Consider the following 57,343-nt stretch of genomic DNA (forward strand, 5'->3'; position numbering starts at 1 on the left):
GTATCTATCGGTTGGACTCGGCGCGTTGCTCGCTTTTGCCTTGGGTTTACTGCTGCTACGACGGGGCCTGCAACCGTTGCGTCAGTTGAGCGAAGCGGTACGCGGCATCGATCTGCGTAGCCTCGATCAACGCCTGCCAGCCCATGGCACGCCCGCCGAACTGCTCGAACCGGTGCAGGCGCTCAACGGCATGCTGACGCGGCTGGACGACAGCGTGCAGCGCCTGTCGCAGTTCTCCGCCGACCTCGCCCATGAGATTCGCACGCCGCTACACACCTTGCTGGCGAGCAACGGTCAGGCGCTGAATCATCCGCGCACAGCGGCGGAATATCAGGAAGTCCTGGCCTCGAACATGGAAGAGTTCGAGCGGCTCAAGCGCATGGCGGAAAACCTGATGTTCCTTGCCCGCGCCGAGCAGGCCGAGCGCGCGCTCAATCTGCAAACGCTAAATTTGCACAGCGTTGGCGGTGAGCTGTGTGATTATTTTGAAGTCTTGGCCGATGACCGCGAGTTGCGTCTGGACAATCAACTGCATGGTGAACTGCTCGCTGATCAGCAATTGCTGCAACGGGCGCTCGGGAATTTATTGGCCAATGCCGTGCGCCACGCTGACTCCGGATCCGTGATCAGCCTGCGTCGTCGCGATGAGGCGGGTTGGTGCTGGTTGCAGGTGCACAACCACGGGCCGGCGATTGCCCCCGAGCATTTGGGCAAACTGTTCGACCGCTTCTACCGCGTCGATTCTTCTCGGGCAGAGCCGGGGGATTCAGGCGGGTTGGGGTTGGCGATCGTGCAGTCGATCATGCAACTGCATGGGGGACAGGTGCGGGTGAGCAGTGATGCTGATGGCACCATTTTTGAGCTGGGTTTTGAGGTGAACAGGTGATTACTTCTTGCTCACTCGAAATTAGGCTAATGTTGCTCACTGACTGCATCAAATGCGATGCAAATTGAGTAAATGTCTAAATTTGCACCGTATTTGATGCAGGAAATAACATGGAACAGCTTGGTGAATTGATCAAGGCCCTTCGCAAGGCGAACAAAATGACTCAGCAGGCACTGGCTCAGCAATACGGAATGAGCCGCGCGACGATTTCGGGGATCGAAAACAACACTATTTCGGAAATCGGCCTGCGCAAAGTAGAAGCGATCCTCAACGGGTTTGGCTATGAGCTGACGGCGGTTCCACGTCAGTCTCGTCGACCGACACTTGATACGCTGCAAAAGGTTAACTTCCATGACTGAGTCGTCAGATCGATTAAATGTCTGTGTCGGCGGGCAAGCCGCGGGAACGTTGGCGCGCGGGCAAGATCGAGTCGACAGCGTCTTCAATTACCGCGAACAAGCCAGTGCCGAAAACGCCGTGTCACTGACAATGCCGTCCCGGCTGGAAAGTTATGTTTGGGAAGGTGGCATACATCCGGTTTTCGAAATGAATTTGCCGGAAGGTGCGCTTCGTGATGAGCTGGTTCGTCGTTTCAGCAAGGCGGTTCGTGGTTTCGATGACTTCGCACTGCTGGCCATTGTGGGCCCCTTTCAGCTGGGTCGGATGTCAATTACCGAAGCATCGACAGTGGATCGACCACCCGAAACGTCATTGGCCGATTTGCTCGTGCACGATGGTGCGCAGGGCCTGTTCGAGGATCTATTGAAAACCTACGGCCAGTATTCCGGAGTGTCTGGGGTGCAGCCAAAAGTGCTGGTACGTGACAGCGCTGCCGCGATTGATCGCCTGACTCATCGGGGATCGACCCATCTGGTCAAGGCGTTTCGTGCCAATGAGTATCCGCAGTTGGCGACCAACGAATACTTCTGCATGCGCGCCGCGCAACACAGCGGGCTTGAGGTGCCGCAGTTTGAGTTGAGCGAGCAGGGCAAGTTTCTGGTTATCGAGCGATTTGACTTGAGTGGCACGGGCTACTTGGGTTTCGAGGACTTCTGCGTGCTCAACGGCTGGCCGTCGAAAGCCAAATACGACGGTTCTTACGAAGGTGCGGCTCGGCAGATCAAGGCATTTGTTTCACCCGCGTTGCTCAATCATGCGCTCGAAGCATTTTTCAAAATTGTGGCTTTGTCCGCAGGTCTGAAAAACGGCGACGCTCATCTTAAAAACTTCGGTGTGCTGTACGAAGACTGTGGCGAGGAATCGACAATCAGACTCGCACCCGCATACGACATCATCACCACATCGGTCTACATAAAGAACGACAGTATGGCGTTGCTGTTGGGGGGTTCGAAGGCCTGGCCAAAGCACAAAATGCTGGTACGCTTTGGTCGAACTGCCTGCAATCTGACCGAGGCGCGTTGCAATGAATTACTGCAGCAAGTGGCTAACGGTATGCAGGTGGCAATGGGCGAAATGGCGGAGTACAGCGCAAGTCATCCAGCGTTCGCCGAGATGGGATCTGCCATGATCGAGCAATGGTCATCCGGTATGGAACGCAGTCTGGCTAAAGGCTGACGATCAGCGCAACCCATCCCGAAACTGCCCCGGCGTCATCCCCGTCCAGCGCTTGAACGCGCGGCTGAAACTGCTGGTATCAGCGAACCCCAGCAAATAACTCACCTCACTCAACGAACACTGCGGATCGCGCAGATGCAGCAACGCAAGATTCTCGCGACTCTCATTGAGCAACGTATCAAAACGACAACCCTCATCCGCCAGATGCCGTTGCAGGCTGCGCAAACTCAGGTGCAAGGCTTGGGCAATGCGTTCGGCGCTGGGCTCACCTTCCGGCAGTTGTTCTTCAATGGCATCGCGCACCTTGCGCTCCCAGGTCAGCGGCTGGAGCTGGGCCATCGTGCGTTTGAGCACCGCTTCGTTGTGTTCGGCGAGTTCCGGGTTGGCGTCGTCAAGGTGGCTGTCGAAGTCGGTGAGGGCGAACTCCAGACGATCCTCGGTACAGCCGAAATGCACCGGGGCGCGGAAGACTTTGTGCCATTGCTGCGCATCGTTCGGCTCCGGCCGGCGCAGGTAAACCGCCAGCGGCGCGTAATCGCGACCAAGACGATTACGGCAGGTGCGCACGTAGATCGCGGTAAACGCATCGATGGCTTCGAAGGCTGGCGCCGGATTGCCTGACGGAATTTTCAGACGAAATTGATAACGGTCGTCGTTGCGGCTCAGCTCTAGTTCCAGCGCATCGCTGACCACCGGGTGATAACGCACGATGCGCTCGAACACCTCGCGCAGACTGCCGCTGGCGACCAGCGCATAACCGAGCGCATGGAACGTGGTCGGGCTGACAAAGCGTGACACGCGCAGACCAATTGCCGGGTCGCCGCTGACCTGCACGGCGATTTCCCACAGCCGTGTGGTGCCGGACAGTGGATAGCGCGCGTTGGGATCGTCCATCAAATTGGGGTCGAGCCCGGCCTGTTGGCACAGGGCAATGCTGTCCAGCCCCAGCGCATCAAGTTGCTTGCGCAAGGCACGGGTCCAGCTGGCGAGGGAGGTCGGTTCCTTCATGCTGATTGGCGCTTCCGGTCAACAGGTTGGCGTTCTCGGCTACCGCAATTGAAGCCTTGGCGAGGCACGATGCGAACATCATAAACCCGAGGATGGAAGCATGGACGGTACTTCTGCAAGTCCCCAGCGACACAATGCGGCCCAGCGATCAGCGCATATTCGCGAAGTGGTGCTGGCGAAAGGCGTCGAACTGCGCGAGCGCTACCCGATTCTCAAGCATCAGGATGCGCTGGGGGCGGGGATTCTGGCCTTTGCGCTGATCGGGATGATTGGTTCGGCGACGCTGTACATCAGCGGCCATATGGCGTGGTGGGTTTGTCTGTTGCTCAATGCGTTTTTCGCGTCGCTGACCCATGAGCTTGAGCACGATCTGATCCACAGCATGTACTTCCGCAAGCAGCGTGTGCCGCACAATTTGATGATGGGCCTGGTGTGGCTGGCGCGGCCGAGCACGATCAATCCGTGGATTCGTCGGCATCTGCACCTCAATCACCACAAAGTCTCCGGTACTGAAACCGACATGGAAGAACGCGCGATCACCAACGGCGAGCCGTGGGGGTTTGCGCGGTTGCTGATGGTCGGCGACAACGTGATGTCGGCGTTTATCCGCATGCTGCGGGCCAAGACCTGGGCGCACAAGTTCAGCATCATCAAGCGCACCCTGAAGGTCTATGCGCCACTGGCGCTGGTGCATTGGGGCGCGTGGTATGTGTTTCTCGGTTTTCACGCGGCCAATGGCATTGCCTATCTGCTGGGTTCGCCAATCGAGTGGTCGGCGACGACGTTATCGGTGATGCAGGTGATCGATATCGCCGCCGTGGTGATCATCGGTCCTAACGTGTTGCGCACGTTTTGCCTGCACTTCATCAGCTCGAACATGCATTACTACGGCGATGTTGAATTGGGCAATGTGCTGCAGCAGTGTCAGGTGCTCAACCCTTGGTGGCTGTGGCCGTTGCAGGCGTTCTGCTTCAACTTTGGCAGCAGTCACGGGATTCATCATTTTGTGGTGAAGGAGCCGTTTTACATTCGTCAGATGACCGTGCCGGTGGCGCATAAGGTGATGCGTGAAATGGGGGTTCGGTTTAATGATTTCGGGACGTTTGGGCGGGCGAACCGGTTTGTTCGTCGGGATGAAATCGCGGTGTCTGGTAAGGCGGTGGAGGCCTGACAAGCGGCCCTCACCCTAGCCCTCTCCCAGAGGGAGAGGGGACTGACCGAGTTGTTTGCGCTTGATACATCGACCTGAAACTGCGAGTCGAACTCAGGTTTGAAGAGCATGAAGATCTGCTCCCTTTCCCCCTCTCCCTCTGGGAGAGGGCTGGGGTGAGGGGCTTTTGATCTTCCCCTCAATCCGGCTGAAACGGCGACTCGCTGAGAATCACCCCGGTCTCCTCGACATATTGCTGCCAATGCCCGATCAACGCGCTGAGCTTGTCCGGGTGACTCACCGCCAGATCATGAATCTCCCCCGGATCACTGCTCAAATCATACAGCTGCCACGTCGCCGGCCCCACCGGCCCAGGAATCCACACCGCTTTCCACGACCCCTGCCGAATCGCCCTGCGCCCGAACAATTCCCAACCCGTGACCGTGTGCTCGTCATGCACCTGCGCAGTCTCACCCGACAAGAACCCCAGCCACGATTTACCGCGTAACGGCGCCACCGGTTTACCGTGCCAAAGCTTGCCCGGATGACGCACACCCGCCAGATCAAGAATCGTCGGCGTGATGTCCATCACCGTGCCGAAACCATGGCTGATCTGCCCTTTGATCGCCAGCTGCGGATAGTGCAGCAACGCCGGCACACGAATGCCGCCCTCAGTGGTAAACGCCTTGAACAACCGTGATGGCGCGGTCGCGACCTGCGCCCAGTTCGGCCCGTACCAGACGTAAGAGTTGGCCCGGCCAATGTTGTCGAGGCTGTTGTCGTAATGCTGACTGAGGTACGTCACCAGTTCCGGGCCGAATTTGGGGAACGCTTCAAGCAGCGCGCCTTCGGCGCCGTTGTCGGACATGAACAGGATGAAGGTGTTGTCGAGCTGCCCTTGCTGGCGCAGGTAATCGACCACCCGGCCAATGTTCCAGTCCATGCGCTCGACCATCGCCGCGTAGACCTCCATCGCCCGCGCGGAAATCTGCTTTTGCTCGTCGCTCAATGCGTCCCACTGTTGGGTTAATTGAATCAGCGGGTGCGGTTCTACGTCCGGTTCAATCAGGCCGAGGGCTTTGAGTTTTTCCAGACGCTCCAGGCGCAGCACTTCGGGGCCCGCGTCATAGCGGCCACGGTATTTCTCGACGATGTCGGCGGGCGCCTGCAACGGCCAGTGCGGCGCGGAGAACGGCAAGTAGGCGAAGAACGGCCGGGTCTGATCACGCTCCTTGAGGTATTGCAGCAATTTGTCGCCAAAGGCATCGGAGGAATAAAAGTCCTTCGGCAATTCATCAAGGAAAATATCGTCCTCAATGTACAGCGCCGGCGTGGATTTCAGCAGGCCGGGGGTTTGCTCATCGTAGGTCGGCTCGAAACCATAGTGGTTGGCCGCGCCCGGCAGCAGCGAAAACGAGCGCTCGAAACCCCGTGCATGGGGCGCCAGTTCGGCCTTCAAACCGAGGTGCCATTTGCCGCTCATCAACGTTTGATAACCGGCCTCGCGCAGCAGCTCCGGCAGCGCCACCACGCGATCATTGAGGTATCCCTCATAACCCGGTTTGCCGATCAGTTCAGGCGTGAGCGTTTCGGCCATGGTGCCGATGCCGGCGATGTGGTGGTCGGTGCCGGTCAACAGCATCGAGCGGGTTGGCGAGCAGGTCGGCGCGGTATGAAAATCGGTCAAGCGCAGGCCATTGTTGGCCAAGGCATCGAGGTGCGGCGTGGCGATTTCGCCGCCGAACGCACCGATGTCGGAGAAGCCTAGATCGTCGGCCAGAATCACCAGAAAATTGGGACGTTGCGGCATCGCAAAACTCCTGTTCAGCAGGCAATGAACGTCAGCGGCAGATCGCGGATCTGCACCGGTACGCTCGGTTGGTAATGGTCGTCGCTGGTCAGTTCGTGCAGCAGCTCTTCACGCAACTGATGGAAGTCGAAACTGCTGCGCTGACGCGGATGCGGCAGGGCGATGTCGACCACTTGCTTGATCCGCCCCGGTCGCGGCTCCATCACCACGACGCGATCGGCGAGGAAGATCGCTTCCTCGACGTCGTGGGTGACGAGGATCGTGGTGATTTTTGCGCGGTCACGGATCGCCAGCAGCTCGTCCTGCATCTGCTGGCGAGTCAGCGCGTCAAGGGCGCCGAAGGGTTCGTCGAGCAGCAGAATGCGTGGGCTGGCGACGAGGCCGCGAGCAATCGCCACACGCTGCGCCATGCCGCCGGAGAGCTGGTGCGGATAGGCGCGAGTGAAGTCGCGCAGGCCGACCAGATCGATGAAATCGTTGATGCGCTGTTGCTTCTGCGCAGCGCTCAGCGGCTCATTGACCAGGCCCAGACCGATGTTGTCGGCGACGGTCAGCCACGGAAACAAACGGTGCTCCTGAAAGACGATGCCGCGCTCGCCGCCGATGCCACTGACGGCTTTGCCGTCCACGGTAATCTGCCCGCGAAACTGCGTATCAAGGCCCACCAATAACCGCAGTAACGTCGATTTACCGCAGCCGCTGGAACCGACAATCGCGACAAACTCGCCCTCGGCAATGTCCAGGTTGAATTCGCGAATCGCCTCCAGTTCGAAACCGTCGACGTCGAAGGATTTGCCTACATGTTTGAAGCTGACAATCGGTGCGTTCATGCGTGTCTCCAGCGGGTCGCGCGAATTTCCAGGCGTTGGCCAATGAGGTTGAGCAGGGCGCCGGTGAGGCCGACGAAGAGCATGCCGGCCATGATCAGGTCCATGCGCAGCAGTTGTTGTGCGCCGATCATCTGGCTGCCGATGCCGCCATTGGACGGCATGAAATATTCCGCGCCGATGGTGCCGAGCCAGGCGTAGATCAGGCTCAATCTGAGGCCTGCGAAAATCCCCGGCGCAGCGCCCGGCAACACCAGTCGACGCAGTCGCTGGCCGAGGCTCAGGCGCAACACTTGTGCGGCTTCGTTGAGTTGTGGCGAGAGGTTGGCGACGCTGCGTTGCGTGGCGATAAACAACGGAAAGAAGGCGGCGAGGGCGACGAACACCCACTTCGCCAATTCGCCGAGACCGAACCAGGCAGTGAGCAGTGGTACCCAGGCGAAAATTGCAATTTGGCGGATAGCCGCGAGGGTCGGACCGAGCAGGCGTTCGCTGGTGCGGGACAGTCCGAGCAACAGGCCGAGGGCGAAACCGAGCCCGCCGCCCAACAGCAAACCGCCGAGGGTGCGACCGAGGCTAAGCGCCATGCCGCTGATCAACGTGCCGTCAATCAGACCGTTCCTTGCCGTACTCAAAACGGCCAGCGGGCTGACCAGAATGCTGCTATCGACCCACTGCAGTTCATTCGCCAGTTGCCACAGCGCCAACAAGCCCAGCGGCAGCAGCCATGGTTGCAGACGCTGCCAGCCTTCATAACGCGGGCCGCGACGAATTTCAGCGGTGGCCGGATGCGGCCAGTGCACCAGTTTCTTGTCCAGCAGACCGATGCCGCGATCCATCGCCACACCGATTACACCGATCACCACAATGCAGACGAAAACGATGTCGAGCATGAACAATTGCCGTGCCCAGACCATCAGGTAACCGATGCCTTCGCTGGAGGCCAGCAGTTCGACGGCCAGCAACGAAGTCCATCCGGCGGCCAGCGCCAGACGTACGCCAGCCATGAACGCGGGGAGGGCGGCGGGCAACACCAGGCGACGGATCAGCAGGTGTGGTGGCAAGCGTAAAACAGCGGCGGCTTCACGCAATTTCGGCTGTGCATCCCTTACGCCGACCAGTGTGTGCAAAGTCACCGGCACCACGATTGCTTTGATCAGCACCACCAGTTTCAGCACTTCGCCGATGCCGAAAAACACCATGAACAGCGGGATCCACGCCAGCGTCGGCACCTGCGACAGACCGGCGAAAGTCGGGAAAATCAAACGTTCCAGACGGCGACTGAAACCCAGTGCTGCACCGAGCACCGCTCCCGCTGAAATCCCCGCGAGCAAGCCCCAGAACAAACGCTGCAGACTGATCCACAGATGGCCCCACAACTCGCCTTGCGACAACTCGACAGCACTGTTCCACACCAGCGACGGCGCGGGCAGGATCTGCTCGCTCATCCACTCATTACGCGCGGCCAGCCACCACAGCGCGAACAGGCAAAGGGGCAGCAGCCACGGCAACAGGCGTTGGTTCAGGCTTGGCCAGGTACGGCGGCTTTTCAGCGGCGGCGCGGGGAGTGGGAGACTGAGCAAGGATTGGCGGGCCATGGGTGACCTTCGTTGTCGGGTTGGCTCAAGATCTTTAGCGGCATTAGCTAAAAACAAAAAGTTATAAAAGTATCGGTATAGATTCTTTTAAGAGATAAGCGAGGCCATTTAAGGCTTCCAGCCCACACGCATCCAATGCATTCGAAGAATATTTTCGATGCTGTTAATGCATACGCCGCTGCAGGCCCCGTTATTACTTGCTTAGAGTTAAAAGCTATAAAAATGTGCATTTATAGTATTTAAACGAGGGTATTCATTCGGCCTACTTTCGGCTCCTCAACGCCCGTCGTGATCAAGGAGCTGCACCCATGAACCTCCCCTTCAAGCGTGTTTTCAGTCTGTTTGCCGTTCCTGCTCTGGCGGGACTGCTGGCGTTTACCGCGCATGCCGACGAACTCAAGGAAATCAGAATCGCCGTGCCCGACCTGAGCGCCGGCACTCAGCACAGCGGTGGCGGTGTGGTTGATGTGTTGCGCGATCAGCAGATCTTGGAAAAAGCCTTTGCTGATCAGGGCATCAAGATTCAGTGGAGTTTTTTCAAAGGTGCCGGGCCGGTGATCAATGAGGCGTTTGCCAACGGTCAAGTCGATCTGGCGTATCTGGGCGATCTGGCGGCAATCATCGGCAAGTCCAATGGCCTCGATACTCGCTTGCTCAGCGCCAGTGCGCGTGGGGTGAAGCAGTATCTGGGCGTGGTGCCGGGGTCAGGGATCAAGACTCTGCAGGATCTGAAAGGCAAGCGCGTGGCGATCTTCCGCGGTACCGCAACGCAGCTGTCGTTTGATGCAGCACTGGCCAGCCAAGGCTTGAGCGAGAAGGATCTGAAAGTCATCAACCTCGACTTCACCGGCGCGACCGCTGCGTTGGCAGCGAAACAGATCGATGCGTCGTGGGGCAGTTCCGGATTGGCGGCGCTACAGACCAAGGGCCTGGCCGAGTTGCCGCTGAACACCAAGGATCTCGGTGGTGCGGGCAGTGTGCAGTCGGTATTGGTTGGCACGGGCAACTTTGTCGATGCGCACCCGGAGGCAGTGGCGAAATTGCTCAAGGCGCAGCAGCAGGCGGTGGAGTGGCTGACCCAGGACAGCAACAAGGCTGCGTATGTGCAGCTGGTGTCGGGTTTGGCGAGTTATCCGCCGGTGATCCTGACCCAGGATCTGAAAGATCAGAAACTCAGTGAAGTGTTCCCGTCGACGCTGGATCCCGCGTTCTTGGGCAGCTTGCAGGACAAGGTGGATCTGGCGGCGCAGCAGAAGCTGATTCGCAAGCCATTCAAGGTCAATGATTGGGTGGCGCCTGAGTTGGCTGCTGCCAAGCTCTGAATCTTTAGCGCCTGCTCTGGCCTCTTCGCGAGCAGGCTCGCTCCCACAGGGAAATGCATTCCAATTGTGGGAGCGAGCCTGCTCGCGAAAGGGCCCTAAACGGCGACGCTGACGTCCTGCCGATCCACCGCCACCAACGTCTCGATCAGCGCCCGCGCCGCCGGCGACAGCCGAAACCCGGTGCGACTGACGATCCCGCAGCGCGCATTCATGCTTTCCAGGTTCTGCGGCAGATTGCGCCAGTGCAGCAACACCAGCGAACCCTTAGCGACGTCCTCAACAAACGCTTCTTCCGTGCCCACGCCAATCGCATTGGATTGCAGCACCACCTTCACCAGTGCCGGAAAGTGCTCGGTCTCGATGGTTGGTGAAAAATCGATGCGGCCACTGAGGTTCGCCAGCAGTTTACGAATGCCCGGCGGGATCAGCGTGGTCGCCAGCGGGTAGTCGAACATGTCATTGGTCGACAGGCTCTCCTTGGCCAGCAACGGATGGCCCGGCCGGCAGAAAAACACCCCGCGTTTCGGCGTTAACGCCTGGGTCTGGAAGTTCGGATCGGATTCGAAATGGCGGATGTCGGCGATGAAGAACTCGATCTCTTCACGGCTCAGGGCGCGACTGAGCTTTTCCCAGTTATCCACCTGAAAACAGGTGCGCACTTTCGGGTGCGCATTGATGAATTGCGCCACCGCGTCGGGCACCAGTTTCACTGCTGGTGCCGGGCCGCAACCGAAGTGCACCTCGCCGGCATCGAGCTTGGTCATCTGCGTCACTTCGGCGCTGAGCAACGCCGCGCCTTGCACCAGGCTCAGGGCGTGTTGCAGCACCACCTGGCCTTCGGGCGTGGGGCGCAAATCCTTGTTGCCGCGATCCACCAGCACGCAGCCGAACTCCTGCTCAAGCCCCTGAATGCTGCGGCTGAACGCCGGTTGAGTGATGCCCATTGCGTCCGCCGCGCGGACAAAACTGCGGTGTTCGTTAAGGGCGATGAAGTAACGCAACTGGCGAAGATCCATATGCTTTTCCGGCATCCTAAAAATAGCTCGAAGGCATTTGCGACGAGGGTTGCTAGAGGTTTTAAATGCAAGCTCTTATTCCGTCAACGAAGCATACGTATATCTATTAGATGTAAATGGAATATAGATAGAGCGTTGTTTCGCTGCCGTCCAAACCGTAAGCAGTCGATGAGGGTCTACCCATGAGCAATGCCGCACTCGCCGTAAAACCCGCTGTCCACGCGCTGGAAATTCATCCGGTGGCCGGTCGTATCGGCGCCGAGATCCGTGGCGTGCATTTGTCCGGTGAGCTGGACGCCGCCACTGTCGAAGCGATTCAACAGGCGCTGGTTCAGTACAAAGTCGTGTTCTTCCGTGAGCAGACCCAGCTTGATGATCAGCGTCAGGAAGCCTTCGCCCATCTGCTCGGCGAGCCAGTGGCGCACCCGACCGTGCCGTCGCGTGAAGGCACGCGTTATCTGCTTGAGCTGGACGGCGCTGAAGGTCAGCGCGCCAACTCCTGGCACACCGACGTGACCTTCGTCGACGCCTACCCCAAAGCCTCGATCCTGCGCTCGGTGGTGGCCCCGGCATTCGGTGGCGACACCCTGTGGGCCAACACCGCGACGGCGTACAACGGCTTGCCGACCGAGCTGCGTGAACTGGCCGACAAACTGGTCGCCGTGCACAGCAACGAATACGACTATGCCAGCGCCAAGCCGGACGTCTCGGCGGAGAAGCTTGAGCGCTATCGCAAAGTCTTCACTTCGACCGTCTACGAGACTGAGCACCCGGTGGTGCGTGTGCACCCGATCAGCGGTGAGAAAAGCTTGCTGCTGGGGCATTTCGTCAAGCGCATCAAAGGCTACTCGCAGGCGGACTCGGCGCATCTGTTCGGGCTGTTGCAGAGCCATGTGATTCGCCAGGAAAACACCGTGCGCTGGCGCTGGAAGGCGGGTGACGTGGCGATCTGGGATAACCGCTCGACGCAGCACTATGCGATTGATGATTACGGCACTCAGGATCGGGTGGTGCGTCGTGTCACGTTGAAAGGTGAAGTGCCGGTGGGCGCAAACGGGCAGCGCAGTCAGACCATCAAAGGCGCGGATATCGTCGGCGTCTGATCGGGCCCCTTCGCGAGCAGGCTCGCTCCCACAGTGGATTTGTACTGAACACAATGGATGTGAACGGCACAAAACCTTTGGGAGCGAGCCTGCTCGCGAAGGACTTTCACCACACACCGATCTGAACGACTTTCTCGGTTTCCGGCTCACCGTAGCGAAACCTCTGCCCACGCAAATCAATTTCCTGATGACTGATGGTCGTGCGCCGTTTCAAACCCCGCACCCACTCAAACAAATACCCCGCATGCTCCTCGCGCACCGCCGCGAATTTCGGGTCATCACCCAAATCACGCAGCTCCTGCGGATCATTCAGCAGATCAAACAACTGTGGGCGAAAACCGTCGTACGCCAGGTATTTCCAGCGCTCGCTGCGCACCATGGTCATCCGGCAACGATCGATCGGCTGGCCCAAACGCTCACGCGCCGGGGCCTGAAAGGCGTAGTCGTATTCGCTGATCGCATAGTGGCGCCAGTCCGGGTTTTCGCCGTGCATCAGCGGAATCAGTGAGCGGCCTTCAAGCCGGTGTTGCGCCGCCGGCAATCCCAAGGCTTGAAGAAACGTCGGCAACGCATCGATGGTTTCCGCGAGGCGATCATCCACCGTCCCGCGAGTGCCATCTGCTGCCGCCCGAGGGTCGCGCACGATCAGTGGTACGCCCACCGCCTGCTCCAGCAAAAACTCCTTCTCGCCGAGCCAGTGATCGCCCAGAAAGTCGCCGTGATCGCTGGTGAACACGATCAGCGTGTCATCCCAACGGCCATTGCTCTGCAGAAAATCGAACAGTCGCCCGAGCTGATCATCCACTTGCTTGATCAGGCCCATATACGTAGGAATTACAGTCAATCGTACTGAGTCTTGGGAGAAGTTGAGGCTTTCCTCATGCTGGCGAAAGGCAGTGTATACGGGGTGTTTGCTGGCTTCGGAGGGCGTCGCACGGATCGGTTCGAGAGTCGATTCCGTACTGTACAAGGCGTGGTATGGCGCTGGTACGATATAGGGCCAGTGCGGTTTGATATACGAGAGGTGTAAACACCACGATTTCTCGCCTTGTTCGGTGATGAAGTCGATGGCTCGATTTGTAGTGTAGACAGTCTCTGAGTGTTGCTCGGGAATTCGTGCTGGCAAATTCGCATGACGCATTTGCCAGCCACTGAGGATTTCGCCGTTCTCGCCTTCGGCGGCGTTGGCCCAGTCGTGCCAAGGGTTTTTGCCGTCAAAGCCGTGTTCACGCAGGTAATGGGTGTAGGGCGCGGATTCGCGTTTGTCGTCGAACAGCGGATCGTCGGGGTAGATGCCGTCGTGGCGTATGTAGGGTTCGAAGCCGACTTCGTTGAGGGTTTCGGCCTGTTCGCTCTCGGGGTTGATCGCCAGGCGTTGCAAGGCATCGATATTCGCCGTCGCGTGGGTCTTGCCGACCAAGGCCGTACGGATGCCGTGCGGGCGCAGGTAATCGCCGATGGTCAGTTCTTCCAGTGGCAACGGCACAGCGTTCCACGCGACTTGATGGCTGCTGACATAACGTCCGGTGTAGGCCGACATCCGCGACGGGCCGCAGATCGTGCCTTGGGTGTACGCGCGGCTGAAACGTACGCCGGCGGCGGCGAGGCGATCGATGTTCGGTGTGTGCAGGTGCGGGTGGCCGTAGCAGGACAGGTAATCGCGGCGCAGTTGATCGCACATGATGTACAGCACATTGCGCACAGGGTTTGGCGGGGTGGGCATGGGGTTCACCGGTCAAAGGGACAGGCGAGGTATTTCGCTTTCGCCGGGGGTGTTCGGCAAGTGCATTTGGGGAATGGGTTTTATGCAGGAAATGCATCGGTGCCTGCACTGCCGCTATCGCTGGCAAGCCAGCTCCCACAAGTATTAGGGGTGTTCACATGGTTTGTGCTCGGCGCGAATCATGTGGGAGCTGGCTTGCCAGCGATAGCGGTGGATCAGACAGCGAGATTCTGCAGCGAGCAAACCTCCTCATCCTGCTGATCAATCTCTTTTATCTGCTCGATCATTGCCTCGGCCAACGGCGACAACCGATACCCCGCGCGGCTGACAATCCCATAGCGGGTGTACAACTCTTCAAGATCATCGGCCAACCCTTCAATGCGCAAACACACCAGCTCACCCTTGGCCTGATGCAGTGCATCCGAATACGCGCCAACAATCCCGATCGCATCCGAACGCAGCACCACGCTGAGCAGACTTGAGCTGTTTTCACACTCCACATTCGGCGTGAAATCCGGCCTTCCGCTGAGATCGACAATAACTTTTCGCAGGTTCGGCGGGCGAATACTCACCGCCAGCGCATAGCTCATCAATTGCTCGGCGGTGACCCGATCAAACCCGGCCAATGGATGCCCCGCGCGGCAACAGAAATGCCACTTGCGCGGTCGCAGCCGGTACGTCAGGTAATCCGGATCCGCCTCGAATTGCCGAGTGTCAGCGACAAAGAATTCAAACTCTTCGCTGAGTAACCGCTTGCTCAGACTCTGCCAGTCATCGACCTGAAACTGCACCCGCGCTTTCGGATAGCGCCCGATGAAGCTGCCAATCGCCCGAGGGATCAATCCCGCCGCCGGCGCCGGGCCACAACCGAAGCGTAATTCCCCGGCCTCCAGCCCGTTGAACTGGCTTATCTCGTTGGCCATCTGCTGCGCGCCGCTGACCAGTCGCCGCGCGTGTTCCAGCAGCACCTGGCCCTGTTTGGTCGGCGGTAATTCCTTGCGTCCGCGATCAACCAACTGACAGCCGACGCTGTGCTCCAGCGCCTGAATGCTACGGCTGAACGCTGACTGCGACAGGTTCACCGCCTGCGCGCCGGCGACGAAGCTGCGTTGTTCAGTCAGGGCAATGAAATGACGAAGTTGACGCAAGTCGATATGCATTTTTCACATAAAAAATATCCGGGAAATGCATTGGATATGCATTACGTCGACTCCTTATAAAGGCAATCTCTTATGCAGTAAATATTTGTAAATCCATAAATAAATAACTTAAAAGAATATACAGCGCTGGAGATGGCTGTGTGTTTTTTGACCAGGAGCCGCGCCATGAGTCCGTTGAACCTTGCGTCACCCTTAACGCCACGACGGCTTAAACGCCTGCCTCTGGCCCTGTTGCTGGCAGGGAGCGCGAGCTGGACTCACGGTTATGCCGCCGAAGCAGAAACCTCGGCGCCAGTGCCGGTCGGCAAGCCTGTCGCCAACAGTTCGCAACTGGAAACCGTGACCGTCACCACTCGCCGCCGCGAAGAAAGTTCGCAAGATGTGCCGACGCCCATGAGTGTGGTCAGCGGGCAGAATCTGGAGACGCAACGGGTCTACCGGATTCAGGATTTGCAGCAATTGGTGCCTAGCGTCAACGTCGCCTACATGCACGCACGCCAGTCCAGCGTGTCGATCCGAGGCCTGGGCAATAACCCGGCCAGTGATGGTCTGGAAGGTAGCGTCGGCCTGTACATCGACAACGTTTATCTGGGCCGTCCGGGGATGGCGGTGTTTGATTTGATGGACATCGAACAGCTCGAAGTCTTGCGTGGGCCGCAGGGCACGCTGTTCGGCAAAAACACCACCGCCGGGGTGATCAATATCAGCACCCGCGCGCCGACCTTTACGCCCGAACGCAGCATCGAAACGTCGGTCGGCGAGGACGGTTACTTCCAGACCAAGGGCACCATTTCCGGCCCGCTCAACGATCAACTGGCCGGGCGATTTTCGGCCTACCGTACGCGCAGCGACGGTGACATCAAAAACGAATACGACGGCCATGATCTCAACGGCGGCTCGCGCGACGGCTTCCGCGCGCAACTGCTGTTCAAGCCAAATGAAGATTTCAACCTGCGCTGGATCGGCGACTACAACGAAGAGGACTCCAGCGCCGGCACCCGCGTGTTGTACAACACCGGGCCGACCATCAACGGAGTCAACCTTTACCAGGCGCGGGCCAATGCGGCTGGCGCAACATTGGTCAACGGCTCGCACCGCAAGGTCAATCTGGACAACGACCAGCATGTCACCGTGCATCAGGGTGGCACGTCGGTGGAGGCCAACTGGACGCTGCCGAGCGATTTCACGCTGACCTCGATCAGTTCCTATCGCTTCTGGAATTTCACCCCGCGCAACGACGACGGCCTCAACGTGCCGGCGAGCTACAACGCCGGGGTGTCGGTGGAAGACAAACAGTACTCGCAGGAATTTCGCCTGGCCTCGCCCAAGGGAGAGTTCTTCGATTACGTGGTCGGTGCCTATTACTTCGGCTCGGATCTGGACAACAAATCGTTCGCCTATTACGGCCCCCAGGCCGATATCTGGAATGGCACGCCGGCCGGCGCACTGGCCAACGTCACCAGCGTCGGCAACGGCCATATCAAGACCGACAGTTTTGCGCTGTTTGCCCAAGGCACATGGCACCTCACCGAGCGGCTGGACTTCACCGCCGGGGTGCGTGGCACTTATGAAGAAAAATCCGCTTGGGTCACGAGGGATGCGCCGATTGGTGGCACTGCTGTAACAGGCGCGGCGGCCACGGCGCGACGCGGGCGTGCCGGCGCTTACGATTCCGGCGATTTGAATCAGTACAGCTCCAGCCCGTCCGGGCTGCTCAACCTTAGCTATCGCATCACCGATGATGTATTGGGTTATGCAACGTTGTCCCACGGCGAGAAATCCGGCGGGGTTAACCTCGCCGTCGGTTCCGCTCCGGTGGCCGGCGCCGATTCGCTGCTGATCGGCACCGAACGTGCGAACAACGCCGAACTCGGCTTCAAGAGCACGCTGTGGGACCACCGTCTGCAACTCAACGCCAACGTCTTCTGGACGCAGGTCAACGCTTACCAGACCAATGCCTACGACGCGGAAAATCGCGTGCAGTACCTGACCAACGCCGGTTCCGTACGTTCGCGCGGCGTCGAGTTCGAAAGCACGGTGATCCCGTTGCGCGGGCTGACCCTGAACATCAACGGCTCCTACAACGACGTCAGTTATCTCTCGTACAAAGATGCCCCGTGCCCGCCGGAAGTCAGCCAGGCGCCGGGTGCTCCAGCCTCATGTGACCTCAGTGGTCATCAAGTGGTCGGCGCCTCGAAATGGATCGGCAACGCCAACGGCGAATACAAATGGAATCTGGATAACGGCTTCGAACCCTACGTTACGGCCAGCTATGCGTTCCGCTCGAAAGCGGTGGGCACGGTCGAAGATTCCGACTACGGCCAAATCCCGAGTTACGCCGTGGTCAACTTCTCCACCGGCCTGCGCGGAGACTTCAACCAAGGTCAGTGGGACGTGTCGCTGTGGCTGAAAAACGCCTTCGACAAAACCTATTACACGACCCTGTGGACGGGCGGCAACGGCGGCTATGAAGGCCTGCTCGGCACGCCGCGCACCCTCGGCGTCACCGGTCGCTACGACTTCTGATTCGTCACTCAAGGAGCTGCATCATGTTGCGCATCAAAACGGCTTTGCCGGTGTTGCTGTCCGGCGCAGTGCTCAGTGCCGGCGCCTTCGCCGCACCGAGTGTTTACCCGACTGGCGTCACCCGCTACGACCCGAACAAGGCCTTCAATCAGTATGTGATTTTCAGCGGCGCCGACAAACAGACGCACCTGATCGACATGAACGGCAACGAGGTGAAAACCTGGCCGCAGGCGGGTTTCCCGTCGGCGATCATCGATCCAAAACTGGTCGGCGGCGAACGCGGGCATGTGCTGCTGCAATTGAGTGAAAAGGATCCCGGCAAACTCGGTTCGGCCGGCAACGGTCTGGGCAATCAGAGCGTCGGTGAGCTGGACTGGCACGGCAAAGTCGTCTGGCAATGGGGCGACAAGGCCCCCGGCGGCGCGGCGCAGCAGCATCATGATCAACGTCGTTTGAGCAACGGCAACACCGTGGTACTGGCGAACAAGGTGCACAAGGTCAAAGGCTTTAAAGTGCCCGAGGTGATCGACGATGCAATCTACGAAGTCAGCCCCGACGGCGCGGTGAAATGGCAATGGCTGGCCTCGGAACATCTCAATGAATTCGGCTTCACCGCCGAGCAGCTGAAGCTGGTGCGCGCCAGCGAAAACCCGGACTACCTGCACATCAACGACCTCAGTCTGGTCGGGCCGAACAAGTGGTTCGATGCCGGTGACAAGCGCTTCAATCCGGACAACCTGCTGATCGATTCACGCAACGCCAACTTCATCGCGATCATCGACAAACACAGCGGCAAAGTGGTCTGGCGTCTCGGCCCGAACCTGCCGCTGATCAACCCGAAAGCCGCGCAGAAACTGCCGCGCCCGGTGGATCAGTTTGTCGGTCAGCATGATGCACACATCATTCCCGCCGGACTGCCTGGCGCTGGTAACGTCCTGGTGTTCGACAACCAGGGTTCAGCGGGTTATCCGAACGTCCCCCTCGGCTTGATTTCCGGCTCGCGCGTGTTGGAAATCGACCCTGTAAAAAATGAAATCGTCTGGCAGTACAGCGCGGCGGATTCGAAGCAGCCGGGCTGGGCGTTCTACAGCTCGTTCATCAGCAGTGCGCGGCGCTTGCCCAATGGCAATACGCTGATCGACGAAGGCATGAACGGGCGCTTTTTCCAGGTGACGGCCAACGGTGAAAACGTCTGGGAATACGTCAGCCCGTATCTCGGCAAAGCGCCGGGCGGCGATGCGATCAGCAACTGGGTGTATCGGGCGCTCCCTGTGAGTTATGACTGGGTGCCAACGGGCGCGCCACGCTCCGAGACGGCGGTTAACGCACCGGTTGTTGGCGTGCACCAAACCAATACCAGTCGTTAGTTGAAATGGAATTAGTGCTCGAACGAACGGCGATAAGTTATGACCGGGTTGAACAGTGCTTATTGCAATTTCGTTAGTAACTCGCGTGGACAATAGTTGAATGTCCAACCATCCTGACTGTCGTGAGTTTCCAGGAGGAAACTTGCTCTCATCGGAAGACACTTATCCAACGATAAAGGAAATCTCGTTATGTCGAGCATTAATGGCAATTATGTAAACGCTAACGCTGGCGCCAAACTGACGATTACCGATGGCAACGATTCCAACGGCACCTTCAGCGGCAAATTCAGCCAGAACGGCGTGAATTACGACATTGCTTACGGGCACTACCATTTCCAGAACAGCACCGGGCAGCCTACGATCATCACGTTCACGGCTCTGAATGACGGCACTGGTTATCAGTCCTGGACATTGTTCTCGCCAGATCACAATTACTCAAAAGTTCGTGCGGTGGGTTCGCGCACAAACTTTGATGGTGATGTTGTTGGTGTGGCAGGGGAGTTCGTCAAGCAATAAAAGCTGATTAAACAAAAAGGCCGGCGCACGACAGTGTGCCGGCCTTTTTTATTTCAGGAAAGATAATAATCAAGTATCTACTTGGTATTAGTTGTCCAGCAAAACCCGGCCAGACGAATTTGATGCGTTGCATGAATACTTTCGATGCCTGAAAAGCATGCGTTTTTTCACCTGTCGCCGCAGCCCGCGTGGCACGTGGCTTTGGTGGAATTGATCAATTCTTATATTCCATAAAAGCCTATGCATAACGTTAAAGATTACTTTCGGAGATAAGCGTCAAGCCCAATGATTCACAAATCGATCCACCGTGGGGGCTTCAGTAAACGGTCGATCGGCAGTTTTTGTAGAGAACGCAAAAAGACCGCAGGGAGTGAATCAATGGGCAATGTCCAGACCGCCGCCAGCGCAGAGGAATTGCTGTGGCGTCAGACGCCGGGTGGCGAGTTGGTCGATCTCGGCCGGCCGCATCGTGTGCCGTTGGGGCAGTTGCGTTTGCAGCGTGCGCCCAAGGGCATTCTGAGCCGGCGCGAAACAATTCTGCTCGGCGTGCTCGCGCTGGTGGTGCATGGCGCGGTGATCTACTGGATCAGCCAGAAGCCGACGCCGGTGCTGCCGATCGTGCCGCCGGAAATTCCGCCGATGACCATCGAGTTTTCACGTCCGGCACCGCCCGCGCCACCGGTCGCCGAGCCGCCACCACCTGCGCCGGTGGTTGAACCGCCACCGCCAGTGGAAGACGAACTGGCGGTAAAACCACCGCCGCCAAAACCGGTTCCGAAACCCAAGCCGGAGGTGAAACAGGCACCCAAACCAGCACCGAAAGCGGTAGAGCAACCACCGGCGCCGCCACAACCGGCAGCCCCGGTTGCAGCGCCAGCGCCACCTGCTCCTCCCGCGCCGGCACCGGTAACCCCGGCATCAGCGAATGCTGCGTACCTGAAAAACCCGGCGCCGGAATACCCGTCACTGGCCCAGCGTCGCGGTTGGGAAGGCACGGTGTTGTTACGAGTGCACGTGTTGGCCAGCGGCAAACCGGGTGAGATCCAGATTGCAAAAAGCAGTGGCCGGCAGCAGCTCGATGACGCGGCGCTGAACGCCGTGAAACGTTGGAGTTTCGTCCCGGCCAAGCAGGGTGATGTCGCCCAGGACGGCTGGGTCAGCGTGCCCATCGATTTCAAGATTCATTAAACCGAAACCAAATTCGCGCGAAATGTTTACACGAGGGAATACATCATGACGTTACTGGCATCTCCACTGGAATCCATCGAAAGCGCGGTGATCTGGCTGCTGGTGGTTTTTTCCGTCGCCACCTGGGGCCTCGCATTGCTCAAGGCTTTCCAGTTCGGTCGTCTGAAGGCACAGGATCGCCGTTTTCATAAACGTTTCTGGGCGGCGTCGAGTCTGGATTCGGCCGCTGAATTGAGCGAGACCCAACCCGGCGCTGCGGCCCGGGTGGCACAGGCCGGTTACGCGGCGATTCAGGTGGGTGAGGCGCCACAGGCCAATGATTTGAGCCAGGCGATCAACCATCAGGATCGCCTCGAGCGCGCCTTGCGCCAGCAGATCGTCCGCGAACGGCGTTCGCTGGAAACCGGTCTAGCGGTGGTTGCGAGTATTGGCAGCACCTCGCCGTTCATTGGTTTGTTCGGCACGGTGTGGGGAATCATGGAGGCGTTGAAAGGCATCAGCGCGGCCGGTTCGGCAAGTCTGGAAACAGTCGCCGGCCCGATCGGTGCAGCCCTGGTTGCAACGGGTGTGGGGATCGCCGTCGCGGTGCCAGCAGTGCTGGTTTACAACTACTTTTTGCGTCGGTTGAAACTGACGGCGGCGGATCTCGATGACTTTGCCCACGACTTCTACAGCCTGGCGCAGAAGAGTGCATTCCGCGTGTTGATCCACCCGACGGCGCACAAGGTTGCAGCCTCGGGCAATGCGGCAAAAGTGAAGGAGGCGTCCTGATATGGCCTTTTCCACGCAAGACAGTGACGAGGTACTCAGCGAGATCAACGTGACGCCGCTGGTGGATGTGATGCTGGTGCTGCTGGTGGTGTTTATCGTCACCGCGCCACTGCTGACCAACGCGATTCCGATCAATCTGCCGAAGACCGAAGCGGTGGCGCCGGTCGAGCAGAAAGATCCGCTGGTGGTGAGCATCGATGGTGCCGGCAAACTGTTTATCAACAAGGATGAGATTCAAGCGGACTTGCTGGAATTCAACCTGAAATCGGCCAAGGCCAAGGACCCGGAAGTGCGCGTGCAGTTGCAGGCGGATGATGGGGTGAACTACGGCGAAGTGGCGCGGGCAATGGCTTCGATTGAACGGGCGGGGATTACCAAGTTGTCGGTGATTACTGCGCGGTAACAGAATTTACGTTTTTCCGGGGCCGTCTCCTTGGCAGGGTGCGGCCCTTTTTTTATTTCTGGCATTAGAAGCGAAGCCCTCTCCCGGAGGGAGAGGGGACTGACCGTGGTGATTGTTCAAGGTACGCCGACCTGAGGTTTCGAGCCGAACTCAAGATTTGAACAGCACAGAGATCGGCTCCCTTTTCCCTCGCCCCCATGGGGGGAGAGGGTTGGGGTGAGGGGGAAAAGATTTCAAGCCATGCACAAATCTTATATTCATTTCAGATCTTAATAAATAGCTTCTTATTCCTTAACGAATATAAATCCCCTCCCTATACTCGTTCAGGAACAGACACGACGCAGGAGAGCTCCCCATGCGCAACGAATCAATCCGCTACCTGATTGTGCCGGGCTGGCAAGGATCGCCAGATGATCATTGGCAAAGCCATTGGCAAAACAGCCTGCCGAACAGTGCGCGGGTCGAACAGGCCGATTGGCTGACGCCGCGTCGTGAAGACTGGGTCGCGGCATTGGCCGAGGCGATTGCCGCCGACAGTACGCCGGTGATCCTTATCGCTCACAGCCTTGGCTGCGTCACGGTTGCCCATTGGGCGGCCACGGCGCCGTTGCAATACCTGCGTCAGGTGCGCGGTGCCTTGCTGGTCGCGCCGGCGGATGTCGAGCGCCCGACCTGCGCGCCGGCGCTGCGTAACTTCGCACCGATTCCGACCGATCTGCTGCCATTTCCAAGCCAAGTGGTCAGCTCCGATAACGACGCCGCCGTGAGTGCGCCGCGCGCGCTGGAACTGGCGCGCAACTGGGGCGCCGAGGCGGGGATTCTCGCCGGTGCCGGGCATATCAACGTCAAGTCCGGGCATCAGCGTTGGGAGCAGGGTTTTGCCTATCTCTATCGCCTGCAAAACCGCATGGAACACCACGCTCGCCGTCGCGCCTGATTTTTATTTCTTTCAACGCCCCCGTCTCCCGGCGGTTTTGGGCGGGAGTCTGCCATGAGTTTCGAAACATTCGGTCAGCCGTTGCTGACCTTTCCCGACGCTGAAAAAAGTCCCCTGAGCATTCGCGCCAAAGCGCTGGTGTTTGTCGACCCGCGCTCGCGTCAGTTGCGCGAAGAACTGGAGCAATTGGCGCCGCGCTCGACCTCGGTATTGATCCGTGGCGAGACCGGTACGGGTAAAGAATTGCTCGCCCGGCACATCCATCGCGCCAGTGACCGCAGCGGCTTATTCGTCTCGGTCAATTGCGGTGCGATCAGCCCGACCTACGCCGATGCCGAACTGTTCGGCTATGCCGCGGGCACCTACAGCGGTTCGGCCAGCAGCCGTGCAGGCTGGTTCGGCTCGGCCAATGGCGGCACCTTGTATCTGGATGAAATCGGCGACTTGCCGCTGCCCATCCAGATCAAATTGCTTGCCGCGTTGGAGAACCACGAAGTCACCCGTGTCGGTGCGCATCAGCCGAGCCCGGTGGATGTGCGCCTGGTCGCGGCCACCAGTATCGATCTGGCGCAAGCAGTGGACGCCGGGAAATTCCACGAGCGGCTTTATCACTACCTCAGCGAAGGTCATCTCGAGTTGCCGGCGTTGCGCGCGCGTATCGGCGATATCCTTTCGCTGGCCGAGTACTTCCTTGGCATCTACAGCCAGCGTCTCGACCTCCCTGTGCCGCTGATCAGCGAAGCCGCGCAGCATGTACTCGAACAGCACAGCTGGCCGGGCAACACACGCGAGCTGGAAAACGTCATTCATTTTGCGTTGCTGGTGAGTACCGGCGAGGAGATTTTGCCGGAGCACCTGAACCTGCCCGCGGTGTCTGGGCCGCAGCTTCAGATCGAACGGCTGGTTGCACAAATCAACATCGGCGGCAGCGTCGATGAGCGTAAGGCATTGAAAGCTTTACTGTTGAGCTTGAGTGAGGCGCTGTGACCCTTTCGTTCAACATGAACAAAATGGAATATGAAGCTGAATAAACGTTATTGTCCGGGAATAAAAAATCCCGGTATTGTCCGACCCACGCCAGCGATATCACTTCACTGGCACACGTATTAATGCCGTCGTCGATGACGACCGTGATTTTCGATAAGGACACTGCATGAAAAAGGTTCTGTTGTTTACCGCATTGGCGGCTGCGCTGACTGCTTCCCTGGCCAATGCCGGCGAGAAACTGGTGGTTGCTGCGACCCCGGTGCCGCACGCTGAAATCCTTGAGCTGATCAAACCGACCCTGGCCAAAGAAGGCGTGGATCTGGAAATCAAAGTGTTCACCGACTACGTTCAGCCGAACGTACAAGTGGGCGAGAAGCGTCTGGACGCCAACTACTTCCAGACCCTGCCTTACCTGAACAGCTTCAACCAGGGTAAATACAAGGACGACAAGTCCAAGTACCTGGTGACTGTGCAGGGTGTTCACGTTGAACCGTTCGGTGGCTACTCGAGCAAGTACAAGACCCTGGCTGAACTGCCGGACGGCGCCACCATCGCCATTCCGAACGAAGGCAGCAACAGCGGTCGTGCGCTGATCCTGCTGCAGAAGGCTGGCCTGATCGAATTGAAAGACCCGAAAAACGCTCTGGCAACGCCGAAAGACATTGCCAAGAACCCGCACAACTTCAAGTTCAAGGAACTGGAATCGGCCCTGCTGCCACGCGTTCTGAAGGAAGTTGATCTGGACATGATCAACACCAACTACGCGCTGGAAGCCAAGTTGAACCCGACCAAGGACGCCCTGGTAATCGAAGGCGCTGACTCGCCATACGTGAACTTCCTGGTGGCCCGTGAGGACAACAAGAACAGCGACGCGATCCAGAAACTGGCCAAAGCCCTGACCAGCCCGGAAGTCAAAGCGTTCATCGAGAAGAAATACAACGGCGCGGTACTGCCGGCGTTCTGACCTGACGCTTGAACCACCCCCTTCAAGGTGTGAAAACGCCGATGGCCAGTGATGGTCATCGGCGTTTTTGTGTGCGTGCGCAAAGCGGCCCTCACCCTAACCCTCCCGAAACGTCGGACCGCCCAGAGGTTGAGGGGACTGAATGGGGGATATTGACGCAATACGCCGACGTGAAAGATCTCCGCCGAATCCATAATCGACTCGGTCTTTCAGGTCGATGTATGACGCCAGACACCTCGGTCAGCCCCCTCTCCCTCGGGGAGAGGGCTGGGGTGAGGGTGCTCTTGATTCTCAGGCAACCTGAGCCTTCAACGCCCGGCGCAACGCCACGAGCAATTTCACAATGTCCTGCGGATCCAGTCGCTGCGGCACTTTTACGTCCATGTTTTCTTCCTTGTTATGGGTTTGGCCGGAGGAGTCTGGCCAAAAGCTGTTCGTCCTTGGAGGGCTTTCGTGAAAAAAAGATCCGTCCTACAGCGCAAAGGAAAATAGCCTTCTTATTCCTTCCCGGCAAACCCACAGGATAGTTTTTTGGGTGATATCAATATGCTTTAACGGTATTTAAATTCTTGTTTTTATATCTATAAAGTCGGTGCTTGCCGGACAGTCATCCGCTGTCCATGGACTGCACCACCGTCGCTTACCGAGCGGCGTCAGGACGCTTCATGACTTTCGATTACGCATTTATCCTCAGCACCCTGCCGGCATTTCTCAAAGCCGTGGGTGTGACGCTACAGGTCGGATTTATTGCCATTGGCACCTCATTGCTGGTGGCGCTGCTTAACGCAACGATTCTGGTGTTTCGCACGCCTTACCTGCAAAAACTGGTGGGCCTGTATGTGGAACTGGCGCGCAACACACCGCTGTTGATCCAGTTGTTTTTTGTCTACTTTGCCTTGCCGGCAGTGGGGATTCAGGTTTCCGGTTTCACCGCCGCGATCATCACCATGACCTTCCTCGGCGGCGCTTACCTCACCGAGGTGCTGCGCGCGGGTGTCGATGCCGTGCCGCAGGCGCAACTAGAGTCGGGGCGCTCCATCGGCCTGTCCCACGGCCAATTGCTGCGCTATGTGATCCTGCCGCAAGCGGGAATCCTCAGCCTGCCGTCGCTGTTCGCCAATTTCATTTTCCTGCTCAAGGAAACCACCGTGGTCTCGGCGGTGGCGGTGCCGGAAATTCTCTACACCACCAAGAGCTACATCGCGCTCTACTACAAAACCTACGAAATGCTCGCCGTGCTGACGCTCATCTGCGTGCTGTTGTTCCTGCCGCTGTCGCTGCTGCTCAACCGTCTGGAAAGGAGGCTCCAGCATGGCCAGTTCGGGTCTTGAGTTGCTCTGGGTGTCGTTGCCGCAATTGGCCAAGGGCGCCGGGCAAACCTTGTCGATCTCGTTTCTGAGCATCGCCATCAGCACCATCGGTGGTGTGCTCTACGGCGTGTTGCGCACGCTCAACATCACTTGGCTGAACGCGATTCTGCGGGTGTATCTGGAGCTGTTCCGGGCGATTCCGGTGCTGGTCTGGTTGTATCTGTTGTTTTTTGGCTTGCCGATTTTCTTCGGCCTGAGCCTGCCAGGTTTCTGGTGCGCGGTGCTGGTGCTGTCGTTGTGGGGCGCGAGTGAGGTCGGCGAAGTCGCGCGCGGTGCGCTGCATTCGTTGCCACGCGGGCAGCGTGAAGCGGGGCTGTCGATCGGTCTGAACGCCGCGCAACTCTACGGCTACGTGCTGCTGCCGCAAGCGCTGAAACGCATGACGCCGCCGACTATCAATGTCTACACGCGGATCATCAAGACCAGCTCGCTGGCGGTGCTGATCGGCGTGGTCGACGTGATCAAGGTCGGCCAGCAGATCATCGAGCGCACTTACGAATCGGTGTTGATCTACGGCGCACTGTTCCTGTTTTTCTTTTTCATCTGCTACCCGCTGTCGGCCGCCTCGCGCGTGCTGGAGCGGCGCTGGACGCAAGCATGAGCGCATTGATCGAGTTTCACGGCTTCAACAAATTCTATGGCGAGCAACAGGTGCTCACCGGCATTGATCTGCAAGTGCAGAGCGGCGAAGTGATCGTCATCCTCGGCCCCAGTGGTTGCGGCAAAAGTACCTTGCTGCGTTGCCTCAACGGTCTGGAAGAGGCTCACAGCGGCAGCCTGAAATTTGTCGGCCGCGAGCTGCTGGGCAAGTCCACTGACTGGCGCGAGATCCGTCAGCAGATCGGCATGGTGTTCCAGAGTTATCACCTGTTCCCGCACATGAGCGTGCTCGACAACCTGCTGCTCGGCCCGCTCAAGGTGCAGAAGCGCCAGCGTCGCGAAGCGCAGCAGCAAGCCGAAGCGCTGCTCGAACGCGTTGGCCTGGCAGACAAGCGCGATGCCTTCCCGCGCCAGCTCTCCGGCGGCCAGCAACAACGCATCGCTATCGTCCGTTCGCTGTGCATGAACCCCCGCGTGATGCTCTTCGACGAAGTCACCGCCGCCCTCGACCCGGAGATGGTCAAGGAAGTGTTGCAAGTCATTCAGGGCCTGGCCCGTGAAGGCATGACCCTGTTGATCGTCACCCACGAAATGGCCTTCGCCCGCGCGGTGGCCGACCGCATCGTGTTCATGGATGCCGGGCGCATCCTTGAACAGACCCCGCCCGAGATTTTCTTTACGAACCCGCAAACCGCACGCGCGCAGCAGTTTCTGGAGAAGTTCTCCTTCGTTGCAACACTGCCAAAAACGAATCCGACAAAGGAACTGGAACTGTTATGAAAACTGCCGCTTTTTTACTGCCCTTGCTCAGCCTCGCACTGCTTGCCGGTTGCAGCAAAACCGAAGAACCGCCGAAGCCGAAGGTTGCCAGCGAAAGCACCGCGCCAGCTGGTTATCTGGACAAGATCAAGGCCCGCGACAAGTTGATTGTCGGCGTGTTCACCGACAAGCCACCGTTCGGTTTTGTCGACGAGGCCGGGCGCTACGTCGGCTTTGATACTGATATCGGTCGGCGTTTCGCCAAGGATCTGCTCGGCGATGAAAACAAGGTCGAGTTCGTGGCCGTCGAGCCGGCGAGCCGCATTCCGTTTCTGCAGAGCGACAAGGTCGACCTGATCCTCGCCAACATGACCGTCACGCCTGAGCGCAAGGAAGCGGTGGAATTCACCAACCCGAATCTCAAGGTCGCGGTGCAGGCGCTGGTTCCGCAAAGCAGCGCGGTGAAAAACCTCGATGATCTGGCGACCCGCACTACCATCGTCACTACGGGCACGACTGCTGATATCTGGCTGACCAAGAATCACCCGGACTGGAAACTGCTGAAGTTCGAGAAAAACTCCGAGTCGTTGCAAGCCCTGGCCAATGGCCGTGGCGATGCTTATGCACAGGACAACCTGGTGCTGTTCAGCTGGGCCAAGCAGAACCCGGGTTATCGCGTACTGGATGACAAGCTGGGCGCCGAAGCGCCGATTGCGCCGGCGGTGAAGAAGGGCAATATCGAGCTGCGTGACTGGGTGAACACCGAGCTGACAAAGCTGGGTGAGGAGAAGTATCTGCTCAAGCTGTACGACCAATATGTGCGTAAAGAGCTGAGCGATGACACCAAGCCTGAGAGCGTGATTGTCGAAGGGGGCAAGTGGCAGGGGTGATTGCCTGTCAGGTCGGTGGTGAGGCCTGCCCCTCACCCCAGCCCTCTCCCGAGGGAGAGGGAGCCGATTTCTGGGCTTTCAAAACTTGAGTTCAACTCGAGACTTTCATGTCGGCGAAGTTCGAAAGAACAACCCGGTCAGTCCCCTCTCCCTCCGGGAGAGGGTTAGGGTGAGGGGCTTTGCCTGAATCACTCAATCGGGCCAGTTCCACGCCGGCTCATCCAGCACCCGCTGCCCGACAATCCCGGTCTGTCCCAGGGTTTTCTCCAGCACGATGCAATTGCACTCCGGGTCTTCCTGCAACGCTGAAATCAACCGCCGCGCATGGGAAACCACCCACACCTGACACTGCTCCGAGGCCCGGATAATCAACCGCGCCAGCGCCGGCAACAGATCCGGGTGCAGACTGGTTTCCGGTTCGTTCAGCACCATTAATGACGGTGGCCGTGGCGTCAGCAGCGCTGCGACCAGCAGCAGATAGCGCAACGTCCCGTCCGACAATTCCGCCGCCGACAATGGCCGCAACAAACCTTCCTGATAAAACTCGATGGCAAAACGTCCACCGGCCTGCGCTTCGATATGCACGCGTGCGCCCGGAAACGCATCGGTAATCGCCGCACGCATCGCGTCGCCGTCACCAATCTCAATGATGGTCTGCAACGCCGCCGCCAGATCACGCCCATCGTGATGCAGCACCGGCGTGCGCGTGCCCAGTTGCGGTTGGCGCACCGGCGCGTCGGCATCGCTGCGAAAATGATCGTAGAAGCGCCAGCGGCGGATGAACTCACGCATCTGGAACACTTCCGGCGAGCTGCGCAGGCTGCCGACCTGATCGAACAGGCTGTCAAAGTTCGGCGTGTGCTGTGCCAGCACATCCCATTTGCGCTCGGCGCGTGCGCGGATCATCGGACCGTCGCGGTCCACCAACAGGCTGGCGGGCCGATAATGCGGGCCGGCCCAAATGCATTCGCGCTTGATCTGCGGGTCGAGGCTGAAGCGCGAGGGAATGGGACGCGAATGTTCGGGCAGCATGAAATGCCCATTGGAGTCGGGCAGGCCGAGGCTGATCGAGTAACTGAAATCTTCCCCGGCAAACCCCAGGCGCAATCGTTTCACCCCTTGGCGCACTGTCGACTGGATTGGCACCTCACCGTTACGCATGCGTCGGCTGATGGTTTCCGGCCCGGCCCAGAAGGTCGAATCCAGCCCACCCTCACGGGCCAGGGCATTGACCACGCCGCCCTGAGCGGTTTCCGCCAGCAGGCGCAAGGCCCGGTAAAGATTGGACTTGCCGCTGCCGTTGGGGCCGGTGATCAGGTTCAGGCGGCCGAGCGGGATTACCAATTTGTTGATCGAGCGGTAATTGGCCACCGCCAAAGTGTTGAGCATGTCAGGCCTTTTTTCAGGTGCGGCTGATGGATCAGAGGATACCCGTTACCGACACGCCAAGCTTTTCTTCATAAGACCTGCGTGCAAGCGGGGAACCCTGTTCTAAGCTCTGAAGTCGTATCGTCCCGATAGTCTCGAAAAATGCCAAGGAGTCTGCATGGCGGGTCCCGGATTGAAAGTGGTGGTGGCCCTGAGTGCCATGGCCTTGCTGACCGCTTGCGGCGACAAGAAGCCCGCGCAGGAATACTTGCCACGGGTCTTCGTACAGGAAGTGAAACCCACGGACTACGCGGCTTCGGTGACGTTGACCGGCGATGTTCAGGCGCGCGTGCAGACTGAATTGTCGTTTCGTGTTGGCGGCAAGATCATCCAGCGCATGGTCGACGTCGGCGATCGGGTCACGGCCAAACAGGTATTGGCCAAACTCGACCCCAAGGATTTGCAGACCAACGTCGATTCGGCCCAAGCCCAGGTCGTCGCTGAACAAGCCCGAGTGAAACAGAGCGCTGCGGCGTTCGTGCGTCAGCAAAAGCTCCTGCCCAAGGGCTACACCAGCCAGAGCGAATACGATTCCGCCCAAGCGGCGTTGCGCAGCAGCCAGAGCGCCTTGAGCGCGGCGCAGGCGCAATTGGCCAATGCGAAGGACCAACTCAGCTACACCGCGTTGATTGCCGATGCTCCGGGCGTGATCACCGAGCGTCAGGCCGAAGTCGGCCAAGTGGTCCAGGCCACCGCGCCGATTTTCAGCCTGGCCCGCGATGGTGATCGCGATGCGGTGTTCAACGTGTATGAATCACTGCTCGCCGAGCGTCCCACGGACAACAAGATCACCGTCAGCCTGCTCGACAACCCCGAGATCAAAACCACCGGTACCGTGCGCGAAGTCACCCCGGCGGTATCGGCGCAATCCGGAACCGTGCAAGTCAAAGTCACCCTCGACAAACTGCCGCCGGGCATGCAACTCGGCTCGGTGGTCAGCGCCACGGCGAAAGGGTCGGGCAAATCGGCAGTCGAGCTGCCGTGGTCAGCATTGACGAAAAACATCAGCGATACCGCGGTGTGGATGGTTGACGACAAGGGCGAAGCGCAATTGCACGACGTCACGGTAGGCCGTTACCTGACCGGCAAAGTCATCATCAGCGAAGGCCTCAAGCGTGGCGAGAAAGTCATCGTCGCCGGTGGGCAGTTGTTGCACCCGGGAATGAAAGTCGAGATCGCCGAAAACACCTACAAGGATCTGCAACCGGGAGCACAGCCATGAAGCGTCTGTGGCTGTTACCCATGGCTGTGTTGTTGGCCGCGTGCTCAAAGAAAGAGCCGCCGCCCGAGCCGGTACGTCCGGTGCTGTCGGTCAAGGTCGAAGCGTTGAGCGAGGAAAACCTCGGGCGTTTCGCCGGCAGCATTCAGGCGCGCTACGAGAGCAACACCGGTTTCCGCGTCGGTGGTCGTATTGCCAGCCGTAACGTCGATGTCGGCGCCGAGGTGGAGAAGGGCACGCTGCTCGCCACCCTCGATCCGTCCGATCAGCAGAACCAGTTGCGCTCGGCCCAGGGCGATCTGGCCAAAGTCCAGGCGCAACTGATCAATGCGCAAGCCAACGCTCGGCGTCAGCAGGCGCTGTTCGACCGTGGCGTCGGCGCGCAGGCCCAACTGGACATTGCCATGACCGATCTGAAAACCACCCAGGCCTCGCTGGATCAGGCGCGGGCGGCGGTCAACCAGAGCAAGGACCAACTCGGCTATACCGAATTGCGCTCCGACCATCGCGCCGTGGTCACCGCATGGAATGCCGAGGCCGGGCAGGTCGTCACGGCTGGCCAGCAAGTGGTGACCCTGGCGCAACCGGACATCAAGGAAGCGGTGATCGATCTGCCGGATACATTGGTCGATCAGATCCCCAGCGACGTGGTGTTCTCGGTGGCCGCGCAACTTGATCCGAGCATCAACACCACGGCGATCATTCGCGAAATCGAACCACAGGCGCAGAGCGCCACGCGCACCCGGCGAGCACGCCTGACCCTGGCCGACACGCCCGACGGCTTTCGCCTCGGCACGGCGATCAGCGTCACCCTGAGTTCGGCAATCAAACCGCGTATCGAATTGCCCGCCACGGCGTTGCAGGAGGTCGATGGCAAACCGCGAATCTGGGTAATCGATACGCAAAACAAAACCGTCAGCCCCCGCGATGTCACGGTCATCAGCCGTACCGACAACAGCGTCGTACTGGCGGGCGGCGTGAAGAACGGCGAGCGTGTGGTCAGCGCCGGCGTCAACAGTCTCAAACCCGGACAGTCGGTGAAACTTGACGAGGACAGTCAATGAAAGGCTCTTTCAATCTCTCCGAATGGGCCCTCAAGCATCAGTCTTTCGTCTGGTATCTGATGTTCGTCGGATTGCTCATGGGGGTGTTCTCGTACTTCAATCTGGGGCGCGAAGAAGACCCGTCGTTCACCATCAAGACCATGGTGATCCAGACCAAATGGCCGGGCGCGACCCAAGAGGAAACCCTCAAGCAGGTCACCGACCGCATCGAGAAAAAACTCGAAGAGCTCGACTCCCTCGACTACGTGAAAAGCTACACGCGCCCAGGCGAATCGACGGTGTACGTGTACCTGCGCGACACCACCAGTGCCAAGGACATCCCGGAGATCTGGTATCAGGTGCGCAAGAAGATCGACGACATCCGCGGGCAGTTTCCCCAGGGCATTCAGGGGCCGGGATTCAACGACGAGTTCGGTGATGTGTTCGGCTCGGTGTATGCCTTTACCGCTGATGGCCTGACCATGCGCCAGCTGCGCGACTATGTGGAGCAGGCCCGCGCCGAGATCCGCAATGTGCCGGGGCTGGGCAAGATCGAAATGGTCGGCCAGCAGGACGAAGTGATTTACCTGAACTTCTCCACGCGCAAACTCGCCGCGCTGGGCATTGACCAACGACAGGTGGTGGAAAGCCTGCAATCGCAGAACGCCGTGACGCCGGCAGGCGTGATCGAGGCCGGGCCCGAGCGGATTTCCGTGCGGACGTCGGGGCAGTTTGCGTCGGAGAAGGATCTGGCTGAGGTCAATCTCAAGCTCAATGATCGTTTCTATCGTCTGGCCGATATTGCCGACATCAGCCGTGGTTACGTCGATCCGGCCACTCCGGAGTTTCGCTTCGACGGCAAACCGGCCATCGGCCTCGCCATTGCCATGCAGAAGGGCGGCAACGTTCAGGAATTCGGCAAGGCCTTGCATGCGCGCATCGACCAACTGACGGCGGACTTGCCGGTCGGCGTTGGCGTGCACACCGTGTCCGATCAGGCGGTGGTGGTGGAAGAGGCCGTTGGCGGCTTCACCAGCGCGCTGTTCGAAGCAGTGATCATCGTGCTGGTGGTCAGCTTCATCAGCCTTGGCGTGCGCGCCGGCCTGGTGGTGGCGTGCTCGATTCCGCTGGTGCTGGCGATGGTGTTTGTGTTCATGGAATACAGTGGCATCACCATGCAGCGGATTTCTCTCGGGGCTTTGATCATCGCCCTCGGCCTGTTGGTGGACGATGCGATGATCACCGTGGAGATGATGGTCACGCGCCTGGAGATGGGCGAGACCAAGGAGCAGGCGGCGACGTTCGCCTACACCTCGACGGCGTTCCCGATGCTCACCGGGACGTTGGTGACGGTCGCCGGTTTCGTGCCCATCGGCCTCAACGCCAGTTCCGCCGGTGAATACACCTACACGCTGTTTGCGGTGATTGCCGTGGCCATGATTGTGTCGTGGATTGTGGCGGTGTTCTTCGCTCCGGTGATCGGCGTGCACATTCTCAGCGCCAACGTGAAACCCCATGAAGCCGAGCCGGGCCGCGTCGGGCGTGCATTCAATGGCGGTCTGTTGTGGGCGATGCGCAATCGCTGGTGGGCAATCGGTATCACTGTGCTGTTGTTTGCCTTGTCGATTTTTTGCATGCGCTTTGTGCAGAACCAGTTCTTCCCGTCCTCGGACCGCCCGGAAATCCTCGTTGACCTCAACCTGCCGCAAAACGCCTCGATCGACGAAACCCGCAAGGCTGTCGACAAGCTTGAGGCGACGCTCAAAGGCGACCCGGACATCGTGCGCTGGAGCACCTACATCGGTCAGGGCGCGATCCGTTTCTACCTGCCCCTCGATCAGCAACTCCAGAATCCGTACTACGCGCAACTGGTGATCGTCAGCAAGGATTTCGAAGCTCGCGAAGCCTTGAGCCAGCGACTGCGCGAGCGTTTGCACAAAGAGTTCGTCGGCATCGGCAGCTATGTGCAAGCGCTGGAAATGGGCCCGCCGGTGGGGCGTCCGATCCAGTACCGGGTCAGCGGCAAGGACATCGATCAAGTGCGCAAACACGCCATCGATCTCGCGACCGAACTGGACAAGAACTCGCACATCGGCGAGATCATTTACGACTGGAACGAGCCGGGCAAAGTCCTGCGCATCGACATCGCCCAGGACAAGGCCCGGCAGCTCGGGTTGTCGTCCGAAGACGTGGCGAACCTGATGAACAGCATCGTCAGTGGCTCGCCGTTGACCCAGGTCGATGACGATATCTACCTGATCAACGTGGTCGGTCGTGCGGTGGATTCCGAACGCGGCACGCCGGAAACCCTGCAAAACCTGCAGATCGTCACGCCGAGCGGCACCTCGATTCCGCTGCTGGCGTTCGCTACGGTCCGTTATGAACTGGAGCAGCCGCTGGTGTGGCGTCGCGACCGTTTGCCGACGATCACCATCAAGGCGTCGGTGCGCGACGAGATCCAGCCGACCGATCTGGTGAAAATCCTCAAGCCGTCCATTGACGCCTTTGCCGAGAAACTGCCGGTCGGCTACAAAGTCGCCACCGGCGGTACGGTCGAGGAAAGCGGCAAGGCCCAAGGGCCGATTGCCAAGGTCCTGCCGTTGATGCTGTTCCTGATGGCCACATTCCTGATGATCCAGTTGCACAGCGTGCAGAAGATGTTCCTCGTCGCGAGTGTCGCGCCGCTGGGGCTGATCGGCGTGGTGCTGGCGCTGGTGCCGACCGGCACGCCGATGGGTTTCGTGGCGATTCTGGGGATTCTCGCGCTGATCGGCATCATCATCCGTAACTCGGTGATTCTGGTGACGCAGATCGATGAGTTCGAGAAAAAGGGCTATGCGCCGTGGGATGCAGTCGTCGAGGCGACCGAGCATCGACGCCGGCCGATTCTGCTGACCGCAGCGGCGGCGAGCATGGGCATGATCCCGATCGCCCGCGAAGTGTTCTGGGGGCCGATGGCGTACGCGATGATTGGCGGGATTGTGGTCGCGACGTTGTTGACGCTGCTGTTTTTGCCGGCGCTGTATGTGGCCTGGTACAAGATTCGCGAACCGAAGAAGGATTGAGTCAACAGCAGCCCCTCACCCTAACCCTCTCCCAAGGGAGAGGGGACTGATTGGGGGATGCCTTGGAGATACGCCGACCTGAAATATCTTCGTTGAATCCATAATCGACTCGGTCTCTCAGGTCGATGTATGAAGCGAGGCATCTCGGTCGGCCCCCTCTCCCTGTGGGAGAGGGCTGGGCGGGCGGCGTTCCGATGAGGGGCTTTTCCTGACTCAACTCAGTCCTTGCGCCAGACGCTGGCCAACCAAGGCTGCTGCTCTCGCGGCAGCCCTGCCGGGCGGTAGTAATGCTCAAGCTCGACAAACCCCGCCGCCGACAGCAACCCTTGCCACGCCGCCAGATCGTGATACGAGCCATACCGCGGCCCGTTCCAGCCCTCACGATTATCCCCACGTGGATTGGAACTGAACAACACGCCACCCGGTTTCAACGCGCCGTGCAGTTGCTTGAGTACCCGTGGTAATTCCTGCAACGGCACATGAAACAGCACCGCGTTGGCGAAGATTCCGTCGAAACGTTCGGCCGGCAGATCCAGTTTCAGAAAATCCTGCTGCAACACCTCACAGCCACTGTCCTCACGGGCCATTCGCGCAAATTCCTGCGAACCGTCGAGGCCGACCGCGATGTGACCCATTCGTGTAAACGTTTGCAAATCCCGGCCCGGGCCGCAGCCGAAATCCAGAATCGTGAAGGGCGCTGAGACCTGGATATGCCGCAGCAACGCATTGATGTTCTGGCTGACATCGTGATCGCGCGTGCCTTCACGAAAATCTTCGGCCACCGAGTTGTAGTGGCCGAGGGTGGTGGCGGTGATCTGTTCGAGATCGTTGGGGGTTTGCTTCATGGTCGGGTGCATGTTCAGGGAGAGATGTGCCGACTATAAGCGAAAAGATCGCAGCCTGCGGCAGCTCCTACAGGGGCCGATTGCACCGTTCATCCAACGGTCGACGTCGATCCTGCAGGAGCTGCCGCAGGCTGCGATCTTTTGATCTTGCCTCACCGCTTATTCAACCCCCGAGCCAACCGATCCCCACCCAACTGAATCACCGCCACCAACGCCACCAGCAAGACAATCACCGTCAACATGATCTGGCTGTCAAAGCGCTGATAGCCGTAGCGATAGGCGATATCGCCCAACCCGCCAGCACCAATTGCCCCGGCCATTGCCGAGGAGTTGATCATTGTCACCAAGGTAATGGTGAAACCGCCGACAATTCCCGGAAGCGCCTCCGGCAACAACACATGCCAGACAATGTGCCAACGGCGGCAACCCATCGCCTGCGCGGCTTCGATCAGACCATGATCAACCTCACGCAGACTGACTTCAGCAATCCGCGCAAAGAACGGCGTCGCGGCAATCGTCAGCGGTACCACCGCTGCCCAGACACCGTATGTAGTGCCGACAATCAACCGGGTAAACGGAATCAGCGCGACCATCAGAATCAGAAACGGGATCGAGCGGAACAGGTTCACGAACGCGCCCAAGGCACGGTTCAAAACCGGCGCTTCGTAGATGCCGCCCTTGTCGCTGGTGACCAGGATCACCGCCATGGGAATCCCCACCAGCAGCGCGATCAGCGACGAAACACCGACCATCAGGAACGTGTCGATAAACCCCTGCAGCAAGCGATCAAACCACATAACCCACTACCTCCACTCGCTGCGCCCACGGTGCGGCGCGCTCGCGCAATTGTTCGGCGCTGAACGCTGAGTCGCTGATAGCCAACAACAGTTGCCCCAATGCGTGCCCCTGAATCCGTTCGACGCCGCCCTGAAGCAACTTCACCCGGCCACCTAATGCTGCGAACAGTGCCGCCAGATCCGGCTCGTCACTGGCGCTGCCGGTGAACTGCAAGCGCAGCACCACAGCGGCGTCGGAGGACGGCGCTTGGGCTTGCAAACGACTCTGCAGTTCTTCCGGCAACGCGTGTTGCAGCGGCGCGAGCAAGGTCTGGCTGACCTCATGCTGCGGGTTGCCGAACACTTCCCATACCGGGCCTTGCTCGACGACGCGGCCGTGCTCAAGCACGACGACGCGATCGCAGATTTCGCGGATCACTGCCATCTCATGAGTAATCAGAACGATGGTCAGACCCAGGCGTTTGTTGATCTCGCGCAGCAGGCCGAGGATCGACTGGGTGGTCTCCGGGTCGAGCGCCGAAGTGGCCTCGTCACAGAGCAAAATATCCGGGTCATGCACCAACGCGCGGGCGATGCCTACGCGTTGTTTCTGCCCGCCGGACAGCTGCGCAGGATAGGCCTTGTGCTTGGCTTGCAGGCCGACCAGCTCGAGCAGTTCACGCACCTTTTTCTCGCGTTGTTCTTTCGGCACGCCCGCGACTTTCAGCGGCAGTTCGACGTTCTGCCAAACAGTCTTGGCCGACATCAGATTGAAGTGCTGAAAAATCATGCCGATACGCCGGCGCAGGGCGACAAGACGGTCTTCATCGAACTCGCCGATGTCGACTTGATCGATCAACACCCGCCCTGAGGTCGGTTGCTCCAGACGATTGATCGTGCGAATCAGCGACGACTTGCCGGCGCCGCTGCGGCCGATAATGCCGAACACTTCGCCGCGCTGAATTGCCAGATCGATGCCCTGCAAAGCCGCGACCGGGCCTTGCCGGCCGTTGTAGGTTTTACCCAGGCCGATGAAACGTACGTGGGCGCGATTCAACTCGGGGTGCAGCTCGGTTTTTTCAGCATTGTGGGGCTCTGGAATCTCCAGTCGCCGTTGGATCGCGGCCGTCATGCTCAGCTTTCCCAACCGGCTTGATACAGCTTGCCGTGGGCCTTATCCAGTGCCGCGCGAACGGCTGGCGAGTGCTGGTAGATGTCGACGAACTTGATCAGGCGCGGATCGGTTTTGCTCTTCGGCTGGATAACAAACTGGATCACGTATTCCTTGTGGTCGAGGCCGTCGAACAGCAGCGCCGAACCGGCATCGAAGGTCTTCGCCAGACGAATGTAGGCCGGGTAGCCCTGGACCAGATCGGCATCGTCGTAAGCGCGCACCAGTTGTACGGCTTCGACCTGGAGGATTTTGATTTTCTTCGGATTTGCGATGATATCGTCTTCGGTAGCCTTGTAGCCGACGCCCGGTTTTAGCGTGATCAAACCGGCCTTGGCCAGCAGTTGCAGGCCGCGTCCGCTGTTGATCGGATCGTTGGCGATAGCGACGCTGGCGCCTTCGGGCAGCTCGTCGAAGCTTTTGTATTTTTTCGAATAAAGGCCGACGTTGTTGATGATCCCCGGCGCGAATGGCACCAGATCAAAACCCGAAGCGGCTTTGGCGTTTTCGAGGAACGGGATGTGCTGGAAGTAGTTCACGTCGATGTCGCCGGCGGCGAGGCTGACGTTCGGTGCGATCCAGTCGGTGAACTCCACCAGTTCGACTTTCAAGCCTTGTTTGGAAGCTTCTTCTACGGCGGCTTCCAGCGGGATGGCGAAGGCGGCGGTGGTGCCGATTTTCAACGGAGCGTCGGCGGCGTAGACCGCCGAGCTGAACAGGCCGAGGGCCAGGGCCAGTGCTTTGACTGGGTTGGACAGGGTTTTCTTGGTCATGATGAGTTTCCAGTCAGTGCATAAATTTTTGGTGTCTGGTCGGGCCTCTTCGCGAGCAGGCTCGCTCCCACAGGGGAAATGCATTCCCAATGTGGGAGCGAGCCTGCTCGCGAAGCTTTTAATGTCGGTATGAAGATCCGGTGTGTTGCTCGGGCAACTGCGCCTCACCGTGAAACAACTTCTCGCGCAAGCTGCCGTTGTCGTACGCGGTCTTGTACGACCCGCGCCGCTGCAACTCCGGAATCACCAGCTCAATGAAATCGACATAACTTTCCGGGGTAACAATGCGGGTTAGGTTGAAACCATCGAGGCCGGTCTCGGCAATCCACGATTCCAGCTCATCCGCGACTTTCTCAGGCGAGCCGACCACGGTGATGTAGCGACCACCAAGGGCGTGCTGTTCAAGCAACTTGCGCCTGGTCCAGTCGTTGTTTTGCAGGTTCTTGGTGGCCGACTGAATGGCGTTGCTCTTCACGTACTGGATCGGTTCGTCGATCTCGTACTGGGAAAAGTCGATGCCGGTGGAGGCGGAAAAGTGCGCCACGCCGGCTTCGGCGCTGGCGTAGCTCAGGTATTCGGCGTGTTTGGCCCATGCCGCCTCTTCGGTCGCGCCGACGATCACATTCAGGCCCATGAACACCTTGATGTCCTCAGGATTACGCCCCGCTTCAACAGCGCTGGCACGCACTTTGTCGACCTGAACTTTGGTCGACGGTTTGTTCTGACCGCTGATGAACACGCACTCGGCATGGCGCCCGGCGAACAGCAAACCGCGATCGGAACTGCCGGCCTGAAACAGCACTGGTGTGCGCTGTGGCGATGGCTCGCAGAGGTGATAACCCTCGACCTGATAGAACTCGCCCTTGTGCTCGACCTTGTGCACTTTTTCCGGGTTGGCGTAGATGCGCTGCTCGCGGTCATTGAGCACCGCGCCGTTTTCCCAGCTGCCTTCCCAGAGTTTGTAGAGCACTTCCAGGTACTCGTCGGCCTGATCGTAGCGACGGTCATGTTCGACCTGTTCGCGCAGACCCATGGCTTTGGCGGCGCTGTCGAGATAACCGGTGACGATGTTCCAGCCCACACGACCACGGCTCAAATGATCGAGCGTCGACATGCGTCGGGCGAACAGATACGGCGGCTCATAAGTGAGATTTGCGGTCAGACCGAACCCCAGATTTTTGGTCACGGCAGCCATGGCTGAAACCAGCAGCAGCGGGTCGTTGACCGGCAGCTGGATCGACTCTTTCAGCGGCACTTCGACCGAATTCTGGTAGACGTCGTACACACCAACGATGTCGGCGATGAACAAGCCGTCGAACAGCCCGCGCTCCAGCAATTGCGCCAGGTCCGTCCAGTATTCGAGGGTGTTGTAGCGCGTCGAGGTGTCACGCGGATGCGTCCACAGGCCATGGTTTATGTGGCCGATGCAGTTCATGTTGAACGCGTTGAGCAAGATCTTCTTTTTCGCCGCGCTCATCAGATCGTCCCTCGTAGTGGAGGGTTTTCATCGTTGAGGTAGTAGTTGCCCACCGCGTGATACTTCCAGCGCACCGGGTCATGCAGGGTGTGCACGCGGGCATTGCGCCAGTGGCGGTCGAGGCCGTGTTCGATCAGGGTCGCCTGGCTGCCGGCCAGTTCGAACAGGGTGCTGCCGGCGGCCAAAGAGATTTCAGTGCTGATTGCCCGTGCTTCGGCGACTGCAATCGAAGCGGCGGCGACGGTTTCTACGTTGGTCTCGGCTTGCGCGGCGTCGAGGAATTCGCCAGCACGTTCAAGCAAGGCTTCGGTGGCGTGCAGGCGAATGCTCAAGTGGCCGAAGCTCTTCAGCGTCAGCGGGTCTTCGGTGGCTTTGTCGTTGCCGGAATCGATCCATGGGCGGGTCTTGCTGCGCACGAAGTGCAGCGCCTCTTCGTAAGCGGCGCGGGCGATGCCGGTGTCGATGGCGGCGTGAAGGATTTGTGCCAACGGGCCGACCGTGGTTGGGCGTTCGAAGGCGCTTTGAAACGACAGCACGTCTTCGGCGGCAACGAATACATCTTCGAACACCACCGAACCGCTACCGGTGGTGCGTTGGCCAAAGCCGCTCCAGTCGTCGATCACGGTCAGGCCTTTGCTGTCACGCGGGACGAAAGCCAATTGCTGTACGCCGTTTTCATCCACCACAGAAGTCGGAATGCGCTGAGCGTAAATCGCCCCGGTCGCGTAGAACTTGCGACCGTTGATGCGATAACCGTCACCGTCGGGCTTGAGGCTGGTGACGCGGTCGTGGGCGGTTTTGGTGCCCAGTTCCGCCAAGGCATTGCCGAAGCGTTGGCCGGCGAGAACTTCGGCGTACAGCCGTTGTTTTTGCGCGTGGCTACCGTTTACGCGCAGCACTTCCAGTGCGTAAAAATGGTTTTGCGGAATCTGTCCGAGCGAGCCGTCGGCCTGAGCGATCAGGGCGATGACTTTGGCCAAGGTAACGCTGGACACACCTGCGCCGCCGTATTCCTTGGGCACGCTGATGCCCCATAGACCGGAGCGGGAAAATACATCGAGTTCCGGCAGTGGCAAGCGACGCTCACGGTCGCGCAGGGCGCTGTCGCGTTTAAAGTCTTCGGCCAGGTCGCTGGCGACGATCAGGGCTTGCTCATCGCTGGTGATGACCGCGACGTGATGGGAAAAAGTCATAGGTTTCTCCAGATGTCTGGTTGTCAGATCCAGGAATGGCGAGCCGGCAAAGTGCCGTTGAGGCGATAGGCGCCAATCGCGTGATATTTCCAGCGCACCGGGTCATGCAACGTATGCACGCGGGCGTTGCGCCAGTGGCGGTCGAGATTGAATTCGGCGAGGGTCGCGCGGCTGCCGGCCAGTTCGAAAAGCTTTTCGCTGGCGAGTAGAGAAATCTCGGTGGTCAGCACCTTCGCTTCGGCCACGGCAATCGAGGCGCGTGCGGCAGAGTCGGCAGTGAGCGGCGCGGCGTGCACTTGATCGAGAACTTTGCCAGCCTTGCGCAACAGCGCTTCGGCGGCGTGAAGTTCGATTTTCAGTTTGCCGATGTCGGCGATTACGTAGAGGTCATCGCTGGCGCGATCAACCTTGGCATCGATCCATGGTCGCGCGCGGGTTTTGACGAACTCGATGGCGTCGTCGATGGCGCCACGGGCGATGCCGGCGTCGATGGCCGCTTGAATCAGCTGCGACACCGCGCCTTGGGTATTCGGGGTTTCGTTGATCTTCCAGTTGTCGACGACCAGGCTCGACTCGACGCGCACATTGTTCAGCAGAATCGTGCCGCTGGCGGTGGTGCGCTGACCGAAGCCTGACCAGTCATCAACGATGCGCAGGCCCGGCGTGCCGCGACGAACGAAGGCCAGCACTTGCTTGCCGTCATCGTTGAGTGCCTTGACCGCGACCCAGTGCGCAAACAGCGCGCCGGTGGAATAGAACTTCTGGCCGTTGATCACGTAATCATCGCCGTCGGCGGTGATCCGTGCTTTCAATTCCAGAGTGTTTTTGGTGCCGCGTTCCGGGCCGGCATTGCCGATGCGCCAGCCTTCCAGGACGCTCTGGAGCAGCTGTTTTTTCTGCGCTTCGGTGGCGCTACCGAGCACCAGATTGATGATGCCGAACTGGTTCTGCGGGATCTGCCCCAACGCTGGATCGGCGGCGGAAATGATCGCGAACACCTCGGCCAAAGTGACAAAGGAAACCTGCGGGCCACCGTATTCACGCGGGATGGCAATGCTGCCTAAACCGCTGCGGGTGAACTGTTCGATTTCCGACCACGGCAGCTTGCGCTGACGGTCGCGTTTGGCGGCCTGCACGCGGGCGACTTGCGCCAGTTCATGGGCGGCCTTGATGGCTTGAGCGTCGTTGCGCAAAACCTGCGCGGGCAACAACAACGGGGCGATGTCCAGATCCGACTGAACGTTTGCGTCTGCCAGACTGGACATCAGTGCCGCTCCTTGGCTGCACGCAATGCCCTGGCGATCTGCACTGGGGTGATTGTGTTCCGGACCATACTACCTACCTCACATCTCATGAAAAACGCCGCAAAGTGCGGCGAATGAAAGAATGTCCGGTGGTCCGGTTCATATACCCTAAGCGTGTATAAATATTAAATAAACTAACTTTTAGGAATATGTATAGAAGGGGTGATGGTCGGGTTGGTTAAGAGTTTCAAGTGAGGGGGCTCACCCCCCCCTTCACTAGCAAGGCGCCTCAGGCCTTGCGCGATTCGGCCGCCTTGAGTTCCTGCCTCAGAGGGACTTTCAGATAAGGATTTACACAACCGATCTTCAAGGTACGTGGCGGCGCCCAGCGTGAGTTGTTACCGACCCGATCGAGAATGCAATACGTCACGTCCAGGCGCAGATCCTCGCCGGCTTCGACAATCACCGAAGGAGGTACCCAGACCTGAATCGGTAACCCGATATCCGCAGCGGTGATTGGTACCAGATCCATGCGCACATCACCCCAGCGCAAGGTGATGGCGTCGTCCTCGGCCATGTTCAGGTACGGCTCGATGGTCAGCGGCACACCGCGTTTGATCTGGTTTGGATTCACACCTTGGCGGCGAATGGGGTCAGGGATGGTCACGGGGGCCAACTGCTGGTTTTCGTCGTCGCTGAGCGCTGAAGGTTGTCCGCCCGGGCAGTCCAGTTTGACCTGCACTCGCGTCGCCGCCGACAACGCCGGGCCCTCACCGATCTGCATCACCCGATAGTGAATGCGTGCGGTGCCATTGGCGATGAAGCTCTCTGGCACGCGCAGGCTGATGGCCGTGCCGACGTCTTCTGCCGTCAGTAACCTGGAGGCGACATAGCATTTGTTCCAGAACAGCTCGATGAGGTCTCCGCTATCCATATCAGGGTAAGGCGACACCTCGACCAGCAAATGGGCGGCGGCGGTCAGGTTGATGCCGTTTTTTTGCGCTGGCGCCAGGATCGGCGCTGCCAGTTCGGGGGTATGCGAAGTGCGGGTCATCGATTTCTCTCCTTGAAGCCTTGCAGCGAAGTCCGTTTCTGGAAGAACAAAAGGCGTGAATAAACTGGCAATAAAACTTTGAACTTTTATTCAAGTTGAATACGGGTTGATTGAACTAAGTGGTGCCAGTTGTCGACTAGATAAGAGTGTGCGGGATGGGGTGTCAATAGACGATATTAGTTAATCCGCGAATTACAAATTAATCAGAAGTTTCCTACGCTATCATGGTCATCTGCCTAGGTGCTCAGGCGAAATGAGCCACGGAACTCAGGGCTTTTTGGCGGGTTTTGCGCATGTTTATTCAAGCGCTGTCATGTCGGGTGGGGCGGGATTGAGGCGGGTATTATCTGTTGCAGAACATATATCTGTACCGCTTCGGATATGTTTTGTCTGGATAGGGTGTTGATGAGGTGGGGTTTTGATAAAGGTAACTTCCGTCCGTGGAAGTTGCCGGTATTGCAATAAAAGTTCTCAGGCGTGATTCAAGAACTTGCTGAGAAACTGTTGAGTGCGTTGTTCTGTCGGGTTGGCAAACAACGCTTTCGCTTCGCCTTGCTCGACGATCACGCCTTTGTCGAAAAACACCACGCGGTTGGCCACGTCCCGGGCAAAACCCATTTCGTGGGTAACGATGACCATGGTGCGTTTTTCTTCGGCGAGCCCCCGAATGGTCGCCAGCACTTCACCGACCAGTTCCGGGTCGAGGGCCGAAGTCGGTTCGTCGAACAGGATCACTTCCGGCTCCATCGCCAGCGCTCTGGCTATCGCCACGCGCTGTTGCTGACCACCAGAGAGACGACGCGGATAAGCATCTTCCTTACCGGCGAGTCCGACCTTGGCCAGCAGCTTCTTGCCCAGAGCAACCGCCTCTTCGCGCGGTATCTTCTTGACCACGATCGGGCCTTCGATGACGTTTTCCAGTGCGGTGCGATGGGGGAACAGGTTGAAGTTCTGAAAGACGAAGCCAACGTGCTGGCGCAGGTTGCGCACCAGACTCTGCTGCTGGTTCAGCGGGCGACTGGTATCAATTTCGATATCGCCGACCTTGATCCGACCGCTGGTGGGTTGTTCAAGGAAATTCAGGCAACGCAGGAACGTCGTTTTCCCCGAGCCGCTGGGGCCGATGATTGCGACGACTTCGCCTTCCTTCACCTCGAGGTCGATGCCGTTGAGCACGACCTGACCCTTGAATTGCTTGGTCAGTTTTTCCACGACAATCATCGTCATGACTCCTGGTCGTGCCGATTGACCCGCTCTTCCAACTTGTTCTGGAAGTGCGAAAGCACTGTGGCCAGAATCCAGTAGATCAGCGCGGCGGCAAGATACATGGTGAAGACTTCGAAAGTCCGGGCGGTAATCAGTTGCGCCTGACGGAACAGCTCCGGCACCTGAATGGTGGCGGCCAGTGCGGTGTCCTTGACCAGCGAAATGAAGCTGTTGCCCAGCGGCGGCAACGCCGTGCGCATCGCTTGCGGCAGGATGGCCCGGCGCAGGGTTTGCGCGCGGGTCATGCCGATGCTCGCAGCCGCTTCCCACTGGCCACGTTCGATGGAACCGATCGCGGCGCGGAGGATTTCACAGGCGTAAGCGGCCATGTTCAGCGAGAAGCCGATCAGCGCCGCTGGCAGCGGATCCAGTTCGATTCCCAGTTGCGGGAAGCCGTAATAGATCACGAACAGTTGCACCAGCAACGGCGTGCCGCGAAAGAACGACACGTAGATGCGCGCCAGCCAGCTCACCGATTTGAAGCGCGACAGGCGCATCAACGCCAGGCCGAAGCCGAGCAGCAAGCCGAAGAACATCCCGCCGAGGCTGAGAACTACCGTGTAATACGCGCCCTTGAGCAGAAAGGGCGCGGAGTCCAGTAACAGCGCCGATGTTTCGGCGAGTTGCTGGCTCAACTGCGGGAAGTGCGCTTCGAATTGAAATCCAACTTCCATTATTTAGTGACGTCTGCGTTGAAGTACTTCTCGGACAGCTTCTTCAAAGTGCCGTCTGCACGCAGTTCGTCGATGGCCTTGTTCACGGCAGCCAGCAGTTCCGGCTCACCTTTACGCAAGGCAACACCGGCTTCCTGGCGGGAGAAGGCTTCACCGGCAGCGACGGTTTTCGGTGCTTTCTTGGCGTATTCAAGCGCGGCCAGACGGTCGATCAGGATGGCGTCGGTACGGCCGTTGTTCAGGTCGGCAAACTTGGTCGGATCATCATCGTAGGTGCGCACGTCAGCGCCCGGCACGTTGGCGCGAACCCATTGTTCGTAGTTGGTGCCCAGGCCTACACCGACTTTTTTGCCGGACAGGTCATTGGCGGTCTTGATGTTCAGCGCCGCTTCTTTGCTCTTCAGCACCAGCGCCTGAATACCGGAAACGGTGTACGGCTCGGAGAAGTCATACTTCTTCTTGCGCTCGTCGGAGATGGTCACCTGGTTGACTACAACGTCCAGACGCTTGGATTCCAGCGCGGCGAGGATGCCGTCCCACTTGGTCGGCTGAATCTTGGCTTTGACACCGAGTTTTTGCGCCAGCGCTTCAGAGAGTTCAACTTCGAAACCGGACAGTTTGCCGTCGGCATCGACGAAGCTGAACGGTGGATAAGTGCCTTCCAGGCCGACGTTGATAACGCCTTTGTCCTTGATCTGTTGCAGCTGCTCACCGGCTACTGCCTGGCTGATCAGGCCGGCGCTCAGCGCTAGGCCCAGCGAACCCACCAGCAGATTGCGACGTAGTGCGGAAAAATTCATGACGAGCCCCTGTGTTTTCTTATGGAAGACGCTTAAGGAAAGTTGGCGAATGGGTGATTCGTGCGCCTGCGTTATCGTGCCCTAAAGCAGCTTATGCGTCTTGCGCGAAATTCGCCTGCGGCGAGACTATAAGATGTCTGCGTTAGACTTGAAAATACTTAATATTCGAAATGTTATTCCTTGTTGGAATATAAGAATTGCTCCCACGCAGAGCGCGGGAACGAGCTCGCTACAGGAAATCCTTGTAGGCAAACAAGGCTGGCGCGCCACCGGTATGCAGGAAGATGATCGGGCCTTCATCAAAACGCTGACGACCAATCCCATCAAGCAAACCCGCCATCGCCTTGCCGGTGTACACCGGATCGAGCAACACCGCTTCCTGACTCGCCAACAGCTTCACCGCCGCCAATGTCCCGGCATTCGGTTCGCCATAACGCGGACCGAAATATTCATCCCACAACTCGATCTTGAAACCCTCAGGAAGCGCCACACCGAGCAGTTCAGCCGTACGTTCGGCCAGCCCCTGAACCTTCGGGCGCTGATCTTCTTCACTGCGCGAAACTGTCACCCCAATCACCGGCAATTGCGGCAATACTTCGCTCAACGCCAATGCCAGACCGCTGTGCGTTCCGGCACTGCCCGAGGCCAATACCACCGCAGCGAAATCCACACCGGTGTCCTTTATCTGTTCGGCCAGCTCCAGACCGGCGCGCACATAACCCAAGGCGCCGAGCGCATTGGAGCCGCCGATTGGCACCAGGTACGGTTTCTTGCCATTGCTGCGCAGTCGTACGGCGAGGGCGGCGAGTTGTTCGTCGGCGTTGTCGAGGTTGTCGACCAGTTCGACTTTGGTATCGAACAGATCCAGCAGCAGGCGATTGCCGTTGCCGGTGTAGTTGCTATCGGCGGTACCCAACGGGTTTTCCAGCAGTGCTACACAGCCGAGACCGAGTTTGGCGGCCAGTGCGGCGGTCTGGCGAACGTGGTTCGATTGCAGCGCACCGGCAGTGATCAGCGTGTCGGCGCCTTGCGCCAAGGCGTCTGCGGCGAGGTATTCGAGCTTGCGCAGCTTGTTGCCGCCCATGGCCAGCGGCGTCAGGTCATCGCGCTTGATGTACACCTCGCGGCCGAGCCAGGTGGACAGCCGTTCGAGTTTTTCCAGCGGCGTCGGGTGATTGAGCAGGTCGAGGCGGGCAAAGCGGTCCAGCTGTTGTTTGATCATGAGTCCGTACTGGCGGAGAAAGATGAAAGGACTATAGGCACGCGCTTTTGCAGGAGCAACCGCCAATCGCTTATAGCTAAATCGACTGACCCCAGCACTATCGGTTCTTAATTCGCTCTCCTGACCTTGCCGTAAAGTAGTCGCCGTTGACGCGGCCAGACAGTCCGGCCGCCCGTGAGGAGTCTTTACCGTGAGCGAGCGTTCCAGCCATTGGCAATTGCAGACCATCGTCAGTCAACTGCGCAGCGCGCGGGATCAGTGGCGGGCACAGAACGGCCGGGCGTCCGGCGAGCAGGGTGGTCGCGAGTTGCCATCGCGGGCTGCGATGGCGGAGATTCTCGAAGCACTGTGTGGGGCGTTGTTCCCGATGCGTTTGGGGCCGGTGGATCTGCGCGAAGAGAGTGAAGATTTCTACGTCGGCCACACCCTCGATGTGGCGCTAAATGCGTTATTGGCGCAGACCCGTCTGGAACTGCGTTACGTCGCCCGCCACAGCGCTTCGGCTGACACCGAAGTCGAGGCCCGTGCGATTCAGATTATTCAGGACTTTGCCCTGGCCTTGCCGGGCTTGCGCACGCTGCTCGACACCGATGTGCTGGCCGCTTATCACGGTGATCCGGCGGCGCGCAGTGTCGATGAAGTGCTGCTGTGCTACCCGGGAATTCTGGCGGTGATTCACCATCGTCTCGCCCACCATTTGTATCGCGCAGGCTTGCCGTTGCTGGCGCGGATCAGCGCAGAAATTGCCCATTCCGCGACCGGTATCGATATCCATCCGGGCGCGCAGATCGGCCGCAGTTTCTTTATCGATCACGGCACGGGTGTGGTGATTGGCGAGACGGCGATCATTGGTGAGCGGGTGCGGATTTATCAGGCGGTGACGTTGGGCGCCAAGCGCTTCCCGGCGGATGAAGACGGTCAGTTGCAGAAGGGCCATCCGCGTCATCCGATTGTTGAGGATGACGTGGTGATTTATGCCGGGGCGACGATTCTCGGGCGGATCACCATTGGCAAGGGTTCGACCATTGGCGGCAATGTGTGGCTGACGCGCAGTGTGCCGGCGGGGTGCAATTTGACTCAGGCGAATTTGCAGCATGATGACGGGACGCAGAAGTAGGCTTCTGAATTTGCTTCGCGGCTGCTGACCTTCGCGAGCAAGCTCGCTCCCACAATGGAATGCATTTCAACTGTGGGAGCGAGCCTGCTCGCGAATGCTCTTCAGGCTGAAATCGGAATAATGGCCTTCAGCCAATTCTCCAGTGAACGAATCCCCTTAAACCCACGTCATACCCCTCCTTGAGCTAGCGTAGGAAAACTACCGCCTGGCCGTACGATTAGTCCTTGCAACCCTATCCATGTTTAACTTGAACGTTCATTCAAGTTAAACCGGTGGTTCGCTGCCCGCTCACAACAGGAGGCTTGCCTTTGCTGAGTCCGATCATTTCAGCCACGTTTCAACCCCTCGAGGTGCACGTTTCATGAGTGCATCGTCCACCCCCGCCAGCGGTCTGGTACGCATGAATCCGCCGGTGTTCTATTTCGCCGCGACGGTCATTCTGCTGTTTGGTCTCGTTGTCATCGCCATGCCTGAGCAGGCCGGCGCCTGGCTGCTGGAAGCGCAAAACTGGGCGGCCAATACGGTCGGCTGGTACTACATGCTTGCGATGACGCTGTATCTGGTCTTCGTGGTGGTCACCGCCTTATCCGGCTACGGCAAGATAAAACTCGGTGCCGACCACGACGAGCCCGAATTCAGTTACCTGTCCTGGGCCGGCATGCTGTTCGCCGCCGGGATCAGCATCACGCTGTTTTTCTTCTGCGTCTCTGAGCCGCTGACCCACATGCTCCAGCCGCCGCAAGGCGAGGCGGGCACGGCGGATGCGGCGCGCCAGGCCATGCAGATTCTGTTTTTGCACTGGGGCCTGCATGGCTGGGGCGTGTTCGCCTTTGTCGGTATGGCGCTGGCCTATTTCGCTTACCGCCACAACCTGCCACTGGCTCTGCGCTCGGCGCTGTATCCGCTGATCGGCAAACGCATCAACGGCCCCATCGGTTATGCGGTGGACGGCTTCGGGATTATCGCCACGGTGTTCGGTCTGGGTGCCGACATGGGTTTTGGTGTGCTGCACCTCAACTCCGGTCTCGACTACCTGTTCGGCATCGCTCACACCCAGTGGATTCAGGTCGGCCTGATCACGCTGATGATGGGCGCAGCGATCATCGTTGCCGTTTCCGGCGTCGATAAAGGCGTGCGGGTGATGTCCGACATCAACATGCTGCTGGCCTGTGCGCTGCTGCTGTTTGTGTTGTTCGCCGGGCCTACCCAGCACCTGCTCAACACCTTGATCCAGAACATCGGCGACTACCTCGGCGCCTTGCCGATGAAGAGTTTCGACCTCTACGCCTACGACAAGCCGAGCGACTGGCTCGGCGGCTGGACAGTGTTTTACTGGGCCTGGTGGATTGCATGGTCGCCGTTCGTGGGCCTGTTCATCGCCCGGATTTCCCGTGGCCGCACCATCCGCGAATTCGTTTTCGGCGTGCTGCTTATTCCGCTTGGTTTCACCCTCGCGTGGATGTCGATCTTCGGCAACAGCGCCATCGATCAGGTACTCAACCACGGCATGAGCGCGCTGGGCATGTCGGCCCTCGACAACCCGTCGATGAGTATTTACCTGTTGCTGGAAACCTACCCGTGGAGCAAAACCGTCATCGCCGTGACGGTGTTTATCAGCTTCGTGTTCTTCGTCACCTCAGCTGACTCCGGCACCGTGGTGCTCTCGACGCTGTCGGCCAAGGGTGGCAACCCGGATGAAGACGGGCCGAAATGGCTGCGGGTGTTCTGGGGCGCGATGACGGCGTTGATCACCAGTGCGCTGCTGTTCTCCGGCAGCATCGATGCGCTGAAGTCAGCGGTAGTGCTGACTTCGTTGCCGTTCTCGCTGATTCTGCTGCTGATGATGTGGGGCCTGCACAAGGCGTTCTATCTGGAGTCGCAGAAACAGATCGCGCAATTGCATTCGCTGGCACCGGTCTCCGGTTCGCGGCGCGGCACGGGTGGGTGGCGCCAACGCCTGAGTCAGGCTGTGCACTTCCCGTCGCGGGACGAGGTGTACCGCTTCATGGACACCACGGTGCGCCCGGCGATTGAAGAAGTGACGGCGGTGTTCGTCGAGAAAGGCCTGAACGTGGTCACCCAGCCGGATCCGGCGAATGACAGCGTTAGCCTGGAAATCGGCCACGGCGATGCGCATCCGTTCATCTACCAGGTGCAGATGCGCGGCTACTTCACGCCGTCGTTCGCGCGTGGCGGGATGGGCTCGAAGCAGCTAAACAATCGTCGCTACTACCGCGCCGAAGTGCACTTGAGCGAGGGCAGTCAGGATTACGATCTGGTCGGCTATACCAAAGAGCAGATCATCAACGACATCCTCGACCAGTACGAACGCCACATGCAGTTCCTGCATCTGGTGCGTTGATCGGGAGCTGAGCGTCGGGACGTTTTTATGACTCGGCGCTCAGCACCATGAACAACACCATCGCCGCCATCGGCACGCCGAATACCGCACTGCCAATCGCTATTTCCGAACCCAGCGGTTGTTTCGCATGCACCACACCCACCGCGCCATTAATCACCGTCAACGCCAGCCACAGAGCGGCGAAGCCGTAGGCCATGGTCTGACGGCTGAATCCGATGCGCTCGCCGATGTAGAGCATCAGCGCGAGCAGGATCAGGCCGAATAAAATGATGATGGCGGTGTGCATGGCGAGCTCTGTCTGGTGGATGAGTATTGCCTGAAAGACCGCTATCGCGAGCAGGCTCGCTCCTACAGTGGAGCGCTCTGTGGTCAGCCCCGTTCCCTGTAGGAGTGAGCCTGCTCGCGATAGGGCCACCTCGGTAGTCTTTAAAGCATAGCCAATCCCGCCCCCGCCATATTCATCAGGTGCTTTCGCGTCCGATGACTTGGCACTGCAGCAGATTCAGCCGTTGCACCTCCTCGCTTGGTAATACCCCAAGGCTTTCCAGCACTCGTGTCGCGGCGAGTACGCCAATCTCCAGCGCCGGTGGTTTGATCGTGCTCAGGCTCGGCAGCAGCATCTCGGCGAAGGGGTAGTCGCCGAAGCCGAGGACGGCGCAGTCTTCAGGGATTTTCAAACCGGCGCGTTGCCCGGCGAGCAGGCCACCGGCGGCGAGGTTGTCGTTGGCGAAGATGATCGCGTCGGGGGGCGGTGAGGCGTTCATCAGGGCGTCCATCGCCTGTTTGCCGGCCTCGAATGGAGGGCGATCAGCGTCGGGGGCGAAGACCCACGGTGCCAGGCCCGATTCCCGTAAGGTCGCCGCGTAACCGTCGCGGCGTTCCAAGGCGCTGAAGTCGCCCGTAGCGCTGTTCTGCACAAAGGCGATACGTCGATAACCTTTTCCCAGCAGATACTTCGCCGCCGTCACGCCCACGTCGAAATGCGAAAAACCGATCTGCATCGGCTCGCGATCCGGCTGGTAATCCCAGGTTTCGATCACCGGCACATCGGCTTCGGCAATCATCTTTTCGGTACCGGCACTGTGAAAGTGACTGGTCAGCACCAACGCCGCTGGCGACCAGCCGAGAAACGCGCGCACCGCGTTTTCTTCCTGCTCGGTACTGAAGTAACTCGACGCCAGTAACAGCTGATAGCCATGGCGGCTAAGCGTATCGCTGAACCCTTGAAGGGTATTGGCGAAGATCGGCCCGGAGATGTTCGGGATCACCATGCCGACGATTTTCCCCCGCGCCGAAGCCAATCCGCCGGCCACCAGATTCGGCACGTAACCCAACTCAGCCACCACCGCCGCAATACGCTCGCGGCGCTCGGGCGAAACCTGCTCGGGCTGATTGAAATAGCGCGACACGGTAATCGCCGAAACCCCGGCCTCACGTGCCACCGCATTCAGGGTCACGCGTCCGGCGCCACGGCGTTTGCGCGGTTTTTCTTCGCTCAAGGCTCGATCCTTCTTAAAAACCAAATCGCATATAAAAGTAATTTTTCAGTATTGGACGCTCTATGCGTGGCTTGCCAATACTGTCGATGGTAGCGCTAACAAAGCGCGCTGTCTGCTACTCGCTCGAGCGAATGCCCAAGACGACACCGATTCAGGCGCTGTCGTCGCAGAACGGCAGCGGTTAAGGGCCAATTTCGAGCGGGCAAACATGCACAACATTCCTGGGGCGACACACACACTGGCGCAGTCGATTCGCGCCGCGGGCTGGTTATTCACGGGGTTGGCGGCGCTGCCGTTGCCCAACGCATTCGCTGGCGAGAGCAGTGATCAGGAGCCGACACTCAAATCCGTGACCGTCACTGCCACGCGCCGCGAAGAGTCGCTGCAAAAAGTGCCAGTCGCGGTGTCGGTGATCGACGGCGAACAGCTTGAACGCGATAACCGCAACGGCGTGGCGAGCATCGTCCAGCAAGTGCCGTCGCTGAACTTCCGCACTGGCGCTTCGAACAAGGACACCTCGTTGTTCGTGCGCGGTGTCGGCACGATTTCCACCTCGCCGGGCGTCGAGCCGACCGTGGCGACGGTGATCGATGGTGTGGTCTACGCACGCCCTGGCCAATCCACTCTCGACTTGCTGGATCTGGAGCGCGTCGAGGTTTTGCGCGGTCCGCAAGGCACGCTGTTCGGCAAGAACGCCTCGGCCGGCGTGCTCAACATCACCAGTAAGGCGCCGACCGCCGAGACTCACGGTTACATCGATCAGTCGTACTACAGCGGCAACGAAAGCCGCACCCGGTTCGGCATTGGCGGCAGCCTGATTCCGGAGACGTTGAAGGGCTCTATCAGCACGCTGTTCGGCACCTACGATGGCAACGTCGACAACCAACACAACGGTCAGGAGGTCAACGGCTACAACCATCGCGGCGTACGCGGAAAACTCGAATTCACTCCGAATGACGACGTCACTTTCACGCTGATCGCCGACTACATGCAGTCCCACGACGACGGCCCCAACGGCGTGGTCAGCAAGTCGCTGACCCCGGCCTTCGCCAATGCACTGAGCCCGGTCAATGCGAGCAGCCATAACCGCGACATCAACACCGACACCCGTTCACACGTCGAGGACATCAACAAAGGTTTGTCCGGCCAGCTCGACTGGCAATTGGGTGATTACACGCTGACCTCGATTACCGCATGGCGCGGCTGGGACAACACCCAGTATCAGGACGGGGACCGTCTTGGCACGGTAACGACGGCGTTCCCCGGCACGGCGGACAAGGGCGATCTGGCCTTCGATCAATATTCGCAAGAGCTGCGTCTGGCCTCGCCGAAAGGCGAGTTCCTCGAATACGTTGGCGGCCTGTTCTACATGCACGGCAAGGACGACGAGACCTATCAGCGCACGCTGACTACCACCACGCGCACCGACCGTGGTGTCGCCGATTACAGCACCACCAGCGACAGTTACGCTGTGTTCGGCGAGAGCACACTGAACTTCACCTCCGACTTTCGCGGCATCGCTGGCCTGCGCTACACCCACGATGATCTCGAATACGATCACCGCCGCGTTTCGACTTCGGCGACCACCGTCAGCGGTATTCAACCGGCCACCAGCAGTTCAGGTTCGGTGGACGAAGATGGCTGGTCCGGCCGCCTCGGTGTGCAGTACGACCTGAGCGATACAGTCACTACATACCTGACCTATTCGCGTGGCTACAAAGGCCCGGCCTACAACGTGTTCTTCAATATGCAGCCGCGCGATACCGAAGCGCTAAAACCGGAGACCTCCAACACGTGGGAAGCGGGGATCAAGGCGACGAGCTGGCACAATCGCCTGACCACCAATCTGGCGGTATTTCACAGCGACTACGACAACTATCAGGCGAACTTCTTTGACACTGTCGCCGGTCAGGTCGTAACACGTTTGATCAACGCCGGCAGCGTCAGCACCGAGGGCGTCGAACTCGATTACGCCTTGCAAGCGACCCAGCAATTGAAGCTGTCCGGCGCACTCGCCTACACCCGCGCGCGCATCGACGAATTCGCCTGCCCGGCGGGCGCGGCGGCGTCGTGCAACGTCAACGGCAAACCGCTGCCGTTCAGTCCGGACTGGAAAAGCTACGTGCGCGCCGATTACACCATCCCGCTGGATAACGGTCTGGATATCGAGCTCGGCACCGACTACAGCTGGCAGAGCGAAGTGCAGTACGACATCAGCCAGAACGTCGACACCAAACAGGGTGCCTACGGCCTGTGGAACGCCAGCGTCGCCCTGGCCGATTACAGCAATGGCTGGCGCGTCGCGCTACTGGGCAAGAACCTCACTGACAAATCCTATTCGCCATTGCTCGCCAGCGGCGGCAATTACATCTACCGCGCCGTGCCACGGGATGACGAGCGCTACTTTGGCGTGCAACTGCGCAAGGATTTCTGAGATGAGCAGACAGTTGAAACTCGGCGCGTTCCTCATGGCTACCGGGCACCACGTGGCGGCGTGGCGTCATCCTGATGTACCGGCCAATGCGGGTCTGGATTTCGCTCATTACAAACGGCTGGCGCAGATTGCCGAGGCGGCGAAGTTCGATGCGTTGTTTGTTGCCGACAGCGTCGCCGCGCCAACTCAGGACATCGCCAGTCGCATGGCGCGTTCCGATCACTTTGAGCCGCTGACATTGCTCTCGGCGCTGAGTGCGGTAACCGAGCACATCGGCCTGATCGCCACGGCGACCACCAGCTACAACGAGCCGTATCACGTGGCGCGTAAATTCGCTTCGCTTGATCACCTTTCGGGTGGGCGTGCGGGGTGGAATCTGGTGACCTCGGACAATGCTGCCGAGGCGCTGAATTTCGGTCGTGATGAACACATTGGTCATGCCGAACGCTATAGCCGTGCCCGCGAATTTCATCAGGTGGTGACCGGGCTTTGGGATAGCTGGGAAGATGATGCCTTCTTTCGCGACAAGGCCAGCGGAGCGTACTACGACCCTTCGAAGCTGCATGTGCTAGATCACGTCGGCGAACACTTCCGGGTCAAAGGCCCGCTGAACGTTGCGCGCTCGCCGCAGGGGCAGCCGGTGATTGTACAGGCCGGCTCTTCGGAAACCGGACGCGAATTGGCGGCGCAGACCGCTGAAGTGGTGTTCACCGCGCAGACCTCGCTGGCCAATGCCCAGGCGTTCTACGCCGATCTCAAAGGGCGCTTGCCGAAATACGGGCGCAGCGCCGAATCGTTGAAAATCATGCCCGGAGTTTTTGTCGTCGTCGGCCGCACCGAAGCTCAGGCGCAGGAAAAATGTGAAACGTTTCAGCAATTAGTCGAACCCGAGGTTGGCGTCGCCTTGCTTGGGCGTATGCTGGGCAACTTCGATTTGTCGAAGTACCCGCTGGATGGGCCGTTGCCGGAGTTGCCGCTGACGGAAAGCGGTCAGCAGAGCCGGCAAAAATTGCTCACTGAATTGGCGGGTCGGGAAAACCTGAGCCTTGCCGAACTGGGCCGCAAGATTGCAGGTGGGCGAGGGCATTACAGCCTGGTCGGTACGCCGGAGCAGATTGCTGATCGTTTGCAGGAATGGTTTGAACAAGGCGCGGCGGACGGCTTCAACGTGCTGGTACCGCACCTGCCGGGTGGGCTCGAAGACTTCGCCGGTGGCGTGGTCCCGGAACTGCAACGGCGTGGTTTGTTCAGAACGGAGTATGAGGGCCGGACGTTGCGCGAGAACCTTGGCCTGGCCCGACCCGGCAATCGATTTGTGTAACACCCTTCGCGAGCAAGCTCGCTCCCACAGGGAAATGCATTCCAAAGGTGGGAGCGAGCCTGCTCGCGAAGCAGTCGACACCCATTTCAAAACAGACAAGAGAGGATTCGATGACATACACCGCTGCCGAAAACCGCTATGACTCCATCCCTTACCGCCGCGTCGGCCGCAGCGGTCTGGTGCTGCCGGCGTTGTCGCTGGGCCTGTGGCACAACTTCGGCGACAGTACGCCGATCGACACCCAACGCGCCTTGCTGCGCACCGCGTTCGATCTGGGCATCAACCACTTCGACCTGGCCAACAACTATGGCCCGCCGTACGGCAGCGCCGAGACTAATTTCGGCCGCTTGCTGCGTGAAGACTTCAAGCAGTACCGCGATGAGCTGATCATCTCCAGCAAGGCCGGTTGGGACATGTGGCCCGGCCCTTACGGTCAGGGCGGTGGCTCGCGCAAATACGTGCTGGCCAGCCTCGACCAGAGCCTGCAACGCCTCGGGCTCGACTATGTGGATATTTTCTATTCGCACCGCTTCGACCCGGACACCCCACTGGAAGAAACCGCCAGCGCCCTCGCCACTGCCGTGCAACAGGGCAAGGCGTTGTACATCGGTATCTCGTCGTATTCCGGGGTGAAAACCCGCGAGATCGCTGCGCTGTTGAAAGATTGGAAAGTACCGCTGCTGATTCATCAGCCGGCCTACAACTTGCTCAATCGCTGGGTGGAAAAAGATCTGCTCGATACCACTGATGAACTCGGCACGGGCGTGATCGCTTTCACTCCGCTGGCGCAAGGTCTGCTCACCGATAAATACCTTAACGGCGTACCGGCGGATGCACGGGTCAACCGTCCGGGCGGTGGTTCGTTGCAGGCTTCGCACTTGTCCGACGCCAACATTGCTCACGT

The 57,343-nt window shown here is 59.2% G+C and carries 49 protein-coding genes (2 of these 49 only partly in view); 27 read left to right on the top strand and 22 right to left on the bottom strand.

Going from position 1 to position 57,343, the window contains the following annotated elements:
* The 3 genes from ACZ0A4_RS25170 to ACZ0A4_RS25180 form a co-directional block, all read left to right on the top strand.
* Window positions 1-886: the 3' portion of a heavy metal sensor histidine kinase gene (locus ACZ0A4_RS25170; protein WP_463576728.1), read on the top strand. Its footprint begins 503 nt before the window's first position; the window shows 886 of its 1,389 coding nt (coding positions 504-1,389); the start codon falls outside the window, past its left edge; the stop codon is at window positions 884-886.
* 110 nt (window positions 887-996) lie between these two features.
* Window positions 997-1,245, top strand: a complete 249-nt coding sequence (locus ACZ0A4_RS25175) for a helix-turn-helix domain-containing protein (protein ID WP_007917667.1) — start codon at window positions 997-999, stop codon at window positions 1,243-1,245.
* Window positions 1,238-2,461: a type II toxin-antitoxin system HipA family toxin gene (locus tag ACZ0A4_RS25180; protein ID WP_463576729.1), complete on the top strand. Its 1,224-nt coding sequence runs from the start codon at window positions 1,238-1,240 to the stop codon at window positions 2,459-2,461. The genes ACZ0A4_RS25175 and ACZ0A4_RS25180 overlap by 8 nt, the downstream gene beginning before the upstream one ends.
* Before the next feature lie 3 nt (window positions 2,462-2,464).
* Here ACZ0A4_RS25180 and ACZ0A4_RS25185 read toward each other — a convergent pair whose 3' ends face one another.
* Entirely contained in the window at window positions 2,465-3,469 is a 1,005-nt protein-coding gene (locus ACZ0A4_RS25185) for an AraC family transcriptional regulator (protein ID WP_122594077.1), read from the bottom strand.
* 100 nt (window positions 3,470-3,569) lie between these two features.
* Here ACZ0A4_RS25185 and ACZ0A4_RS25190 point away from each other — a divergent pair, with 100 nt between their 5' ends.
* Entirely contained in the window at window positions 3,570-4,640 is a 1,071-nt protein-coding gene (locus ACZ0A4_RS25190) for a fatty acid desaturase (protein WP_463576730.1), read from the top strand.
* A gap of 178 nt (window positions 4,641-4,818) precedes the next feature.
* Here ACZ0A4_RS25190 and ACZ0A4_RS25195 read toward each other — a convergent pair whose 3' ends face one another.
* The 3 genes from ACZ0A4_RS25195 to ACZ0A4_RS25205 are packed head-to-tail and all read right to left on the bottom strand — an operon-like array spanning window position 4,819 to window position 8,854.
* Window positions 4,819-6,429: an arylsulfatase gene (locus ACZ0A4_RS25195; protein WP_463576731.1), complete on the bottom strand. Its 1,611-nt coding sequence runs from the start codon at window positions 6,427-6,429 to the stop codon at window positions 4,819-4,821.
* A 14-nt stretch (window positions 6,430-6,443) separates the two neighbouring features.
* A complete protein-coding gene (locus tag ACZ0A4_RS25200; protein WP_150649892.1) occupies window positions 6,444-7,259 on the bottom strand; it encodes an ABC transporter ATP-binding protein in 816 nt (271 codons plus the stop codon).
* Window positions 7,256-8,854 (bottom strand): ABC transporter permease, encoded by a 1,599-nt coding sequence (locus ACZ0A4_RS25205; RefSeq protein ID WP_463576732.1) that lies wholly within the window; start codon window positions 8,852-8,854, stop codon window positions 7,256-7,258. Before ACZ0A4_RS25205 ends, ACZ0A4_RS25200 begins: the two co-directional genes overlap by 4 nt.
* A 308-nt stretch (window positions 8,855-9,162) precedes the next feature.
* Between ACZ0A4_RS25205 and ACZ0A4_RS25210 the strand changes: the two genes are divergently transcribed.
* Window positions 9,163-10,176, top strand: a complete 1,014-nt coding sequence (locus ACZ0A4_RS25210; RefSeq protein WP_463576733.1) for an ABC transporter substrate-binding protein — start codon at window positions 9,163-9,165, stop codon at window positions 10,174-10,176.
* A 95-nt stretch (window positions 10,177-10,271) separates the two neighbouring features.
* Here the strand turns inward: ACZ0A4_RS25210 and ACZ0A4_RS25215 are convergent, their stop codons facing one another.
* Window positions 10,272-11,192 carry a LysR family transcriptional regulator gene (locus ACZ0A4_RS25215; RefSeq protein ID WP_463576734.1) on the bottom strand — a complete coding sequence of 307 codons (921 nt, stop codon included), beginning with the start codon at window positions 11,190-11,192 and terminating at the stop codon, window positions 10,272-10,274.
* 182 nt (window positions 11,193-11,374) lie between these two features.
* Between ACZ0A4_RS25215 and ACZ0A4_RS25220 the strand changes: the two genes are divergently transcribed.
* Window positions 11,375-12,295 (top strand): TauD/TfdA dioxygenase family protein, encoded by a 921-nt coding sequence (locus ACZ0A4_RS25220; protein WP_053116486.1) that lies wholly within the window; start codon window positions 11,375-11,377, stop codon window positions 12,293-12,295.
* A 106-nt stretch (window positions 12,296-12,401) separates the two neighbouring features.
* Here ACZ0A4_RS25220 and ACZ0A4_RS25225 read toward each other — a convergent pair whose 3' ends face one another.
* Window positions 12,402-14,018, bottom strand: a complete 1,617-nt coding sequence (locus tag ACZ0A4_RS25225) for an alkaline phosphatase family protein (RefSeq protein WP_463576735.1) — start codon at window positions 14,016-14,018, stop codon at window positions 12,402-12,404.
* A gap of 215 nt (window positions 14,019-14,233) precedes the next feature.
* A complete protein-coding gene (locus ACZ0A4_RS25230; protein WP_463576736.1) occupies window positions 14,234-15,178 on the bottom strand; it encodes a LysR family transcriptional regulator in 945 nt (314 codons plus the stop codon).
* 165 nt (window positions 15,179-15,343) lie between these two features.
* Here ACZ0A4_RS25230 and ACZ0A4_RS25235 point away from each other — a divergent pair, with 165 nt between their 5' ends.
* The 13 genes from ACZ0A4_RS25235 (at window position 15,344) to ACZ0A4_RS25295 (ending at window position 28,456) form a co-directional block, all read left to right on the top strand.
* Window positions 15,344-17,704 carry a TonB-dependent receptor gene (locus tag ACZ0A4_RS25235; RefSeq protein WP_463576737.1) on the top strand — a complete coding sequence of 787 codons (2,361 nt, stop codon included), beginning with the start codon at window positions 15,344-15,346 and terminating at the stop codon, window positions 17,702-17,704.
* A gap of 23 nt (window positions 17,705-17,727) precedes the next feature.
* Entirely contained in the window at window positions 17,728-19,071 is a 1,344-nt protein-coding gene (locus tag ACZ0A4_RS25240) for an aryl-sulfate sulfotransferase (RefSeq protein WP_463576738.1), read from the top strand.
* 189 nt (window positions 19,072-19,260) lie between these two features.
* On the top strand, window positions 19,261-19,587 hold the full coding sequence (locus tag ACZ0A4_RS25245) for a hypothetical protein (protein WP_034151843.1): 327 nt from the start codon (window positions 19,261-19,263) through the stop codon (window positions 19,585-19,587).
* A 378-nt stretch (window positions 19,588-19,965) separates the two neighbouring features.
* The gene (locus ACZ0A4_RS25250; RefSeq protein ID WP_463576739.1) at window positions 19,966-20,775 is read left to right on the top strand and encodes an energy transducer TonB; all 810 of its coding nucleotides are present in this window, start codon (window positions 19,966-19,968) and stop codon (window positions 20,773-20,775) included.
* Between the two features lie 45 nt (window positions 20,776-20,820).
* Window positions 20,821-21,546: a MotA/TolQ/ExbB proton channel family protein gene (locus tag ACZ0A4_RS25255; RefSeq protein ID WP_463576740.1), complete on the top strand. Its 726-nt coding sequence runs from the start codon at window positions 20,821-20,823 to the stop codon at window positions 21,544-21,546.
* A gap of 1 nt (window position 21,547) precedes the next feature.
* On the top strand, window positions 21,548-21,949 hold the full coding sequence (locus ACZ0A4_RS25260; protein WP_105708576.1) for an ExbD/TolR family protein: 402 nt from the start codon (window positions 21,548-21,550) through the stop codon (window positions 21,947-21,949).
* 355 nt (window positions 21,950-22,304) lie between these two features.
* Window positions 22,305-22,886, top strand: a complete 582-nt coding sequence (locus ACZ0A4_RS25265; RefSeq protein ID WP_463576741.1) for an alpha/beta hydrolase — start codon at window positions 22,305-22,307, stop codon at window positions 22,884-22,886.
* A gap of 54 nt (window positions 22,887-22,940) precedes the next feature.
* The gene (locus ACZ0A4_RS25270) at window positions 22,941-23,873 is read left to right on the top strand and encodes a sigma 54-interacting transcriptional regulator (protein ID WP_463576742.1); all 933 of its coding nucleotides are present in this window, start codon (window positions 22,941-22,943) and stop codon (window positions 23,871-23,873) included.
* A 166-nt stretch (window positions 23,874-24,039) separates the two neighbouring features.
* On the top strand, window positions 24,040-24,837 hold the full coding sequence (locus tag ACZ0A4_RS25275; RefSeq protein WP_016985636.1) for a MetQ/NlpA family ABC transporter substrate-binding protein: 798 nt from the start codon (window positions 24,040-24,042) through the stop codon (window positions 24,835-24,837).
* A gap of 665 nt (window positions 24,838-25,502) precedes the next feature.
* Window positions 25,503-26,168, top strand: coding sequence for an amino acid ABC transporter permease (locus tag ACZ0A4_RS25280; RefSeq protein WP_463576743.1), 666 nt, complete (start codon window positions 25,503-25,505; stop codon window positions 26,166-26,168).
* Window positions 26,149-26,808, top strand: a complete 660-nt coding sequence (locus ACZ0A4_RS25285) for an amino acid ABC transporter permease (protein WP_463576744.1) — start codon at window positions 26,149-26,151, stop codon at window positions 26,806-26,808. Before ACZ0A4_RS25280 ends, ACZ0A4_RS25285 begins: the two co-directional genes overlap by 20 nt.
* Window positions 26,805-27,587 carry an amino acid ABC transporter ATP-binding protein gene (locus ACZ0A4_RS25290; RefSeq protein ID WP_463576745.1) on the top strand — a complete coding sequence of 261 codons (783 nt, stop codon included), beginning with the start codon at window positions 26,805-26,807 and terminating at the stop codon, window positions 27,585-27,587. The genes ACZ0A4_RS25285 and ACZ0A4_RS25290 overlap by 4 nt, the downstream gene beginning before the upstream one ends.
* Complete coding sequence (locus tag ACZ0A4_RS25295) at window positions 27,584-28,456, top strand: transporter substrate-binding domain-containing protein (RefSeq protein WP_277760135.1); 873 nt, start codon at window positions 27,584-27,586, stop codon at window positions 28,454-28,456. Before ACZ0A4_RS25290 ends, ACZ0A4_RS25295 begins: the two co-directional genes overlap by 4 nt.
* A 192-nt stretch (window positions 28,457-28,648) precedes the next feature.
* On the opposite strand, the gene ACZ0A4_RS25300 is transcribed toward ACZ0A4_RS25295, so the two are convergent.
* Entirely contained in the window at window positions 28,649-29,845 is a 1,197-nt protein-coding gene (locus ACZ0A4_RS25300; protein ID WP_463576746.1) for an AAA family ATPase, read from the bottom strand.
* A gap of 157 nt (window positions 29,846-30,002) precedes the next feature.
* Here ACZ0A4_RS25300 and ACZ0A4_RS25305 point away from each other — a divergent pair, with 157 nt between their 5' ends.
* From ACZ0A4_RS25305 to ACZ0A4_RS25315, 3 genes are read left to right on the top strand one after another with little or no spacing between them, the layout of a single operon-like run.
* A complete protein-coding gene (locus ACZ0A4_RS25305; protein WP_463576747.1) occupies window positions 30,003-31,106 on the top strand; it encodes an efflux RND transporter periplasmic adaptor subunit in 1,104 nt (367 codons plus the stop codon).
* Window positions 31,103-32,167, top strand: a complete 1,065-nt coding sequence (locus ACZ0A4_RS25310) for an efflux RND transporter periplasmic adaptor subunit (RefSeq protein WP_463576748.1) — start codon at window positions 31,103-31,105, stop codon at window positions 32,165-32,167. Before ACZ0A4_RS25305 ends, ACZ0A4_RS25310 begins: the two co-directional genes overlap by 4 nt.
* Entirely contained in the window at window positions 32,164-35,211 is a 3,048-nt protein-coding gene (locus tag ACZ0A4_RS25315; RefSeq protein WP_463576749.1) for an efflux RND transporter permease subunit, read from the top strand. The genes ACZ0A4_RS25310 and ACZ0A4_RS25315 overlap by 4 nt, the downstream gene beginning before the upstream one ends.
* A 218-nt stretch (window positions 35,212-35,429) precedes the next feature.
* Here ACZ0A4_RS25315 and ACZ0A4_RS25320 read toward each other — a convergent pair whose 3' ends face one another.
* From ACZ0A4_RS25320 to ACZ0A4_RS25375, 12 genes are all read right to left on the bottom strand, one after another.
* Window positions 35,430-36,056: a class I SAM-dependent methyltransferase gene (locus tag ACZ0A4_RS25320; RefSeq protein WP_397480838.1), complete on the bottom strand. Its 627-nt coding sequence runs from the start codon at window positions 36,054-36,056 to the stop codon at window positions 35,430-35,432.
* 152 nt (window positions 36,057-36,208) lie between these two features.
* On the bottom strand, window positions 36,209-36,853 hold the full coding sequence (locus ACZ0A4_RS25325; protein WP_034151854.1) for a methionine ABC transporter permease: 645 nt from the start codon (window positions 36,851-36,853) through the stop codon (window positions 36,209-36,211).
* Window positions 36,843-37,964 (bottom strand): methionine ABC transporter ATP-binding protein, encoded by a 1,122-nt coding sequence (locus ACZ0A4_RS25330; RefSeq protein ID WP_463576750.1) that lies wholly within the window; start codon window positions 37,962-37,964, stop codon window positions 36,843-36,845. The genes ACZ0A4_RS25325 and ACZ0A4_RS25330 overlap by 11 nt, the downstream gene beginning before the upstream one ends.
* 2 nt (window positions 37,965-37,966) lie before the next feature.
* A complete protein-coding gene (locus tag ACZ0A4_RS25335; protein WP_463576751.1) occupies window positions 37,967-38,776 on the bottom strand; it encodes a MetQ/NlpA family ABC transporter substrate-binding protein in 810 nt (269 codons plus the stop codon).
* A gap of 118 nt (window positions 38,777-38,894) precedes the next feature.
* Window positions 38,895-40,253 carry an LLM class flavin-dependent oxidoreductase gene (locus ACZ0A4_RS25340; protein WP_463576752.1) on the bottom strand — a complete coding sequence of 453 codons (1,359 nt, stop codon included), beginning with the start codon at window positions 40,251-40,253 and terminating at the stop codon, window positions 38,895-38,897.
* Window positions 40,253-41,446 (bottom strand): SfnB family sulfur acquisition oxidoreductase, encoded by a 1,194-nt coding sequence (locus ACZ0A4_RS25345; RefSeq protein WP_463576753.1) that lies wholly within the window; start codon window positions 41,444-41,446, stop codon window positions 40,253-40,255. The genes ACZ0A4_RS25340 and ACZ0A4_RS25345 overlap by 1 nt, the downstream gene beginning before the upstream one ends.
* A 23-nt stretch (window positions 41,447-41,469) precedes the next feature.
* Window positions 41,470-42,711 (bottom strand): SfnB family sulfur acquisition oxidoreductase, encoded by a 1,242-nt coding sequence (locus ACZ0A4_RS25350; protein ID WP_463576754.1) that lies wholly within the window; start codon window positions 42,709-42,711, stop codon window positions 41,470-41,472.
* A 268-nt stretch (window positions 42,712-42,979) separates the two neighbouring features.
* On the bottom strand, window positions 42,980-43,744 hold the full coding sequence (locus ACZ0A4_RS25355; protein ID WP_463576755.1) for a hypothetical protein: 765 nt from the start codon (window positions 43,742-43,744) through the stop codon (window positions 42,980-42,982).
* 471 nt (window positions 43,745-44,215) lie between these two features.
* Entirely contained in the window at window positions 44,216-44,965 is a 750-nt protein-coding gene (gene tcyN, locus ACZ0A4_RS25360; RefSeq protein WP_463577635.1) for an L-cystine ABC transporter ATP-binding protein TcyN, read from the bottom strand.
* A 2-nt stretch (window positions 44,966-44,967) separates the two neighbouring features.
* Window positions 44,968-45,684, bottom strand: coding sequence for a cystine ABC transporter permease (tcyL, locus tag ACZ0A4_RS25365; RefSeq protein ID WP_463576756.1), 717 nt, complete (start codon window positions 45,682-45,684; stop codon window positions 44,968-44,970).
* Window positions 45,684-46,484 carry a cystine ABC transporter substrate-binding protein gene (gene tcyJ / locus ACZ0A4_RS25370; protein ID WP_463576757.1) on the bottom strand — a complete coding sequence of 267 codons (801 nt, stop codon included), beginning with the start codon at window positions 46,482-46,484 and terminating at the stop codon, window positions 45,684-45,686. Before tcyJ ends, tcyL begins: the two co-directional genes overlap by 1 nt.
* A 229-nt stretch (window positions 46,485-46,713) precedes the next feature.
* Entirely contained in the window at window positions 46,714-47,706 is a 993-nt protein-coding gene (locus tag ACZ0A4_RS25375; RefSeq protein WP_463576758.1) for a D-cysteine desulfhydrase, read from the bottom strand.
* 190 nt (window positions 47,707-47,896) lie between these two features.
* Here ACZ0A4_RS25375 and epsC point away from each other — a divergent pair, with 190 nt between their 5' ends.
* Entirely contained in the window at window positions 47,897-48,823 is a 927-nt protein-coding gene (gene epsC / locus ACZ0A4_RS25380) for a serine O-acetyltransferase EpsC (RefSeq protein WP_095122234.1), read from the top strand.
* Between the two features lie 400 nt (window positions 48,824-49,223).
* On the top strand, window positions 49,224-51,185 hold the full coding sequence (betT, locus tag ACZ0A4_RS25385; RefSeq protein ID WP_422607443.1) for a choline transporter BetT: 1,962 nt from the start codon (window positions 49,224-49,226) through the stop codon (window positions 51,183-51,185).
* 25 nt (window positions 51,186-51,210) lie between these two features.
* On the opposite strand, the gene ACZ0A4_RS25390 is transcribed toward betT, so the two are convergent.
* Entirely contained in the window at window positions 51,211-51,471 is a 261-nt protein-coding gene (locus tag ACZ0A4_RS25390; protein WP_463576759.1) for a hypothetical protein, read from the bottom strand.
* A 175-nt stretch (window positions 51,472-51,646) separates the two neighbouring features.
* Window positions 51,647-52,684: a LacI family DNA-binding transcriptional regulator gene (locus tag ACZ0A4_RS25395; RefSeq protein WP_463576760.1), complete on the bottom strand. Its 1,038-nt coding sequence runs from the start codon at window positions 52,682-52,684 to the stop codon at window positions 51,647-51,649.
* 208 nt (window positions 52,685-52,892) lie between these two features.
* On the opposite strand from ACZ0A4_RS25395, the gene ACZ0A4_RS25400 reads away from it, so the two are divergent.
* The 3 genes from ACZ0A4_RS25400 to mgrA form a co-directional block, all read left to right on the top strand.
* Window positions 52,893-55,118 (top strand): TonB-dependent receptor, encoded by a 2,226-nt coding sequence (locus ACZ0A4_RS25400; RefSeq protein WP_463576761.1) that lies wholly within the window; start codon window positions 52,893-52,895, stop codon window positions 55,116-55,118.
* A 1-nt stretch (window position 55,119) separates the two neighbouring features.
* A complete protein-coding gene (locus ACZ0A4_RS25405) occupies window positions 55,120-56,439 on the top strand; it encodes an LLM class flavin-dependent oxidoreductase (protein ID WP_463576762.1) in 1,320 nt (439 codons plus the stop codon).
* 110 nt (window positions 56,440-56,549) lie between these two features.
* Window positions 56,550-57,343, top strand: the 5' portion of a protein-coding gene (mgrA, locus tag ACZ0A4_RS25410; protein WP_463576763.1) for an L-glyceraldehyde 3-phosphate reductase. The gene runs 244 nt beyond the window's last position; the window shows 794 of its 1,038 coding nt (coding positions 1-794); its start codon is at window positions 56,550-56,552; the stop codon falls past the right edge of the window.

This window comes from Pseudomonas sp. AC172 (assembly GCF_979258595.1).

What these genes read in the sequence shown, in the direction of transcription:
- ACZ0A4_RS25180 (WP_463576729.1), top strand. Translation starts at nt 1,238, where the DNA reads ATGACTGAGTCGTCAGATCGATTAAATGTCTGTGTCGGCGGGCAAGCC.
- ACZ0A4_RS25320 (WP_397480838.1), bottom strand. Translation starts at nt 36,056, where the DNA reads ATGAAGCAAACCCCCAACGATCTCGAACAGATCACCGCCACCACCCTC.
- ACZ0A4_RS25265 (WP_463576741.1), top strand. Translation starts at nt 22,305, where the DNA reads ATGCGCAACGAATCAATCCGCTACCTGATTGTGCCGGGCTGGCAAGGA.
- ACZ0A4_RS25405 (WP_463576762.1), top strand. Translation starts at nt 55,120, where the DNA reads ATGAGCAGACAGTTGAAACTCGGCGCGTTCCTCATGGCTACCGGGCAC.
- ACZ0A4_RS25335 (WP_463576751.1), bottom strand. Translation starts at nt 38,776, where the DNA reads ATGACCAAGAAAACCCTGTCCAACCCAGTCAAAGCACTGGCCCTGGCC.
- ACZ0A4_RS25195 (WP_463576731.1), bottom strand. Translation starts at nt 6,429, where the DNA reads ATGCCGCAACGTCCCAATTTTCTGGTGATTCTGGCCGACGATCTAGGC.
- ACZ0A4_RS25255 (WP_463576740.1), top strand. Translation starts at nt 20,821, where the DNA reads ATGACGTTACTGGCATCTCCACTGGAATCCATCGAAAGCGCGGTGATC.
- ACZ0A4_RS25305 (WP_463576747.1), top strand. Translation starts at nt 30,003, where the DNA reads ATGGCGGGTCCCGGATTGAAAGTGGTGGTGGCCCTGAGTGCCATGGCC.
- tcyN (WP_463577635.1), bottom strand. Translation starts at nt 44,965, where the DNA reads ATGATTGTCGTGGAAAAACTGACCAAGCAATTCAAGGGTCAGGTCGTG.
- ACZ0A4_RS25325 (WP_034151854.1), bottom strand. Translation starts at nt 36,853, where the DNA reads ATGTGGTTTGATCGCTTGCTGCAGGGGTTTATCGACACGTTCCTGATG.
- ACZ0A4_RS25375 (WP_463576758.1), bottom strand. Translation starts at nt 47,706, where the DNA reads ATGATCAAACAACAGCTGGACCGCTTTGCCCGCCTCGACCTGCTCAAT.
- ACZ0A4_RS25275 (WP_016985636.1), top strand. Translation starts at nt 24,040, where the DNA reads ATGAAAAAGGTTCTGTTGTTTACCGCATTGGCGGCTGCGCTGACTGCT.
- ACZ0A4_RS25280 (WP_463576743.1), top strand. Translation starts at nt 25,503, where the DNA reads ATGACTTTCGATTACGCATTTATCCTCAGCACCCTGCCGGCATTTCTC.
- ACZ0A4_RS25290 (WP_463576745.1), top strand. Translation starts at nt 26,805, where the DNA reads ATGAGCGCATTGATCGAGTTTCACGGCTTCAACAAATTCTATGGCGAG.
- ACZ0A4_RS25225 (WP_463576735.1), bottom strand. Translation starts at nt 14,018, where the DNA reads ATGCCCACCCCGCCAAACCCTGTGCGCAATGTGCTGTACATCATGTGC.
- ACZ0A4_RS25210 (WP_463576733.1), top strand. Translation starts at nt 9,163, where the DNA reads ATGAACCTCCCCTTCAAGCGTGTTTTCAGTCTGTTTGCCGTTCCTGCT.
- ACZ0A4_RS25270 (WP_463576742.1), top strand. Translation starts at nt 22,941, where the DNA reads ATGAGTTTCGAAACATTCGGTCAGCCGTTGCTGACCTTTCCCGACGCT.
- tcyL (WP_463576756.1), bottom strand. Translation starts at nt 45,684, where the DNA reads ATGGAAGTTGGATTTCAATTCGAAGCGCACTTCCCGCAGTTGAGCCAG.
- ACZ0A4_RS25390 (WP_463576759.1), bottom strand. Translation starts at nt 51,471, where the DNA reads ATGCACACCGCCATCATCATTTTATTCGGCCTGATCCTGCTCGCGCTG.
- ACZ0A4_RS25300 (WP_463576746.1), bottom strand. Translation starts at nt 29,845, where the DNA reads ATGCTCAACACTTTGGCGGTGGCCAATTACCGCTCGATCAACAAATTG.
- ACZ0A4_RS25315 (WP_463576749.1), top strand. Translation starts at nt 32,164, where the DNA reads ATGAAAGGCTCTTTCAATCTCTCCGAATGGGCCCTCAAGCATCAGTCT.
- ACZ0A4_RS25260 (WP_105708576.1), top strand. Translation starts at nt 21,548, where the DNA reads ATGGCCTTTTCCACGCAAGACAGTGACGAGGTACTCAGCGAGATCAAC.
- ACZ0A4_RS25330 (WP_463576750.1), bottom strand. Translation starts at nt 37,964, where the DNA reads ATGACGGCCGCGATCCAACGGCGACTGGAGATTCCAGAGCCCCACAAT.
- ACZ0A4_RS25400 (WP_463576761.1), top strand. Translation starts at nt 52,893, where the DNA reads ATGCACAACATTCCTGGGGCGACACACACACTGGCGCAGTCGATTCGC.
- ACZ0A4_RS25250 (WP_463576739.1), top strand. Translation starts at nt 19,966, where the DNA reads ATGGGCAATGTCCAGACCGCCGCCAGCGCAGAGGAATTGCTGTGGCGT.
- ACZ0A4_RS25235 (WP_463576737.1), top strand. Translation starts at nt 15,344, where the DNA reads ATGAGTCCGTTGAACCTTGCGTCACCCTTAACGCCACGACGGCTTAAA.
- ACZ0A4_RS25245 (WP_034151843.1), top strand. Translation starts at nt 19,261, where the DNA reads ATGTCGAGCATTAATGGCAATTATGTAAACGCTAACGCTGGCGCCAAA.
- ACZ0A4_RS25340 (WP_463576752.1), bottom strand. Translation starts at nt 40,253, where the DNA reads ATGAGCGCGGCGAAAAAGAAGATCTTGCTCAACGCGTTCAACATGAAC.
- ACZ0A4_RS25200 (WP_150649892.1), bottom strand. Translation starts at nt 7,259, where the DNA reads ATGAACGCACCGATTGTCAGCTTCAAACATGTAGGCAAATCCTTCGAC.
- ACZ0A4_RS25310 (WP_463576748.1), top strand. Translation starts at nt 31,103, where the DNA reads ATGAAGCGTCTGTGGCTGTTACCCATGGCTGTGTTGTTGGCCGCGTGC.
- ACZ0A4_RS25190 (WP_463576730.1), top strand. Translation starts at nt 3,570, where the DNA reads ATGGACGGTACTTCTGCAAGTCCCCAGCGACACAATGCGGCCCAGCGA.
- ACZ0A4_RS25205 (WP_463576732.1), bottom strand. Translation starts at nt 8,854, where the DNA reads ATGGCCCGCCAATCCTTGCTCAGTCTCCCACTCCCCGCGCCGCCGCTG.
- ACZ0A4_RS25295 (WP_277760135.1), top strand. Translation starts at nt 27,584, where the DNA reads ATGAAAACTGCCGCTTTTTTACTGCCCTTGCTCAGCCTCGCACTGCTT.
- ACZ0A4_RS25345 (WP_463576753.1), bottom strand. Translation starts at nt 41,446, where the DNA reads ATGACTTTTTCCCATCACGTCGCGGTCATCACCAGCGATGAGCAAGCC.
- ACZ0A4_RS25350 (WP_463576754.1), bottom strand. Translation starts at nt 42,711, where the DNA reads ATGTCCAGTCTGGCAGACGCAAACGTTCAGTCGGATCTGGACATCGCC.
- ACZ0A4_RS25355 (WP_463576755.1), bottom strand. Translation starts at nt 43,744, where the DNA reads ATGACCCGCACTTCGCATACCCCCGAACTGGCAGCGCCGATCCTGGCG.
- ACZ0A4_RS25185 (WP_122594077.1), bottom strand. Translation starts at nt 3,469, where the DNA reads ATGAAGGAACCGACCTCCCTCGCCAGCTGGACCCGTGCCTTGCGCAAG.
- ACZ0A4_RS25285 (WP_463576744.1), top strand. Translation starts at nt 26,149, where the DNA reads ATGGCCAGTTCGGGTCTTGAGTTGCTCTGGGTGTCGTTGCCGCAATTG.
- ACZ0A4_RS25175 (WP_007917667.1), top strand. Translation starts at nt 997, where the DNA reads ATGGAACAGCTTGGTGAATTGATCAAGGCCCTTCGCAAGGCGAACAAA.
- betT (WP_422607443.1), top strand. Translation starts at nt 49,224, where the DNA reads ATGAATCCGCCGGTGTTCTATTTCGCCGCGACGGTCATTCTGCTGTTT.
- tcyJ (WP_463576757.1), bottom strand. Translation starts at nt 46,484, where the DNA reads ATGAATTTTTCCGCACTACGTCGCAATCTGCTGGTGGGTTCGCTGGGC.
- ACZ0A4_RS25220 (WP_053116486.1), top strand. Translation starts at nt 11,375, where the DNA reads ATGAGCAATGCCGCACTCGCCGTAAAACCCGCTGTCCACGCGCTGGAA.
- ACZ0A4_RS25215 (WP_463576734.1), bottom strand. Translation starts at nt 11,192, where the DNA reads ATGGATCTTCGCCAGTTGCGTTACTTCATCGCCCTTAACGAACACCGC.
- ACZ0A4_RS25240 (WP_463576738.1), top strand. Translation starts at nt 17,728, where the DNA reads ATGTTGCGCATCAAAACGGCTTTGCCGGTGTTGCTGTCCGGCGCAGTG.
- ACZ0A4_RS25230 (WP_463576736.1), bottom strand. Translation starts at nt 15,178, where the DNA reads ATGCATATCGACTTGCGTCAACTTCGTCATTTCATTGCCCTGACTGAA.